The 57,548-nt window shown below is 68.2% G+C and carries 51 protein-coding genes and 2 tRNA genes (1 of these 53 running past the window's edge); 26 read left to right on the forward strand and 27 right to left on the reverse strand.

Annotated features, from left to right (window positions below; translation table 11 throughout):
• Positions 1-127 precede the first annotated feature (127 nt).
• Positions 128-235 carry a DLW-39 family protein gene (locus tag ABZV44_RS40440; RefSeq protein WP_354848972.1) on the reverse strand — a complete coding sequence of 36 codons (108 nt, stop codon included), beginning with the start codon at positions 233-235 and terminating at the stop codon, positions 128-130.
• A gap of 60 nt (positions 236-295) precedes the next feature.
• Between ABZV44_RS40440 and ABZV44_RS40445 the strand changes: the two genes are divergently transcribed.
• The 3 genes from ABZV44_RS40445 (at position 296) to ABZV44_RS40455 (ending at position 1,599) form a co-directional block, all read left to right on the forward strand.
• Positions 296-886: a protoglobin domain-containing protein gene (locus ABZV44_RS40445; protein WP_354848975.1), complete on the forward strand. Its 591-nt coding sequence runs from the start codon at positions 296-298 to the stop codon at positions 884-886.
• On the forward strand, positions 880-1,476 hold the full coding sequence (locus tag ABZV44_RS40450; RefSeq protein WP_354848978.1) for a MarR family winged helix-turn-helix transcriptional regulator: 597 nt from the start codon (positions 880-882) through the stop codon (positions 1,474-1,476). Before ABZV44_RS40445 ends, ABZV44_RS40450 begins: the two co-directional genes overlap by 7 nt.
• Before the next feature lie 50 nt (positions 1,477-1,526).
• Positions 1,527-1,599, forward strand: a tRNA-Ala gene (locus ABZV44_RS40455).
• 137 nt (positions 1,600-1,736) lie between these two features.
• Here ABZV44_RS40455 and ABZV44_RS40460 read toward each other — a convergent pair.
• The 8 genes from ABZV44_RS40460 to dnaA form a co-directional block, all read right to left on the reverse strand.
• A tRNA-Ile gene (locus tag ABZV44_RS40460) sits at positions 1,737-1,810 on the reverse strand.
• Between the two features lie 137 nt (positions 1,811-1,947).
• On the reverse strand, positions 1,948-2,913 hold the full coding sequence (locus tag ABZV44_RS40465) for a DUF3566 domain-containing protein (protein ID WP_354848981.1): 966 nt from the start codon (positions 2,911-2,913) through the stop codon (positions 1,948-1,950).
• A gap of 45 nt (positions 2,914-2,958) precedes the next feature.
• Positions 2,959-5,472: a DNA gyrase subunit A gene (gene gyrA, locus ABZV44_RS40470; RefSeq protein WP_354848984.1), complete on the reverse strand. Its 2,514-nt coding sequence runs from the start codon at positions 5,470-5,472 to the stop codon at positions 2,959-2,961.
• 78 nt (positions 5,473-5,550) lie between these two features.
• On the reverse strand, positions 5,551-7,584 hold the full coding sequence (gene gyrB, locus ABZV44_RS40475) for a DNA topoisomerase (ATP-hydrolyzing) subunit B (protein WP_354848986.1): 2,034 nt from the start codon (positions 7,582-7,584) through the stop codon (positions 5,551-5,553).
• 423 nt (positions 7,585-8,007) lie between these two features.
• Entirely contained in the window at positions 8,008-8,616 is a 609-nt protein-coding gene (locus ABZV44_RS40480; RefSeq protein ID WP_354848989.1) for a DUF721 family protein, read from the reverse strand.
• A 112-nt stretch (positions 8,617-8,728) separates the two neighbouring features.
• Positions 8,729-9,913 (reverse strand): DNA replication/repair protein RecF, encoded by a 1,185-nt coding sequence (recF, locus tag ABZV44_RS40485; protein ID WP_354848993.1) that lies wholly within the window; start codon positions 9,911-9,913, stop codon positions 8,729-8,731.
• Between the two features lie 162 nt (positions 9,914-10,075).
• On the reverse strand, positions 10,076-11,245 hold the full coding sequence (gene dnaN / locus ABZV44_RS40490; protein ID WP_354848996.1) for a DNA polymerase III subunit beta: 1,170 nt from the start codon (positions 11,243-11,245) through the stop codon (positions 10,076-10,078).
• A gap of 801 nt (positions 11,246-12,046) precedes the next feature.
• Positions 12,047-14,011 (reverse strand): chromosomal replication initiator protein DnaA, encoded by a 1,965-nt coding sequence (dnaA, locus tag ABZV44_RS40495; protein ID WP_354848999.1) that lies wholly within the window; start codon positions 14,009-14,011, stop codon positions 12,047-12,049.
• Positions 14,012-14,546: 535 nt separating this feature from the next.
• Here dnaA and rpmH point away from each other — a divergent pair.
• The 9 genes from rpmH to ABZV44_RS40540 all read left to right on the forward strand — a co-directional run bounded on the left by rpmH (position 14,547) and on the right by ABZV44_RS40540 (position 21,289).
• The gene (gene rpmH, locus ABZV44_RS40500) at positions 14,547-14,690 is read left to right on the forward strand and encodes a 50S ribosomal protein L34 (RefSeq protein ID WP_033085250.1); all 144 of its coding nucleotides are present in this window, start codon (positions 14,547-14,549) and stop codon (positions 14,688-14,690) included.
• Positions 14,691-14,778: 88 nt separating this feature from the next.
• Positions 14,779-15,150, forward strand: a complete 372-nt coding sequence (rnpA, locus tag ABZV44_RS40505) for a ribonuclease P protein component (RefSeq protein ID WP_354849003.1) — start codon at positions 14,779-14,781, stop codon at positions 15,148-15,150.
• Complete coding sequence (yidD, locus tag ABZV44_RS40510; protein WP_354849007.1) at positions 15,147-15,467, forward strand: membrane protein insertion efficiency factor YidD; 321 nt, start codon at positions 15,147-15,149, stop codon at positions 15,465-15,467. Before rnpA ends, yidD begins: the two co-directional genes overlap by 4 nt.
• Before the next feature lie 4 nt (positions 15,468-15,471).
• Positions 15,472-16,560 carry a membrane protein insertase YidC gene (yidC, locus tag ABZV44_RS40515; protein ID WP_354849009.1) on the forward strand — a complete coding sequence of 363 codons (1,089 nt, stop codon included), beginning with the start codon at positions 15,472-15,474 and terminating at the stop codon, positions 16,558-16,560.
• A 30-nt stretch (positions 16,561-16,590) separates the two neighbouring features.
• Positions 16,591-17,127 (forward strand): protein jag, encoded by a 537-nt coding sequence (locus tag ABZV44_RS40520; RefSeq protein ID WP_354849012.1) that lies wholly within the window; start codon positions 16,591-16,593, stop codon positions 17,125-17,127.
• A 157-nt stretch (positions 17,128-17,284) separates the two neighbouring features.
• The gene (gene rsmG / locus ABZV44_RS40525) at positions 17,285-18,022 is read left to right on the forward strand and encodes a 16S rRNA (guanine(527)-N(7))-methyltransferase RsmG (protein ID WP_354849015.1); all 738 of its coding nucleotides are present in this window, start codon (positions 17,285-17,287) and stop codon (positions 18,020-18,022) included.
• 296 nt (positions 18,023-18,318) lie between these two features.
• Positions 18,319-19,341: a ParA family protein gene (locus ABZV44_RS40530; protein WP_354849018.1), complete on the forward strand. Its 1,023-nt coding sequence runs from the start codon at positions 18,319-18,321 to the stop codon at positions 19,339-19,341.
• A gap of 51 nt (positions 19,342-19,392) precedes the next feature.
• Positions 19,393-20,409: a ParB/RepB/Spo0J family partition protein gene (locus ABZV44_RS40535; RefSeq protein WP_354849021.1), complete on the forward strand. Its 1,017-nt coding sequence runs from the start codon at positions 19,393-19,395 to the stop codon at positions 20,407-20,409.
• Between the two features lie 160 nt (positions 20,410-20,569).
• On the forward strand, positions 20,570-21,289 hold the full coding sequence (locus tag ABZV44_RS40540) for a GNAT family N-acetyltransferase (protein WP_354849023.1): 720 nt from the start codon (positions 20,570-20,572) through the stop codon (positions 21,287-21,289).
• 118 nt (positions 21,290-21,407) lie between these two features.
• On the opposite strand, the gene ABZV44_RS40545 is transcribed toward ABZV44_RS40540, so the two are convergent.
• The 8 genes from ABZV44_RS40545 to ABZV44_RS40580 form a co-directional block, all read right to left on the reverse strand.
• The gene (locus ABZV44_RS40545; protein ID WP_354849026.1) at positions 21,408-22,604 is read right to left on the reverse strand and encodes an N-acetylmuramoyl-L-alanine amidase; all 1,197 of its coding nucleotides are present in this window, start codon (positions 22,602-22,604) and stop codon (positions 21,408-21,410) included.
• A 144-nt stretch (positions 22,605-22,748) separates the two neighbouring features.
• Positions 22,749-23,087: a thioredoxin gene (gene trxA, locus ABZV44_RS40550; protein WP_354849029.1), complete on the reverse strand. Its 339-nt coding sequence runs from the start codon at positions 23,085-23,087 to the stop codon at positions 22,749-22,751.
• 12 nt (positions 23,088-23,099) lie between these two features.
• Entirely contained in the window at positions 23,100-24,083 is a 984-nt protein-coding gene (gene trxB, locus ABZV44_RS40555; RefSeq protein WP_354849031.1) for a thioredoxin-disulfide reductase, read from the reverse strand.
• Positions 24,084-24,236: 153 nt separating this feature from the next.
• On the reverse strand, positions 24,237-25,172 hold the full coding sequence (locus ABZV44_RS40560; protein WP_354849034.1) for a hypothetical protein: 936 nt from the start codon (positions 25,170-25,172) through the stop codon (positions 24,237-24,239).
• A gap of 101 nt (positions 25,173-25,273) precedes the next feature.
• Positions 25,274-25,840 (reverse strand): RNA polymerase sigma factor SigM, encoded by a 567-nt coding sequence (sigM, locus tag ABZV44_RS40565; RefSeq protein ID WP_354849037.1) that lies wholly within the window; start codon positions 25,838-25,840, stop codon positions 25,274-25,276.
• A gap of 377 nt (positions 25,841-26,217) precedes the next feature.
• A complete protein-coding gene (locus tag ABZV44_RS40570; RefSeq protein ID WP_354849165.1) occupies positions 26,218-30,054 on the reverse strand; it encodes a lipid II flippase MurJ in 3,837 nt (1,278 codons plus the stop codon).
• A gap of 470 nt (positions 30,055-30,524) precedes the next feature.
• Positions 30,525-33,038 (reverse strand): DUF6049 family protein, encoded by a 2,514-nt coding sequence (locus ABZV44_RS40575; protein ID WP_354849040.1) that lies wholly within the window; start codon positions 33,036-33,038, stop codon positions 30,525-30,527.
• Positions 33,035-33,589, reverse strand: a complete 555-nt coding sequence (locus tag ABZV44_RS40580; RefSeq protein WP_354849043.1) for an NUDIX hydrolase — start codon at positions 33,587-33,589, stop codon at positions 33,035-33,037. The genes ABZV44_RS40575 and ABZV44_RS40580 overlap by 4 nt, the downstream gene beginning before the upstream one ends.
• A 208-nt stretch (positions 33,590-33,797) precedes the next feature.
• Here ABZV44_RS40580 and ABZV44_RS40585 point away from each other — a divergent pair, with 208 nt between their 5' ends.
• The gene (locus ABZV44_RS40585) at positions 33,798-35,264 is read left to right on the forward strand and encodes a CCA tRNA nucleotidyltransferase (RefSeq protein ID WP_354849045.1); all 1,467 of its coding nucleotides are present in this window, start codon (positions 33,798-33,800) and stop codon (positions 35,262-35,264) included.
• A gap of 22 nt (positions 35,265-35,286) precedes the next feature.
• On the opposite strand, the gene ABZV44_RS40590 is transcribed toward ABZV44_RS40585, so the two are convergent.
• Positions 35,287-36,201 (reverse strand): hypothetical protein, encoded by a 915-nt coding sequence (locus ABZV44_RS40590; RefSeq protein WP_354849048.1) that lies wholly within the window; start codon positions 36,199-36,201, stop codon positions 35,287-35,289.
• Between the two features lie 53 nt (positions 36,202-36,254).
• Between ABZV44_RS40590 and ABZV44_RS40595 the strand changes: the two genes are divergently transcribed.
• From ABZV44_RS40595 to ABZV44_RS40615, 5 genes are all read left to right on the forward strand, one after another.
• Positions 36,255-36,668, forward strand: coding sequence for a TOBE domain-containing protein (locus ABZV44_RS40595; RefSeq protein ID WP_354849050.1), 414 nt, complete (start codon positions 36,255-36,257; stop codon positions 36,666-36,668).
• Positions 36,669-36,706: 38 nt separating this feature from the next.
• Positions 36,707-37,432: a molybdate ABC transporter substrate-binding protein gene (modA, locus tag ABZV44_RS40600; RefSeq protein WP_354849168.1), complete on the forward strand. Its 726-nt coding sequence runs from the start codon at positions 36,707-36,709 to the stop codon at positions 37,430-37,432.
• Entirely contained in the window at positions 37,429-38,202 is a 774-nt protein-coding gene (locus tag ABZV44_RS40605; protein WP_354849053.1) for an ABC transporter permease, read from the forward strand. The genes modA and ABZV44_RS40605 overlap by 4 nt, the downstream gene beginning before the upstream one ends.
• 10 nt (positions 38,203-38,212) lie before the next feature.
• Entirely contained in the window at positions 38,213-39,832 is a 1,620-nt protein-coding gene (locus ABZV44_RS40610; RefSeq protein ID WP_354849056.1) for a DUF885 domain-containing protein, read from the forward strand.
• Positions 39,833-39,979: 147 nt separating this feature from the next.
• Positions 39,980-41,158: an ATP-binding cassette domain-containing protein gene (locus ABZV44_RS40615; protein WP_354849171.1), complete on the forward strand. Its 1,179-nt coding sequence runs from the start codon at positions 39,980-39,982 to the stop codon at positions 41,156-41,158.
• 17 nt (positions 41,159-41,175) lie between these two features.
• Here the strand turns inward: ABZV44_RS40615 and ABZV44_RS40620 are convergent, their stop codons facing one another.
• Positions 41,176-42,087 carry an NAD(P)-dependent oxidoreductase gene (locus ABZV44_RS40620; RefSeq protein ID WP_354849059.1) on the reverse strand — a complete coding sequence of 304 codons (912 nt, stop codon included), beginning with the start codon at positions 42,085-42,087 and terminating at the stop codon, positions 41,176-41,178.
• A gap of 131 nt (positions 42,088-42,218) precedes the next feature.
• Between ABZV44_RS40620 and ABZV44_RS40625 the strand changes: the two genes are divergently transcribed.
• The 3 genes from ABZV44_RS40625 to ABZV44_RS40635 are packed head-to-tail and all read left to right on the forward strand — an operon-like array spanning position 42,219 to position 44,579.
• Positions 42,219-42,971: a 5-oxoprolinase subunit PxpA gene (locus tag ABZV44_RS40625; protein WP_354849061.1), complete on the forward strand. Its 753-nt coding sequence runs from the start codon at positions 42,219-42,221 to the stop codon at positions 42,969-42,971.
• A gap of 16 nt (positions 42,972-42,987) precedes the next feature.
• Positions 42,988-43,719, forward strand: a complete 732-nt coding sequence (locus ABZV44_RS40630; RefSeq protein WP_354849064.1) for an allophanate hydrolase subunit 1 — start codon at positions 42,988-42,990, stop codon at positions 43,717-43,719.
• Positions 43,716-44,579, forward strand: coding sequence for a biotin-dependent carboxyltransferase family protein (locus ABZV44_RS40635; protein WP_354849067.1), 864 nt, complete (start codon positions 43,716-43,718; stop codon positions 44,577-44,579). Before ABZV44_RS40630 ends, ABZV44_RS40635 begins: the two co-directional genes overlap by 4 nt.
• 39 nt (positions 44,580-44,618) lie before the next feature.
• Here ABZV44_RS40635 and ABZV44_RS40640 read toward each other — a convergent pair whose 3' ends face one another.
• From ABZV44_RS40640 to ABZV44_RS40650, 3 genes are all read right to left on the reverse strand, one after another.
• A complete protein-coding gene (locus ABZV44_RS40640) occupies positions 44,619-46,283 on the reverse strand; it encodes a DUF4185 domain-containing protein (protein WP_354849070.1) in 1,665 nt (554 codons plus the stop codon).
• 119 nt (positions 46,284-46,402) lie between these two features.
• Positions 46,403-47,746 carry an MFS transporter gene (locus ABZV44_RS40645; protein WP_354849073.1) on the reverse strand — a complete coding sequence of 448 codons (1,344 nt, stop codon included), beginning with the start codon at positions 47,744-47,746 and terminating at the stop codon, positions 46,403-46,405.
• Complete coding sequence (locus ABZV44_RS40650; RefSeq protein WP_354849076.1) at positions 47,743-48,213, reverse strand: NUDIX domain-containing protein; 471 nt, start codon at positions 48,211-48,213, stop codon at positions 47,743-47,745. The genes ABZV44_RS40645 and ABZV44_RS40650 overlap by 4 nt, the downstream gene beginning before the upstream one ends.
• Positions 48,214-48,494: 281 nt before the next feature.
• On the opposite strand from ABZV44_RS40650, the gene ABZV44_RS40655 reads away from it, so the two are divergent.
• Positions 48,495-49,268, forward strand: a complete 774-nt coding sequence (locus tag ABZV44_RS40655) for a pirin family protein (protein WP_354849079.1) — start codon at positions 48,495-48,497, stop codon at positions 49,266-49,268.
• A gap of 9 nt (positions 49,269-49,277) precedes the next feature.
• Entirely contained in the window at positions 49,278-49,772 is a 495-nt protein-coding gene (locus tag ABZV44_RS40660) for a DUF4190 domain-containing protein (protein ID WP_354849081.1), read from the forward strand.
• On the opposite strand, the gene ABZV44_RS40665 is transcribed toward ABZV44_RS40660, so the two are convergent.
• Positions 49,762-50,235 carry a hypothetical protein gene (locus tag ABZV44_RS40665; RefSeq protein ID WP_354849084.1) on the reverse strand — a complete coding sequence of 158 codons (474 nt, stop codon included), beginning with the start codon at positions 50,233-50,235 and terminating at the stop codon, positions 49,762-49,764. The genes ABZV44_RS40660 and ABZV44_RS40665 overlap by 11 nt on opposite strands.
• A gap of 90 nt (positions 50,236-50,325) precedes the next feature.
• Here ABZV44_RS40665 and ABZV44_RS40670 point away from each other — a divergent pair, with 90 nt between their 5' ends.
• The 3 genes from ABZV44_RS40670 (at position 50,326) to ABZV44_RS40680 (ending at position 53,695) form a co-directional block, all read left to right on the forward strand.
• Positions 50,326-51,177, forward strand: coding sequence for a Scr1 family TA system antitoxin-like transcriptional regulator (locus tag ABZV44_RS40670; protein ID WP_354849086.1), 852 nt, complete (start codon positions 50,326-50,328; stop codon positions 51,175-51,177).
• 31 nt (positions 51,178-51,208) lie between these two features.
• On the forward strand, positions 51,209-51,589 hold the full coding sequence (locus tag ABZV44_RS40675; protein WP_354849089.1) for a DUF397 domain-containing protein: 381 nt from the start codon (positions 51,209-51,211) through the stop codon (positions 51,587-51,589).
• 123 nt (positions 51,590-51,712) lie between these two features.
• Positions 51,713-53,695 carry a M13 family metallopeptidase gene (locus ABZV44_RS40680; RefSeq protein WP_354849092.1) on the forward strand — a complete coding sequence of 661 codons (1,983 nt, stop codon included), beginning with the start codon at positions 51,713-51,715 and terminating at the stop codon, positions 53,693-53,695.
• Between the two features lie 41 nt (positions 53,696-53,736).
• On the opposite strand, the gene ugpC is transcribed toward ABZV44_RS40680, so the two are convergent.
• The 4 genes from ugpC to ABZV44_RS40700 all read right to left on the reverse strand — a co-directional run.
• Complete coding sequence (gene ugpC, locus ABZV44_RS40685) at positions 53,737-54,816, reverse strand: sn-glycerol-3-phosphate ABC transporter ATP-binding protein UgpC (RefSeq protein ID WP_354849095.1); 1,080 nt, start codon at positions 54,814-54,816, stop codon at positions 53,737-53,739.
• A gap of 98 nt (positions 54,817-54,914) precedes the next feature.
• Positions 54,915-56,270, reverse strand: coding sequence for an ABC transporter substrate-binding protein (locus ABZV44_RS40690; RefSeq protein ID WP_354849097.1), 1,356 nt, complete (start codon positions 56,268-56,270; stop codon positions 54,915-54,917).
• A 19-nt stretch (positions 56,271-56,289) separates the two neighbouring features.
• The gene (locus ABZV44_RS40695) at positions 56,290-57,081 is read right to left on the reverse strand and encodes a carbohydrate ABC transporter permease (RefSeq protein ID WP_354849174.1); all 792 of its coding nucleotides are present in this window, start codon (positions 57,079-57,081) and stop codon (positions 56,290-56,292) included.
• 68 nt (positions 57,082-57,149) lie between these two features.
• Positions 57,150-57,548 carry the final stretch of a sugar ABC transporter permease gene (locus ABZV44_RS40700; protein WP_354849100.1) on the reverse strand. 531 nt of this gene lie beyond the right edge of the window, so the window shows 399 of its 930 coding nt (coding positions 532-930); its start codon lies beyond the right edge, outside the window; it ends in the stop codon at positions 57,150-57,152.

A 57,548-nucleotide genomic window follows, 5' to 3' on the forward strand; every position in this document is an offset into this window, starting at 1 on the left:
CTGTGGCCCCCCCCCCGCCCCGGGGGGGGGGGGGGTTGGGTGGGGGGGGCCGCGAGGGCCCACCCCCCCCCTGGCTGGTATTTTTGATTATTAGCCTATCACCACGCCCCCACACCGTCAGCGGTTTTCAGCGGGTGGTGACCTCGTGCCAGAGGTCCGCGTCATTGCGCTGACGCAGCTTGCTGATTCCGAAGACAACGGCGGCGATCACAACGAGGGTGAGGACGAATTTCATGTCTCCCACCCTACGTGGCGGAGTCTTGACGAACAAACATAGGACTCCTATGGTTTCGCCATGACGATCCCAGCCCCCGCCGGATACACCTACGACAGCCCGAATCTCACGTCCTCCCCGATCTCGCCGGACGAGCTCGCCGAACTCCAGCGGTCGCTGCTGTGGAGCGGCGAGGACGCCGCGGCCCTGCGGCGGGCCGGGGAGATCCTGGTGCCGCAGACCGATCGAATCCTCGACGTCTGGTACGGATTCGTCGGCGCGAACAGCCATCTGGTCGCCGCCTTCGCCGGCGCCGACGGGCAGCCCGATCCGGCGTACCTGGCGGCCGTGCGGGCCCGGTTCGGGCAGTGGATCGCCGATGTGTGCACCCGCGAGTACGACGCGAACTGGCTGGCCTACCAGGAGGAGATCGCGCGCCGCCACCACACCTCCGGCAAGAACCGCACCGATGGGGTGGACTCGCCCGCCACCCACATCCCCCTGCGGCATCTGCTCGCGCTCATCGTGCCGATCACCGTGACGGTCCGCGACTTCCTGGGCGCGACCGGCGCACCCGCCGTCGAGGTCGATGTCATGTACCACGCCTGGTTCAAGGCGATCACCCTGTCGGCGGTGCTATGGGCCAGGCCGTACAGTCCTGACCTGTGGTGAATGCGGGAGACGACAACGAGGTCGCGGACAAGGTGGTCGCGGCATTGGACCGGATCGCCCGCGGCGTCCGCACCCACCGTCAGGCCATCGCCTCCCGCACCGGTCTGACGCCCCTGCAACTCGAACTACTGCGCACCCTCGCCGACGGCCCGCCGCCGGAACCCCTCACCGGGCTGCTGGCCGCCGAACTCGGGGTCAGCCAGCCCACGGTGTCGGATTCGCTGCTGGCGCTGGAACGCAAGGGTCACGTGGCCCGGCAGCCGGCTCCGGGCGACCGCCGGCGCAGCGCCATCGTCCTCACTCCCGACGGCGCCGAACTGGCCGCCGAGATCCGCGCCGCGGACGACGTGTTGCGCGCCTGCGTCGCGGATCTGCCCGGCGCACAACAGGATCAGACCCTGCGCACCCTGCTCGACCTGATCGCCGGGCTGCTCCGGGCCGGGGTGGTGCAGGTGGCCCGCACCTGCACCACCTGCCGCTTCTACCGCCCGGGCGAGGGGGGTACGCCCCGCTGCGACCTGCTCCAGCAGCCGCTCCCCCCAGGCGACCTCCGCGTCAACTGCCCCGAGCACCAACCGGCAGGCGACTGAGCACGGGGTTTGACCTGGGCCAACCCCGACATGTACCTTCGTGCAGGTCTGGGGCCTTAGCTCAATTGGCAGAGCACTGCCTTTGCAAGGCAGGGGTTAGGGGTTCGATTCCCCTAGGCTCCACGAACGAAAGCCGCAGGTTGCCTCGCAACCTGCGGCTTTTTCGTATTCCGTGCGCGTCGTATCTTGATGCCGCAGTGGCCGAATCGTGAAATGAAAAAAGCCTCCCGGTATTCCGGAAGGCGTTTTCGATCTTTGAGTGGGCCTAGGAGGACTTGAACCTCCGACCTCTTCGTTATCAGCGAAGCGCTCTAACCGCCTGAGCTATAGGCCCTCAATGGGTGTTCGAAGTGTGTGACTCGAACGAGGCAGAAGATTACCGTACCGGAGCGCCGATAACCAAAACGGCCGGTCAGCGCCCTGCACGGGGCAGGACGGACCGGCCGTAGCGGCGGATCGAAACAGCGGTTTCTAGTCGGGATCGGCCAGGGTGACCTGGATGCCGCCGACCAGATCGGTGCACTGGTTGTAGACGAAGACGCCGACCGTGGACAGCGCCGTCAGCAGCACCACATTGATGAGACCGATCACACCGGCGTAGCCGAAGACCGTGCCCGCGTCGATGAGCGCCGAGGAGCTGTCCGAACTGGAGTCGGTGAAAGTGGAGACGGTGGAGTTCAGGCGCTCCCAGACGCCCATGCCCTCGAGCACCAGGTACAGCAGGCCGACGGCCAGCATCCACACGAAGAACATGGCCACGCTGATCACCAGCGAGACCTTCAGCGTGGACCACGGGTCGATGTGGCGCAGCTGCACGGTGGCGCGCAGCGGCTCACCGGTGGCCGCGGCCTGCGCCACCGCCGCGGGGGCGGACGGCGAGACCGGACCGGCCGGCGCGATCGGCTCCGGCGGCGGCAGCGGGTGCCGCAGCTCGGACAGATCCGGCAGATCCTTGACCAGTTCCGGGCGGGCGATGCTGCGGGTCGGTCCGTCGATGCCGACGGACTTCACCATGGCCGCCTCCTTGCGCGCCGCCTTGGCCGCCAGGTCGGCGGTGGTGCGGGCATTGGAGACGCCGGCATTGAGGCCGCCGCCCTGCAGACCGCCGCCCTTGAGGCTGGCGGTGCTGCCCGGTGTCGGGGCCTGGCCCGGGCGGTACAGGTTGGACTGCGGCTCCCGCTGCGGCAGCTGCGACCAGCCTTCCTGGAAGGGCGAACCGCCCTGGGTGTCCGCGGCCTCCGGTGCCGCAGCCTCTGCCGAATTGTTACCTTCCGGCCCGAAATCGCCGGACTGGTCCGACAATTCGGGTGATTGCGGCGCACCGCCGTCGTTCCCGCCGGTCCGCGGAATAGGCCGCGGCGGAATCGGGGACGGGGCGATTCTCTCGGTCACGCCATTGGCATGACCGCGCTGGTCATTCGGCTGATTCGTGGTCAATGGTGAATCCTTCGATCCGTTTGTGCCGCCGCTGCTGTGGTGAAACTACTGCTTCGCCGAACCGCTGGTGTCATCTTCGGCAACCTGGTCGGGCTCATCCGCGTTCCGGGCGATCGCGAGCAAAATATCGCCCTCGCCCAGGTTCATCAACCGCACGCCCTTGGTTTGGCGACCGGCCTTGCGAACCTGGTTCGCCGCGGTGCGAATGACACCGCCACCGGAGGTGATCGCATACAACTCATCGTCATCATTGACGATGAGTGCACCGACCAGATTGCCACGCTTCGCGTCGTACTGGATCGTCAGCACACCCTTGCCGCCGCGACCCTGCGCCGTGTACTCGTCGATGGCCGTGCGCTTGGAGTACCCACCCGCCGTCGCGACCAGCAGATAGATGCCCTCCGCGTCGCGAACGACGTTGAGCGACAACAGTTCATCGTCGGCATTGAAGCGCATGCCCTGCACGCCGGAGGTGGCCCGGCCCATCGGGCGCAGCACCTCGTCATTGGCATTGAAGCGGATGGACTGGCCGTGCGCCGACACCAGCAGCAGATCGTCGTCCGCCGAACACAGTGCCGCACCGACCAATTCGTCCTCATCGCGCAGATTCACCGCCACGATGCCGCCGGTCCGGTTGGAATCGAAGTCGGTCAGCTTGGACTTCTTGACCAGACCCTTGCGGGTGGCCAGCACCAGATAGGGCGCGTCCTCGTAGGACTTGAGCTGAATGACCTGGGCGATCTTCTCGTCCGGCTGGAAGGCGAGCAGGTTCGCCACGTGCTGGCCGCGCGCGGTGCGGTTGGCCTCGGGCAGCTCGTACGCCTTGGCCCGGTACACCCGGCCCTTGTTGGTGAAGAACAGCAGCCAGTCGTGGGTGGAGGTGACGAAGAAGTGCTTGACGATGTCGTCCTGCTTGAGACCCGCGCCCTGCACGCCCTTGCCGCCGCGCTTCTGCGAACGGTAGAGGTCGGTCTTGGTGCGCTTGGCGTAGCCGGTCTCGGTGATCGTCACGACCACGTCCTCGCGGGCGATCAGATCCTCGTCCTGCACATCGCCGTCGGCCGCGATGATCTTGGTGCGGCGGTCGTCGCCGTACTTGTCGACGATCTCGGCCAATTCGTCACGGACGATGGCGCGCTGGCGCTCCGGCTTGGCCAGGATGTCGTTGAGGTCCGCGATCTCGGCCTCGATCTTGGCCAACTCGTCGAGGATCTTCTGACGCTCCAGGGCCGACAGGCGGCGCAGCTGCATGTCGAGGATGGCCGTCGCCTGGATCTCGTCGATCTCCAGCAACTGCATCAGGCCGGTGCGCGCGGTCTCGGTGTCGGCCGAGCGGCGGATCAACGCGATCACGGCGTCCAGCTGGTCGAGCGCCTTCACCAGACCGCGCAGGATGTGAGCCCGCTCCTCCGCCTTGCGCAGCAGGTAGCGGGTGCGCCGGATGATGACTTCCAACTGGTGATTCACATACAGCCGGATCATCTGATCCAGGCGCAGCGTGCGCGGCACCTTGTCGACGATCGAGAGCATGTTGCAGCCGAAGGAGGTCTGCAGCTGGGTGTGCTTGTAGAGGTTGTTCAGCACCACCTTGGCGATGGCGTCACGCTTCACCGTGATGACGATGCGCAGACCGACACGGTCGGACGACTCGTCGTGGATGTCGGAGACACCCGCGATCTTGCCGTCCTTCACCTGCTCGGCGATGGCGTTGATGAAGTTGTCGGTATTGACCTGGTACGGCAGCTCGGTGATGACGATCGTGGTGCGGCCCCGGTTGTCCTCCTCGATCTCCACCACACCGCGCATGCGGACCGAACCGCGCCCGGTGGTGTAGGCGTCGATGATGCCCTGGGTGCCCACGATCAGGCCGGCGGTCGGGAAGTCGGGGCCCTTCACGCGCTCGATGCACGCCGCGAGGGTGGCCTCCTCGTCGGCGTCGTGGTTGTCCAGCGCCCAGTAGATGGCCTCGGCCAGCTCGTTCAGGTTGTGCGGCGGGATGTTCGTCGCCATGCCGACGGCGATGCCGTTGGAGCCGTTCATGAGCAGGGCGGGCACCCGGCTCGGCAGAACGGTCGGCTCCTGCGTCTTACCGTCGTAGTTGGGGATGAAATCGACCGTCTCGTGGTCGATCTCGCGCAGCATCTCCATGGCCAGCGGCGTCAGGCGGCACTCCGTGTAACGCATGGCGGCCGCGCCGTCGTTGCCGCGGGAACCGAAGTTGCCCTGGCCGTCGACCAGCGGGTAGCGCAGCGCCCACGGCTGCGCCATGCGCACCAGAGTGTCGTAGATCGCGGTGTCACCGTGCGGGTGGTAGTTACCCATGGTGTCGGCGACCGGGCGCGCGGACTTCACGTAGCCGCGGTCGGGCCGATACCCGTTGTCGTACATCGCGTACAGGATCCGGCGGTGCACCGGCTTCAGGCCGTCGCGCACCTCCGGCAGCGCGCGGCCCACGATCACGCTCATGGCGTAGTCGATGTAGGAGTTCTGCATCTCCTGCTGGATGTCGACCGGCTCGATGCGGTCGCCACCCGAGGGCGGAAGCGAAGTCTCAGTCATGAATCAGGTCTCCGTCAGAAGTAGGGGTGGTCCTCGCGGCGCGCACGCGGAGGCCGAAAAGGCCTCCGCTGTCGCGAATTACACGTCGAGGAACCGGACGTCCTTGGCGTTCCGAGTGATGAAGCTGCGGCGAGCCTCCACGTCCTCACCCATGAGGATCGAGAACAGCTCATCGGCCGCGGCCGCGTCATCGAGCGTGACCAGACGCAGAACGCGCACGGTCGGATCCATGGTGGTCTCCCACAGCTCCTTCGGGTTCATCTCACCGAGACCCTTGTAGCGCTGGATACCGTCGTCCTTGTTGATCTTCTTACCGGCCGCCAGCCCGCGCTCCAGCAGACCGTCGCGCTCCTTGTCCGAGTACGCGAACTCCGGCTCGGACCGCTGCCACTTCAGTTTGTACAGCGGCGGCATCGCCAGATACACGTGACCGTGCTCGACCAGCGGGCGCATGAAGCGGAACAGCAGGGTCAGCAGCAGCGTCGAGATGTGCTGGCCGTCGACGTCGGCGTCGGCCATCAGCACGATCTTGTGATAGCGCAGCTTGGCGATGTCGAACTCGTCGTGGATGCCGGTGCCGAACGCCGTGATGATCGACTGCACCTCGGTGTTCTTCAGCACGCGGTCGATGCGCGCCTTCTCCACATTGATGATCTTGCCGCGCAGCGGCAGGATCGCCTGGTACATCGAATCGCGGCCGGACTTGGCCGAACCACCGGCCGAGTCACCCTCCACGATGTAGATCTCGGACTTGCTCGGATCCTTCGAGCGGCAGTCGGCCAGCTTGCCCGGCAGACCGCCGATATCGGTGGCCGACTTGCGGCGCACCAGCTCACGCGCCTTACGGGCCGCGACCCGCGCCTGCGCCGACGAAACCGCCTTCTGCACAATCGTCTTCGCATCGGCCGGGTTCGCCTCGAACCAGTGCGAGATGTGCTCGTTGCAGGTGCGCTGGACGAAGGACTTCACCTCGGTATTGCCGAGCTTGGTCTTGGTCTGGCCCTCGAACTGCGGGTCGGCGATCTTCACGCTCACGATGGCGGCGAGACCCTCACGGATGTCGTCACCGGTGAGATTGCCTTCCTTCTCCTTGAGGAGCTTCTTGTCCTTCGCGTACTTGTTCACCACCGTGGTGAGCGCCGCGCGGAAGCCCTCCTCGTGGGTGCCGCCCTCGTGGGTGTTGATGGTGTTGGCGAAGGTGTGGACGGACTCGGAGTAGCCCGAGTTCCACTGCATCGCCACCTCGACCTCGTGGCCGGTGCCCTTGCCGGTGAAGCCGACGATCGAATTGTGGATCGGCGTCTTGGTCCGGTTGATGTGGCGGACGTAGTCCTCGAGACCGCCCGGGTAGTGATAGGTGCGGGTCTTCGTCTTCGGCTCGGCGGCGGGCGCGTTCTCGTCGAGATGCTTGGGCGCCTCGGCGGTTTCGCTCACCACCTCGTCGGTGATGTCGCCCTCGTGGATCCGCTGATCGGTCAGCGTGATGGTGAGGCCCTTGTTCAGGAACGCCATCTCCTGCAGGCGGCGGGCGACCGTCTCGAAGCTGAAGGTGGTGGTCTCGAAGATGTCCGGGTCCGGGAAGAACCGGATGGTGGTGCCGGTCTTCTTGGTCGACTCGCCCTGGATCAGCTTGCCGGGCTTGGCGTCCTTGTACTCCTGGGTCCAGTGGTACCCGCCGTAGTTCACCTCGGCCTCGAGGCGGGTGGACAGCGCGTTCACCACGGAGATGCCGACACCGTGCAGACCACCCGACACCGCATAGGACTCGCCGTCGAACTTGCCGCCGGCGTGCAGCTGGGTCATGACCACCTCGATGGTCGGCACACCCTGCGCATGCATATCGGTGGGGATACCACGACCGTCGTCGACGACCTCGACACCGCCGTCGGCCAGCAGGGTGACGTCGACACGCGTGGCATACCCGGCCATCGCCTCATCGACCGAGTTGTCGACGACCTCCCAGATCAGATGGTGCAGGCCGCGCTCACCGGTGGAGCCGATGTACATGCCGGGGCGCTTGCGAACCGCCTCCAGCCCCTCGAGCACCGTGATCGACGTCGCGCTGTACGACTGATTGCCCTGCTTGGTCGAGCCTTCTGCGTTGGAGTCCATGGCAGCCACTGGTGGGTAGCTCTCCTTACTTGCTGATCCTCCCGGCACAGTGCATGGCACGCGTGGAGCCCTCAGACGCTGTCTGCTCGAGTACCCAGACGCTGTCTGCTCGAGAATTACGGGGGCTCACGCGCGGGCGCTGCGGAACGCGCCGGGAGGTATCGCCGCTAGTTACTCCCCCATCCTACTGGTACGACCGACAGAGAACCCACCTATGACACCCCTGAGTGGGCCGTAGGGTCATGAAATCGACCAGCGACATGACCCGTTATGGGTGCGGGGGGTTCCAGAAGCCTCAGCGGGCGATGTGAGCGCGGGCCCGGAGCGGTTTGCGCGAGGGTTCTCCGTGATCTCCGGACGCCGCGCGTGACGATCTCTTCTCGTTCCACGTGAAACAAACGCCGCGGAGCGGGAATTCGCGGCCTACCCGTAGGTGTCGCGCGGGCCCCGGCCCTTGATGTGCCGCTCGCCCTTGCGCCAACTCGGTGCGGTCGGGCCGTTGATCCGGAGCTGTTTGACGACGCCGTTGCCGACCGCGGCCGCGATCTTGGCGAGGATCTGGGATTGGAACATGCGCAACTGGGTCGCCCAGGCCGTGGACTCGGCCTGAATGCTCAGCACGCCGTTCTCCAGCGAGATGGGCTGGGCGTGGGACGCGATGTCCTCACCCACCACGCTGGCCCAGCGGCCGAAAACCGTGCCCTCGGCGACCTTGGCCGACCAGCCGCGGCCCTTGGCCAGCTGCATGGCCAGCGCGGAGAGGGTCTGCGGATCGCGCTCGTCCGGATGCGCACCCGACCAGCCGCTGCGTCGCCGCAGGGCACGGACGCCACCCTTGCGCGGCGAGGCGCGGCCCTGACCCACCGACTTACCGGCCGCGCGCGCCGCCGCACGTGCTTCTTCGAGGGCGCGCCGAGCCAGGTCGACGCCGCGCAACTCCGGTTCCGGGCCGGTCCCGTCGCTGGATTGACGCGGGGCAACGGGATTCGCGTCGGGCGGGGTGTGGTCGTTGCCTTCGGTCGGCTCGGCCATCCACAACTCCTTCCACACCTGGGAATCCCGATGATCATCGGCGGTTCGTCACGTGATTCTGCCGTATCGCACCGACGGACTCACCGGCACGACGCACGATTCCGCCACGAGGTCACATGGACGCCGACTCGGCTATCCGGGACGCCCGGTGATCGGCCTCGCCCGTGGTCTCCACCCGCACCGGCGCGGCATCCAGCTCCGGCGGCACGTCCTCGGGCACCGCGGCGGTGATCAGCACCTGCTCGGCGCCGGCGGCGACCGCGGCCAGGGCGGTGCGGCGCCGGCGATCCAGTTCGGCGAACACGTCGTCGAGGATCAGCACCGGATCGGTTCCGGCGGAACGCAGCAGCTGGAAGGCCCCGAGCCGCAATGCCAGGGCGAAGGACCAGGACTCACCGTGACTCGCGAAGCCCTTCGCGGGCGCGGAACCCAGCATCAGATCCAGATCGTCACGGTGCGGGCCGACCAGGCACACCCCGCGCTCCAGCTCCTTGGGACGTGCCGCGGCCAGCTCCCGCAGCAGGATCGCCTCCAGCGTCTCCTCGTCCTCGGCCTGTGGCGCACGCGCGGGATCCAGGAATTCCGGCGGCAGGCTCGCGCTGCGGTAACCGATTGCGGCGGGCCGGGATTCGGGCGCGATATCTGAATAAGCCTGTGCAAGATGTGGATAAAGGTCGTGTACCAGGCGCAGCCGCTGCGCCAGCAGCACCGCCCCGTGCGCCGCCAGATGGCCGTCCCACACATCGAGGGTGCTCATCTCCGCGCCACGCGCACCCGAACGGGCATTGCGCCCAGCCGTTTTCAACAGCGCCGACCGCTGCCGCAGCACCTTGTCGTAATCCGCGCGCACCCCGGCCAGCCGCGGCAGTCGCGCGGTGGCCAGTTCGTCCAGGAAGCGCCGCCGCTCCCCCGGATCACCGCGCACCAGCGACAGATCCTCCGGCGCGAACAGCACGGTCTGCAGAATCCCCAGGATCTCCCGCGGCCGCCGTACCGGTGAGCGATTGATCTGGGCGCGATTGGCCGTGCCCTGATTCAGCTCGATATCCACCCGCAGCTCGCGGCCGGTATTGACCACCGTCGCACCGATCCGGGCCTTCTGCGCGCCGATCCGGATGAGCGGAGCGTCGGCCGCCACCCGGTGTGAGCCGAGTGTGGACAGATAGCCGATGGCCTCGATCAGGTTGGTCTTGCCGTTCCCATTGGCGCCCAGGAAAACCGTTCCACCGGGCGAAAGTTCGAGTTCGGCGGCCTCCCAGGACCGGAAATCGCGCAGTGACAGCGCACGCACGTGCATCCGGCTAGTCCACCATGCCCGCGATCGGGTTGGGTATCGGCCCCGGCTGGGGATACTCGAACGCGCGCGGCGAATCCGCCACGCGCGCCGAGTTTTTCACAGGTTTGTCAACACTGTGCACAGGTACGTCGTCCGCGCCGGGTCGATGGGTTGCCGAACGGCTCAGCCCGGCAACCGCACCGGCATCAGCAGGTAGATGTAGTTGCCGCTGAGGGCCGAGAACGCGCCCGACTCCAGCTGGGCGGGCTCCTCCTCCGGCGCCGGCAGGAACACGGCCGGGCGGCTGGGAGTGGTGAAACCGAAGGTCACCCGGTCCGAATGCGCGGCGGAGAGGCCGTCGAGCAGGTAGCCGGGGTTGAAGGCGATGGTCAGCGGCTCACCGCGGAACTCGGCCTCCAGCCACTCCTCGGCGCGGCCGGCGTCGTCGCCACCGGCGGAGAGCAGCAGGCCCTCCTCGGAGAACTCCAGCCGCACCTGGGCGCCGCGCTCGGCCACCAGGGCCACACGCTTGATGGCCTCGGTCAGCGCGTTCACCGCGAGAGTGGCGATGGAGGTGTGTTCCTTGGGGAGCAACTGGCGGAACTTGGGGAATTCCGCGTCGAGCAGACGCGTGGTGGTGCGGCGGCCGCCGTTCACGATGCCCAGCAGGCCGTCGGTGCCGGTACCGAACGCCAGCTGCACCGGCTGATCGGACGCGCCGAGGGTCTTCGCGGACTCGGACAGGGTGCGGGCCGGGACCAGCACCGCGGTCTCCACATCGGCTCGGCCCGGCTGCCATTCCAGCTCGCGGACGGCGAGACGGAAGCGGTCGGTCGCGGCCAGGACCACCTTGGGGCCCTCGATCTCGACGCGGATACCGGTGAGCATGGGGAGGGTGTCGTCACGGCCGGCGGCCACGGCCACCTGGGAGACCGCCTCGGAGAACAGGTCCACGGCGAGCTCACCGGTCTGCGGCGGCAGCTCGGGAAGCTGGGGATAGTCCTCGACCGGCATGGTCGGCAGGGAGAACTTGGCGCTGCCACAGGCGATCAGCACGCGGGTGCCGTCCACCGACACGTCCACCGGCTTGTTGGAGAGTGCCTTGGTGATATCGGCCAGCAGGCGGCCCGACACCAGCACCTGACCCGGACCGGCGACCTCGGCGGCCACCCGCATCTGCGCGGAGACCTCGTAATCGAAACCGGAGACCGTCAGGCCGTCCTCGTCAGCCACGAGGAGCACGCCACCGAGCACAGGCACCGGAGGCCGCGACGGCAGGCTGCGGGCCACCCAGGCTACGGATTCGGCGAAGTCCTCGCGGGCGACCCGAAACTTCATGCTTGCAAGCTCCATCGCCCGGTCTGTCCTCTCCACTGTCGGTCGTTCGGATCTTCGGATCAGTAATCGGCAGTCTCGCACACGGGGCCGACACCAAACCGTACCTGCGCCAGACCGACGTGCCTACGCCGACCCTCCGGCTCACCACCGGAACTCTGGTGGGCTCTCACGGGCGTTGCCCCGAACCGCTCCGGCACCGATCCCTTGCCCGTCCTTCTCCTTGCTGCCCGATCGGGTGGGGAGGGGCTGCCCACCGAACCGTGTCCTCCCAACCCGAGATTCCACACACCCTGTTTTAGAAGAACCTTTTCTAGAAGAAGAACTGAAGTAGTAGTAGGTCCTGTTAGTTCTGTGGACTTCGGCCATTCACCCAGGTCGGAGCGTCCGGCGGCGTGTGGATGTCGTCGGGGTGGCTCGAGGATGAACAACGCGTGGCTGTGGAGTTGACCTGCTACTCCACATCTCTCCTCGAGCCATCCTCGAGTTGGTCCCACGTTTCGGGCCATGCTGCGCACATCTGAGCGAAACCGGGGACAACTCGAGGATTCCTCGAGGACCTGACATGGACTCCTCGAGGAATCCACAAGCCGCTGAGCGTATCCGGGCAGGTCAGCCCTCGAGGATGAATCCGCCTGTGGGAACTGTGCACGAAAAGTTGTGCACCCCTGTGCATGACGCCTTGGGGGCAACCCGGTGGACAACAGTGGGATTCCTCGAGGAGTCCACACACTTTCCTCGAGGACTCCTCGAGGAATCCACAACCCCGGAAAACAAAGAACCCCACGTCAGACGACGTGGGGTCCTGTGGACTGTGGATCAGCGCGAACGCTGTTTGATTCGGGCTGTGAGTTCTTGAACCTGGTCGTACACGCGCCGCCGCTCGGTCATCTCCTTGCGTACCTTCTTCTCCGCGTACATGACCGTGGTGTGGTCGCGGCCGAAGGCCTGGCCGATCTTGGGCAGGGACAGATCGGTGAGCTCACGGCACAGATACATGGCGATCTGCCGGGCCTGCGCCAGCGGCCGCGCCTTGCCGGGACCGGTCAGCTCCTCCAGCGTGGTGTTGAAGTACTCCGCGGTCACGGCCATGATCGTGGCCGCCGTGATCTCCAGCGTCGCGGTGTCGGGCATCAGATCCCGCAGCACCACCTCGGCCAGCGACAGATCCAGCGGCTGCCCGTTCAGCGACGCGAACGCGGTGACGCGGATCAGCGCGCCCTCCAGCTCGCGAATATTGCGCTCCACCCGGCTGGCGATCAGTTCGAGCACATCGTGCGGCACGTCCAGGCGGTCCATGCGGGCCTTCTTGCGCAGGATCGCGATCCGGGTCTCGAGCTCCGGCGGCTGCACATCGGTGATGAGCCCCCACTCGAACCGGGTGCGCAGCCGCTCCTCCAGCGTCGCCAGCTGCTTGGGCGGCCGGTCGGAGGACACCACGATCTGCTTGTTGGCGTTGTGCAGCGTGTTGAAGGTGTGGAAGAACTCCTCCTGGATACCTTCCTTGCCCTCGATGAACTGGATGTCGTCGACCAGCAGGATGTCGGTCTCCCGGTAGCGGCGCTTGAACGCCACCTTCCGGTCGTCACGCAGCGAGTTGATGAAGTCGTTGGTGAATTCCTCGGTGGACACGTACTTCACCCGCATGCCCGGGAACAGCCGCTGGGCGTAGTGGCCGGCCGCGTGCAACAGGTGCGTCTTGCCCAAACCCGAAGCGCCCCAGACGAACAGCGGATTGTAGGCGCGCGCCGGCGCCTCCGCGATGGCCACCGCCGCGGCATGCGCGAAGCGGTTCGAGGCGCCGATGACGAAGGTGTCGAAGGTGTACTTCGCGTTCAGGCTGGCCGAGGATGGCGCGGGCGCGGGCTCGCGTTCGGGCGTCCGGTTGAAATAGGTCGGCCACGAATTGCGGACATTGACCACCGGCTCGTCGTCGTGCGCCTCGTCCACCGGCCGGCGCGCGGCCGGTTCCTCCGAATAGCGCGGCGCGGGTTCGTCCGAATAACGCTGGGGCGCGGGCTCGTCCGAGTACCGCTGCGGGGCGGGTTCATCGGCATAGCGCTGCGGTTCGTCGGAATACCGCTGCGTGGCGGTACGGACGGGTTCGTCCTCGGGATCCGGCGAGAACAGCGACTCCTGCCCGGGCGGCATCGGCGCGCTGCGATGGCTGTCGCGGCGCCGGGGCGGCGCGGGCGGCTCCCCGACCGGCATCGGACGGTCCGGCGCCGGCATCGGCAACTCTTCGGCCATCGGCGGCTGCCCGAATTCCACAGGTGGATAAGCATCGCGCTCGTCATACTCGGCCGGGTAGTCCTGGGGAGGGAGGTAGCGCGGCGCCGCGTACTCCTGCGGACTCGGGTACATGGGCTGTGGCCGCTCGCCCAGTGGCGGCTCGGCCGGATACGCGGGCGGCGCGGGTTCCGGTTCGCGCGGGCGCTCGGGCCGGGAGGTCATGCGCGCGTGCCGCGGGGCATTCCCCGAGCGACCGGCGGGCGGATGCTGTTGCGCGCGAATACGCACGCCCAGGCCCTCGACCTGGAGACCACGGCGGGCCAGGGATCGCAGAATGAGCTCCCGCAGGTCCCGCTCGACCGTCACCTGCGCCATCGTGCCCGGCACCGAGAGCAGGGCGAAGCCCTGCGCGAAGGTGATCGGTTCGATAGTGTTGAGCCACGCCTTGTGGGCCTTGCTGACCGGCTGGATCTCCCCGTCCGCGGAACCACTCGCCAACTCGGCGATCACCTCGGGCCAGACAGCCGTCAGCACATTCTGCTCGTCGTCCACGAACGTAGTCCTCCCCGGATGTAGGTCGATAGGAGCAGACGGTCTGCGCTGCTCGGCTCCCCCAGTCACCGGGCGTCGGCGAGTCACCGTCGGCCCTACGAATATGCCACTCCAGGGGTCTTTCCACACAATTATCCACAGATGTGGACAACCTGGGGATACACGCAACCGCGTGTCTGATTCCTCGAATCCGGCGCGTACCTGCGGGTTCACAGCAATCAGCTGGCAAAGTCAACCGCAGTCGCAGCGAAGGACTGGAAAGGACCGTACACGATGCCCGCGCCGCGACACGAACCCGCAGCAAACGCCACGCGGAACGATCGATCCAGTGCGGAAATCGGGCCTCTACCCCCGAGTTTGACCCTCGTCCAGGGGGTAAGTACCCTTCTACAGTCACCCTGTGGTGCGGTGGCGGCTGTCTGCTGCCCGTGCCGACAAGGGTATTGCGCCGAGAGACCCAGGTCCCTCGAGAGCACTGTTTCACCGACAAGCTTCGGGCGTCACCGGATGCCCACCACCTAGAGGAGTGTTGACCGTGGCCAAGGGCAAGCGGACGTTCCAGCCGAACAACCGTCGTCGGGCGCGCGTCCACGGCTTCCGTCTTCGGATGCGGACCCGTGCGGGTCGTGCCATCGTCTCGGCGCGCCGTGGCAAAGGCCGCGCCAAGCTCACGGCCTGATTCGGTAACCCCCGGATGCGGCGTCGTATGTACGACTCGCCGTCCGGTCTCCGGTCCCCCATCCGCCCGCACTCCGCTGGATGCTCAGGTGCTGCCTGAGCCCTACCGGCTGCACCGGCGCATCGACTTTTCCCGGACGGTGCGCCAGGGCCGGCGGATCGGGAGACGGGACCTCGTTGTGCACGTACTGCTACACGATGATCAGTCGAGCGGATCGACCCCGGCCATCCGGGTGGGCGGTCCGCGTTTCGGCTTGATCGTCAGCAAGGCGGTGGGTCCGGCGGTGGTACGCCACCGGGTGGCCCGCCGCCTGCGTCATATCTGCGCAAGCTTGACGGCCGAATTGCCCGGCGGCGCAGACATCGTCATTCGCGCCCTGCCGGGTGCAGCCGGCGCGCCCTCCGACGAACTGCTGCGTCAATTGCACAGCGGTTTGCGCAAGCTCGGCGCTCTGTCATGAACGCCCTGCGCGCCGCTGCCCGGATACCGGCCAAAGCTCTGATATTCCTCATCGAGCTGTATCGGACCTATATCTCCCCCACCCGCATGCCGGTGTGCCGATTCACTCCCTCGTGCAGTGAGTACGCGGTGACGGCGCTGCGCACCCGAGGACTGTTCGTCGGGCTCGGACTGACGGCCGTCCGATTGGCGAAATGTGCGCCCTGGCACCCTGGTGGGTGGGACCCCGTACCGGAGCGCAAGCACCGGCACGCGGCATCAGCTTACGAAGGATCATCGCCCGCGGTGACCGGCGATACGAACGACGGGAGTGCATAGCGCCGTGCTCGACTTCATTTATTACCCGGTGTCGGCCATTCTGTGGTTCTGGCACCAAGCATTCGGGTATGTGCTGGGCAAGAACAGCGGATTCGCCTGGGCACTGGCCGTGGTGTTCCTGGTGTTCACGTTGCGGCTGGTGCTCTACAAGCCGTTCGTGAAGCAGGTGCGCACCACCCGGCAGATGCAGGAGTTGCAGCCCCAGATCAAGGAGCTGCAGAAGAAGTACAAGAACGACCGTCAGGAAATGACGGTCCAGATGCAGAAGCTGCAGAAGGAGCACGGCTTCAACCCGCTCATGGGCTGTCTGCCGGTGCTGCTGCAGGTTCCGGTGTTCCTGGGTCTGTTCCACGTGCTGCGGTCGTTCAACCGCACCGGCCACGGGATCGGGCAGCTGGGCATGACGCCCTACGACAATGCCCACACCCCGAACTACATCTTCTCCGCGGCCGACGTTCAGTCCTTCCTGTCCGCCCGGCTCTTCGGCGCTCCCCTCTCGGCCTACATCACCGAGCCCGCCACCGTGCTGCAGTCCTTCGCCGACTACGGCGGCGTGCCGACCAAGCTGTCCATCGCGCTGGTCTCGATTCCGCTCATGGTGATCGCCGGTGTCGCGACCCACATGAACGCCCGCGCCTCGGTGGCCCGGCAGTCCGCGGAGGCCGCTGCCAACCCGCAGGCCGCCATGATGAACAAGATGGCGCTGTACGTCTTCCCGCTCGGTGTGCTCGTGGGTGGTCCGTTCCTCCCCGTCGCCATCCTGATCTACTGGGTCTCCAACAACATCTGGACCTACGGGCAGCAGCACCTCGTCTTCGGCCGCATCGAGAAGGAAGAAGAAGAGAAGAAGCAGGCGGCCCTGGAGCGTCGCGCGCAGAACGCCCCGAAGCCGGGCGCCAAGCCGGTCGACGTCCGCAAGAAGCAGGCGGCCGCCAAGGTCGAGGACGCCCCCGCCGATGCCGTCGAGGGTGGCGTCTCCGATGCGCCGCAGGCGTCGCAGAATGGTGCCAAGCCCGCGCCCGGCGCCCGGCCGAGCACCGGCAAGAAGCGCTCCGGTAATCGTGGCCGCGCCAACCAGAAGCGGCGTCGCTGAGACTTACAACTCCAGATGAAGGAAACAACCATGACTGTTGAAACCGACGGAGGGGAACCCACTGTGACGGCAGCGACTGCGGCACCGGACGCCGCGACCGACGCCGAGGAAGCGCTCATCGAAGAGGGTGAGATCGCCGGCGATTACCTCGAGCAGCTGCTGGATGTGCTCGACTTCGACGGCGATATCGACCTCGATGTCGAGGGGGACCGCGCTGTCGTGAGTATCGACGGCGGCAAGGATCTGGCGAAGCTGGTCGGTCGCCGGGGTGAGGTGCTGGACGCGCTCCAGGAGCTGACCCGGCTGGCCGTGCAGCAGGCGACCGGCGTGCGCAGCCGGCTCATGCTGGATGTCGCGGGCTGGCGCGCCAATCGTCGTTCGGAGCTGAGCGCGCTCGGCACCGAGGCGGCCAAGCGCGTGCTGGAAACCGGTGAGCGTGAAGCCCTCGCTCCCATGACCCCGTTCGAGCGCAAGATCGTCCACGACGCCGTGGCCGCCCTCGACGGTGTGGTGAGCGAGAGCGAAGGCGTGGAGCCGAACCGTCGCGTGGTGGTACTCCCCGCCTGACACGCGGACACGTACGGCAGGGCCCCCGGGTTGCAGAGACCCGGGGGCCCTACGCTTATCTGAAGTCGTCCCCCGTCGCAATTCGCCACCGTGCGAGGGGGTTCGGGGGCGCGATCCCCGACAGTCCCCCATGGGTTGGGCAAGTTCGTTCGGAAGGATGTTTCACGTGGAACCTGACACCGAGATGACCGCTCCGGGTCCGGTCGATCCCCCGGCCGCGGCCGCGGTCGTTTTCGGCGATCGGCTCGACAAGGCCCGGCTCTACTACACCGCCCTCGCCACCGCGGGCGTGGAGCGCGGACTGATCGGCCCGCGTGAGGTTCCCCGGCTGTGGGATCGCCACATTCTCAACTGTGCGGTCATCGGTGACCTGATCCCCCACGGCGTGCGCGTGGTCGACATCGGCAGCGGGGCGGGCCTGCCCGGCATCCCGCTCGCCATTGCCCGCCCCGATCTCCGAATCACCTTGGTGGAGCCGCTGCTTCGCCGGACCGTCTTCCTGGCCGAGTTCGTGGCCGAGGCCGGACTCGACAATGTCCTCATTGTGCGCGGCCGGGCCGAGCAGGCCGGTGTGAAGAAGGAGGCGGGCGGCGCGGACATTGTCACCTCCCGTGCGGTCGCTCCCCTGGCGAAGCTGGCGGGGTGGTCCATGCCGCTGGTCCACGAACACGGACGGATGCTGGCGCTCAAGGGAATCAGCGCCGCCGAGGAACTCGAGCGCGATCGCGACGACCTGACCAAGGCGGGTGCGGGGCACGCCGAGGTTCTGGAATGCGGTGTGGGAGTGCTCGAGACACCGACCTATGTCATCAGCGCTGAACGGTTGGCGCGCGCCGAGCGCCGCGCGGAGCGCAAGGGCGGGGGCCGTGGGACCGGTCGCCCGAAGCGTCACTGACGAAGCTCGGGCGATTCCCGGGTCGCGATGTTTCATGTGAAACATGAAGCCGGTTGCGATCTTTGAGTGGTTTCGCGGGTGAGTTTCCCCGACTCGAGGCGTGTCGCGGTGCGAAGCTGTCCGTTCAACTTCCGTATTGTGTCCTCTACTGGCAAGCTAATGAACGTCGAGCGTGAACGACTTCCAGCCGATTCGAGCCAGCCCTCGGTGACAACGCAGCGTCGCGGCCGTTGCTGCCGGGTGCGCGAAATTCTGCTCGGCCATGTGTCTTTGAGTTCTTCGGGTTAGGAGCCTGTATGTCCAACGGTCCGGCGAATGTTTCACGGGAAACAACGTCCCGGGTTCCCGGCATGCTCGATAGCGGTCCCTTCGATACCGACGAGTTCAGCCGTACCCCGTTCGGGAACATCTCCGCTGACACCCCGATTGCCGCCGAGGCGCAGCGCGCGAGTCAGGTGCTGTCGGGGACCAATGCCCAGATACCGCGTCCTCGGGAACAGCGCATCATCACCATCGCCAATCAGAAGGGCGGCGTGGGCAAGACCACGACGGCCGTGAATCTGGCTGCCGCGCTCGCCATTCAGGGCATGCGAGTGCTCGTCATCGACCTCGACCCGCAGGGCAATGCCAGCACCGCCCTCGGCATCGAGCACCACTCGGGCATCCCCTCCAGCTACGAACTTCTCATCGGCGAGTGCTCGGTCAGCGACGCCATCCAGCAGAGCCCGCACAATGAACGGCTGCTGTGCATTCCGGCCACCATCGACCTGGCCGGCGCGGAGATCGAACTCGTCTCCATGGTCGCCCGTGAGGGCCGGCTCAAGGCCGCCATCCAGGAGGCCAACCTCGCGGGGTACGACATCGACTACGTCATGATCGACTGCCCGCCGTCGCTGGGTCTGCTCACCGTCAATGCGATGGTCGCCGCCAAGGAGGTGCTGATCCCCATCCAGTGCGAGTACTACGCACTCGAGGGCGTGGGTCAGTTGCTCCGCAATATCGGTCTGGTGCAGGCACATCTGAATCCCGGATTGCACGTCTCCACCGTCGTTCTCACCATGTACGACGGCCGCACCAAGCTCGCCGATCAGGTGGCCGAGGAGGTGCGCTCGCACTTCGGCGATGCGGTGCTGCGCGCGGTCATCCCGCGCAGCGTGAAGGTGTCGGAGGCTCCCGGCTACGGCATGACCGTCCTCGATTACGATCCGGGCTCGCGGGGTGCGATGAGCTACCTCGATGCCGGACGTGAGATCGCGTCGCGTAACTCGGCGCGCCAGACTGCGCCGGCGTCCGTTTCGGACGCACAATCCGGTGTGTAGGTGAATCTCGGTGGCGGTGAACGGTGAACAACGGAAGGGGTCGGTAGGCCGATGAGTCAGGCGAAGAAGGGTGGACTGGGGCGCGGCCTCGCGGCACTGATCCCGACCGGCCCGGCGACCACGCCCGGCGGGCTCGGCAGTGCCGCCGCCAATGTTGTCATCGGCCTGGATCCGGTTGGTCCGCAGCCGGCGTCGGCGTACCTGCATCGGGTTCCCGATCCGGTCGAGTCGGTCGTCGACGGCACGGACGCGGGTGCGGTCTACCGGGAGATCCCGCCGGAGCAGATCGAGCCGAACCCCAAGCAGCCGCGCACCGTCTTCGAAGAAGAGGCGCTCGCCGAACTGGTGCACTCCATCAAGGAATTCGGTCTGATGCAGCCCATTGTGGTGCGTCAGGTCGAGTCCGCACCGGTCCCCCGCTATCAGCTCATCATGGGCGAGCGGCGATGGCGGGCCAGCCAGGAGGCGGGCCTGCCCGCCATCCCGGCCATCGTGCGTGAGACCGCGGACGACTCCATGCTGCGAGACGCGTTGCTGGAGAACATCCATCGGGTGCAGCTGAACCCGCTCGAAGAGGCGGCCGCCTATCAGCAGCTGCTGGAGGAGTTCGGCGTCACCCACGAGGAACTGGCCTCGCGCATCGGCCGTTCGCGTCCGGTCGTCACCAATATGATTCGCCTGCTGAAGCTTCCGATTCCGGTGCAGCGCCGGGTGGCGGCCGGCGTGCTGTCGGCCGGGCATGCCCGTGCCGTCCTGGCCCTGGAGGCGGGGGCCGACGCGCAGGAGGCCCTGGCCGCGCGAATCGTGGCGGAGGGCATGTCGGTCCGGGCGACCGAGGAAGCCGTCACCCTGGCGAACCGGAATCCGGATGCGGTCGCTCCCCCGGCGCCCAAGCGCAAGCCGATTCAGATGCCGGGTCTGCAGGACGTGGCGGAGCGGTTGTCGGAATCCTTCGACACCCGCGTGACGGTCAGTCTGGGCAAGCGCAAGGGCAAGATCACGGTCGAGTTCGGATCCATCGATGATCTCGAGCGAATTGTGAGTCTCATGGAGCAGTCGAAGCCCTAGAGTGGGTCCACCCCGAGGGTCACAGTGGAAACGTCACTGTGACGTTCGGGTTCATGGCCCTGGAGAGGCGTAGAGCGTTGATCGCTTATTCTTTTTGGCGAGCACTGTGTGATGCGGCGTGAGTGTGGATGAATCAGACAGCTGGAGGCTGAGCAGAGCGGTGTCGACCAGCGTGACCGCACTTACCCTCGGCGGACTCGACAAACTTCCGGTACATGCGCGGCGGTGCGTGTTCTGGGAGATCGATCCGGCGGTGGCGGCGGATTCCCATAGCTTCAGCGACCCGACCTTCGAGAAGGAGGCCTGGCTCTCCACTGTCATGTTGCAGTGGGGGTCGTGCGGGCAGGTCGCCGTGGTGGATGACCGGTCGGCGGGCTGCGCGCTCTATGCGCCGCCCAGCGCGGTGCCGCGTGCCGGCCTCTTCCCCACCTCCCCGGTGAGCCCGGATGCGGTGCTGCTGACCACGCTGAGCGCCGAAATGCCCTACCGCGACACCGACATAGCCCTGCAGCTGATTCAGGCCGTGGTGAGCGATCTGGTGCGCCGCGGCGTGCGGGCCATCGAGGCGTTCGGTATTCGCAAGGATCCGCCGACGACCGCGATGCCGGCCATCGGTTCCATGACCCTGCGCGAGCGGATCGGCACGCCGCGCCGCTCCCCCGCGCCGGCTCCGTCCGGGTGTTCGCCGGAGCAATGCATGATCGAGGCCGACTTCCTGGAGGACGTCGGTTTCAAGGTGGTCGCCTCGCATCATCGATTCCCGCGCCTGCGTCTGGAATTGGATCACGAGCACCTGTGGAAGGAAGACGTCGAGCGGGCGCTCGATCAGCTCCTCGCAGCGGCCGCGCTGACCATGCCCACCCGCATCGCCACGCGGTAGCCCACCCGCATCGCGACGCGGTAGACAGCCGGGGTTCCCACTCCTCCAACACCGAGTCGATTCAAAGCAAAACCCCTCCAGCCCGAATGGGTTGGAGGGGTTTGTTTCATGTGAAACATCAGGGCCGGTCTGCGGCCGCCAGTTCCTCGGCGAGCAGTTCGGCGAATGTGTATGTCCCCGTGGGCTGGTCGTCCTGGCCCAGCAGGTACAGCCGCTTCACGGAGATCAGGATGGCCTCGGCGATCACATCGCGCATGCGCGGGTTGGTCAGCACCGCGGAGTCGTAATCACTGGTCAGGTAGCCGATGTCGACCTGGACGGTCGGCATCTTGGTGAGCCGCAGCAGATCCCAGGTGCGGGCGTGGGTCCGGCAGTCCTGCAATGAGGTTCGTGCCACGATCTCGCGCTGGATGAACCCGGCCAGCACCTGTCCGATCATGGACGTGGAACCGTGCGAGTTGCCGAAGTGGAAGCTGGCTACGCCGCTGGCGGCACCGCTGTCATTACTGGCGCAGCGCAGCGAGATCATCAGGTCGGCGTCGAAGGTATTGGAGGTCTCGGCCCGCTCGGCGTCGGAGGGGTTGGCACCCCACGGCCGGGACAGGAAGGTCTCCATACCGGTTGCGGCCATGCGTCCTTCGAGCCGGCTGGCCAGATCCCAGAGGATCTCCGATTCGTAGACGTCACCGAATTCGGTCGGCACCGGGCAGCCCTTGTCGGGTCCGCCCAGACCCGGATCGATGACGATGCGCTTACCGGTGAGCTGCGGCCCGGCCCGGTGCACCACCTCTTCCTCGGCGATGCGGTGCGGGTTGCCGCCGGTGACGCGGGCGCCCAGCAGATCCAGCGAGCGCAGAGTGTCGGGACCGCAGATGCCGTCCGAGGACAGCCCGATCTCGCGCTGGAACGAGGTGAGCGCGTCGTGGGTGTGCGGGCCGAAGTAGCCGTCCACCCGGTGCACGTAGAAGCCCAGATCCTGCAGTCGCCGCTGCAGGGTGGCGACATCGTCGCCGTACAGCGGTGCGGACAGCTGGTAGATGAGGGTCCGCGCGCCGAGGCGGTAGGACGCCTCTTTCAGCGCGCGGTAGGTCGCCGGACCGACCACGCCGTCGACCAGGAGTCCGCGGTGCTGCTGGAAGGCACGCACCGCGGAGTCCAGATCATGGTCGAAGGTCGCGTCGGCGTCCTTCCAGTACTCCCCGATCGGACCCGAGGGGTCGCTGTTGGGGCGGGAATGCAGGAACCCGAGGCTTGCCAGGGTGCTCCGAACCTCTGCTACGGCTGGTCCTGTATCGCCGTGACGAAGTCGGTGCATGCGTGAGAGCCCTTTCCTTCCGCCAACCCGGGTACCCATTCATGCGGCGGTTCACACCTACGCACGACCGGAGCGTCGAACGATTGTTTCAGACCCGGACCGAATTTCGGCAACTGTCGAGTGCAGGCATCCTACGGCGAGTCGTTAAAGAACTTCTTCCAGTTCGCGCAAGAGGGCGGCTTTGCCCTTCGCACCGACGATCCGCTTGGTTTCCTTGCCCCCTTGGAACAGGACCATAGTAGGCAACGACATGATGCCGTAGTGGGCCGCGGTCTCAGGGTTGTTGTCGGCGTCCACCTTGGCGATGGTGATCTTGTCCGTGTTGGCGGCGGCGATCTCATCCAGCACCGGTGCGACCATCTTGCACGGGCCGCACCAGGCGGCCCAGAAGTCGACGAGAACGGGCTTCTCGCTGAGCAATACCTCGTCGGCGAACGTGGCGTCGGTCACCGTCTTGGTGGCACCGGTCTTGGCGTCGGACATGCCTAGCTCCTTTTAGTTGTTCACTTCCACCGGCTGGCCGGCGTGATCGAGGGTGTTGGTGGTGATGTCACCCTGCTCGGCGAGCCAGCGCTCGGCGTCGATGGCCGCGCGGCAGCCGGTACCGGCGGCGGTGATGGCCTGCCGGTAGGTGTGGTCGACCAGGTCGCCGGCGGCGAAGACGCCCGGCAGCGAGGTGTGGGTGCTCTGGCCCTGGACCAGCACGTAGCCCTCGTCGTCCAGATCGACCTGGCCGCGCACCAGTTCGCTGCGCGGGTCGTGGCCGATGGCGACGAACAGGCCGGTGGCGGCCAGCTCGGAGGTCTCGCCGGTGCGGGTGTCGCGCAGGGTCAGGCTGGTGACCGCGGTATCCCCGTGCACCGCAATGACTTCCGAGTTCAGGACGAAGCGGATCTTGTCGTTGTTCTTGGCCCGCTCCAGCATGATGCGGGAGGCGCGGAACTCCTCGCGGCGGTGGATGATGGTCACCGAGCTGGCGAACTTGGTGAGGAAGGTCGCCTCCTCCATGGCCGAGTCGCCGCCGCCGACCACCACGATGTCCTGGCCCTTGAAGAAGAAGCCGTCACAGGTGGCGCAGGCGCTGACGCCGCGGCCGAGCAGCTCCTGCTCGCCCGGGACGTTCAGGTAGCGGGCCGCGGAGCCCATGGCGAGAATCACAGCGTAGGACTCGTGGACCTCGCCGCCGACGGTCACCTTCTTGATGGGACCGGTCAGGTCGAGGGCGTCGACGTCCTCGGTGCGGATGTCGGTGCCGAAGCGCTTGGCCTGCTCCCGCATCTCCTCCATGAGGTCGGGGCCCATGATGCCCTCGCGGAAGCCGGGGAAGTTCTCGACCTCGGTGGTGGTCATGAGCGCGCCGCCGAACTGGGTGCCCTCGAAGAGCAGCGGTTCCAGTTCCGCCCGGGCGGCGTACACCGCGGCGGTGTAGCCGGCCGGACCGGAACCGACGATGATCAGGTCGCGAACAGGCGTGCTCAAGGTGGCCCTCCGAAGCTGTTGTGCAGAATCTCGATCGCTCGAGCGTGAGCGTGTCGGTCAACAACAGCCTAAACGCTGTTGTTCCCGTGCCTCTTTGCCCTCCGCTTCGCTCCGGGCCGCGAATTACAGGCCGATCTCCAAGATCGTTGGGCGCTAGCCGATGTCGGCGCGTCCGAGCACCTGCGGATTGCCTGGGCCGCAGGCTGTTCCGAGGACGGCCGCGGTGATCTGCGGGGGTTTGGGGCCGGTCAGCAGCACCAGTACCCCGGGGGTGCCGGAGAACACGACGCTGCGGGAGCCGAGCACCTGGCGGTCCAGCCCGGCCGCCCGCAGGCACGCGGCGAGCGCGTTGCCGGCCGCCAGCGGGCCGGTGATGTCGTGGCGGCCCATGGCGGTGAGGACGGCCGTCGGCGCCAGACCCGGGTCCAGGGTGGCGTCGGCGGCCGGTTGGGCGGCCGGGGTCACGGTGCGGGTGCTGACGGCGTCCACGGCCACCACGGCGCCCGCGACCACCGCCGCGGCGGCCGCGGCGACGGTGAGCCAGCGCAGGCGGCGGGAGGGTGTCTCGAACGGGACGGGCTCGCCGGGATCCGTGTCGTCCTCGAACGCGGCCGGGGGTTCGGGGTCCTCGAACTCACGGGGATCGAGCCGGCCGGTATCGAAGACGGAGCCGTCGAGCACCGGCATGGGGGCGGTGGAGGGCGGGGCCGGATGGGTGGCGCGGGTGACAGGTGGCGGCGCGACGGGCAGCCGGGTCACGGTGGCAGGCCGGTCGGCGGTGGCCGGGCCGGCGGCCGGGTCCTCGTCGCCGGTGGCGAGGTCTTCGATCATGCGTTCCAGACGGGCGGCCACCTCGGCGGGCATGGGGTGGGCGATGTGTTCGTCGCGGCCGAGGTCGTGCAGGCGATCGTCGACGCGGTCGAGTGAGTGCAGATAGCGCATGGCCTCGGGGTCGCGCCGGACCGCGGGCCAGAGCCGCTCGGATTCTTCCGGCGGCAGACTGCCGCCGTGCAGATCGGCGAGCAGTTCGGTGGAGAAGGGCGGCGTGGGTACCGCGGTACCCGCCATTGCTCCTCCGGTGTCCTCCATTGCCCCTCCAGGGCCTCGAGTAGGAAACGCAGACCTGTCTTTGTATCCGACGCAGCGGAACCGTTCAAGGTTCCCCCAATATCGCGGTGTCCGAGTGGAATTCAGGTGTCCATCGCAGGTCCGGTGTTCGTTTCGTGAAAGTGCGCCGCGAGCCGCCGCCGCCCGCGGGCGCACCGGCTCTTGACGGTCCCCTCCGGAATGCCCAGCAGCGCAGCGGCATCCGCGATGGAGTAGCCCTCGAGCTCGATGGCGACCAGGGCGGTGCGCTGGTCGGCGGGCAGGGTGAACAGCGCCGCGTCGACCATCAGGCTGGCCTCCAGGGCCGCGAAATCGTCTCGCGGGCAGCGTGGTTCGTCGGCCGTGTCCTCGGACAGGGGTTCGGTGCGGCGCAGCTTGTTGCGGCGGATGCGGTCCAGGCAGGCATTGACCACGATGCGGTGCAGCCAGCTGCGCACCTCGGCGTCGCCGCGGAAGGCGCCCGCGGCTTTGTGCGCGGACAGCAGGGCGTCCTGGAGCGAGTCGGCGGCGTCCTCGGGGCCATAGGAGGCGCGTAGCGCGGTCTGCCAGAGATGGTCGCGGTGGCGGCGGAGCAGTTCGGCGAAGGCGTAGGGCGCCCCACCGGCGTGGGCGGTGAGCAGGTCGCGATCGCTGACCTGCGGTGCTTCCACGAGTTCGTGCGCTGACGACAATGCTTCCCCAGACCGGTGGCACGGCCTGTTCACGGGCCGGGCGTCACCGAGATGTGTGGCTGTCATCCGGGACCGTAGAAGTCGGCGCCCGGGAGCTCCCCTTGCCGAGAGTACGCAAGATCATATCGAAGGTAACGATTCGGTAGCAACGAAAATCGAGAAAAAGCGCAGGTAGCAGCCGCTTGGTCTGAATTGCGCGATCTGCTTGTGATCAGCGCTCAGTGATGCTCGACGCTCAGGTTCGCGGCCCGTCTCGTTCTGGACTGACGTAGCGGGGAGCGAAGCGGAGGAGCGGAGGAGGGAAAAAACGAGACCTTCAGGGCCGCGAACCAGCCCGGAGCGAAGCGGAGGGCAAATCAGACGCTGGCTTCGAACCGGATCTCGGCGATCGAAGACTGGAACTGACCCCCGTTGTTGGCCAGCTGGGTGATCCACACCAGCACGTAGCGGGCCGGCTGATCGGCCCGCACCGGAATCTCGGTGGTGCCTTCGCCGAGCACCGCCGACCCGATCAGCTGGGTCTGATCCAGAGTCGGCGAGGCGGTCGGCGAGGTGCGGATCTCGACCTGCGTTCCGGGCGAGGGCGATTCGATGATCACCTTGGTCAGTTTGCTGGGGCTGCCCAGGGTGGTCAGCACGCCCACGCCCTTCTTCAGGGCCGGGAACTGCTGGAAGTAGGCGTCGGTGCGCCAGGTGGTGGCCGGGTTGTTGTCCAGCACCGCCGCGACGCTGCCGACATTGTCCGGGGTGCCCTCCGGGGAGAACACCGTGGCGCCGGTGACCGGCACCGGCACCCCGCCGGTGGCCGGCGCGCTGGCCGGAGCCTGGGACGCGCCGGGGCTGGACGGCGCCGTCGCCGAGGTGGTGAGGCCGATATTGCGCTGTTCGTTGAGCGGCGCGTTGGAGGAGCCGGGCGCGAAGACGCTCAGCAGCCACCAGATGATGACGCCGACCACCAGCGCGGCCAGTACGCCCAGACCGACCAGGATCCACATCATCCGCTGCGAGCGTTCCTTCTCGGCGGCGAGCAGTTCCGGATCGGCGAGGGTCTCGTCGGGTGCGCTGGGCGGCTTCTGACCCAGGCGCAGCACCGGGATGAAGTCGGTCTTCTGGTCCACCACCGACGCCTGCTCCAGCACGTGCTGGACGGTGGCGGCGGTGCGCACGCCCTTGTTGGACTCCAGCGACCGCACCGCGACCGCGGAGATCTCGAAGGGCACCTCGGGCCGAATGGTTCTGGGCTCCACCGGCGTTCCGTCCGAGCCGAAGTCGGCCAGCGGCAGGCCGCCGACGGTGGCCGCGCTGCCGGAGATGCCGCCGACCCGGATCGGCCAGTGCGCGGTCATGAGCGCGTAGAGCATGGCGCCCAGGCCCCGCACGTCGGACTGGGCGTCCGAGTCGGACAGCGTGCCGGGGAAGGCCAGCACGGCGTCGCCGGCGGCGCTGATGCGCACCCGGTCCGGATGGTCGATGGACAGCGAGCCGCCACCGCGGTGCGCCATTTCGGCCGCGGCCGCCAGCGCCCGGACGGCGCGCGCGGCGCCGATCGGCGACGGCACGGTCTCGGCCATCTCCTTGAGCGAGCGGCCGGGGGTCCATTCGGCCACCACGATGCCGCCGGAGGAGCCGCGCACCACGTCCAGCACGCGGGCCAGACCGGGCGAGTTGATCCGGCCCAGGCGCAGCGTGCGCGACAGGATGGCCTGCGGCCCATCGTGTCCGGAGTTGTCGGTGGCCTGCTGATCGGCGTCGACGAAGGTGAGCGCGACCTCGCGGTCCAGTTTCACATCGAGGGCCTGCCAGAACTTCAGCCCGCGCGCGCCGCCGTGGCTGGCCAGCAGCCGGTACCGGCCGCCCGCCACCGACGCGCCGGGCGTCAGCTTGGGGCCGCGCTGGATGCGCTTGCTCGGCGATTCCACCCGCATGGGCGGCATCTGCGGCGAGATGGCCTCGTACACACCGGTTTCGGGACCGGCGTGGTCCTCCGCCTCCGGTAGGTGCTCGGGTTCCTCGTGGTCGCCGGGACCGCCGGAGCGGGCCGCGGATTCGGCTCGGCCACCGGGCTTTCCGCCGGCCGCGCCGGTGGGAGGGGTGTCCGTGGAGAGCCCGCCGCCCGCGGCCGTTGCGGATTCGGCGGCCGGGACACCGCCCGCCGCATCGTCGCTCACCCTCGTTCCTCCTTCGCCCTGGTGTGTCGAAGACCGATGTATCGGAGCCGGAGCCGCTGCGCCGGCATCCGAAGTCGTGCGGAAGCCGCCGTCCGGTGTCCGTGCACTGTCCGGCGTGCCGCGGGAGCTGTCCGCGGACATGCCGGTCTGGGCAGTTGCGCTTGCCTGCCGAACAGGGTACGGGAACTCGGTCTTTTCGGTGAGTTCAACCGCATCGGGCCGGATGACGGGCAGCACCATGGTCTGCGCGTCGAGGTACGGATCGAAGCGGTAGTAGTACGGCGCCGCCCGCAGGTCCGGTTTGGGCAGCAGCGTGGTCTCGTGGATGTCCTCGAGCGGGGTGCCGTCGAGGTCGAGATCCGGTGCGGGCGGGGTGATGCCGAGTCGGCGCGACACCGCGACGGTGATGGCCACGATCTCGGGAATGCCGAGCAGGCGCATCAGGCCGAAGGCCACGCCGAACATGACGAGGGCGGTGAGGCCGACCCGCACCAGCGAGCCGATGCCGCCGAAGGACTCCGAAAGCCGATGCAGTCCCAGCACCTTGTCCACGATGAGCAGGACCGCGCCACCCGCCAGCGAGGCCAGCACCACCCGTGTGATGGTGTGGCCGACGTTGGCCATGCGCAGATCGCCCAGGCTGCGGTGCAGCAGCCAGCCGCCGATGATGGCGCCGGTGACGAAGCCGAGCCCGCGGGCCACACCGAGGGCGATGACCACATGGTCGGCGGAGAACAGGACCGGCGCCAATGCGGACAGCGTGATCTGCACGCTGGTGATGCCGAGAATGATCCAGGTCGGTGTCCACGCCTGTTCGCGAGCGTAGAAGACCCGCAGGTGAATCAGCACCAGCGCATAGGGAATCAGATTGAACGCCGACCAGGACACCGCTTCGCCGAGTCGCGCGGCGTCAGCGCCGAAGCGGCCGTAGCCGTAGATCGCCTCGCCGATCTGGGGTCCGGCGAAGGTGAGGAAGGTGACGATCGGGATCAGCGCGATCATGGTCAGCCGGGTGGCCGCGCCCAGATCGTCCACCACCGCCGGGGTGTCGTCGGCTGCGGCGTTGCGGCTCAGCCGCGGCATGATCGCGGTCAGCAGGGTGACGCCGAGCACGCCCCACGGCAGTTGCAGTAGCAGCCAGGCGTTCTGGTAGATGGTCGGACCCGCGACGTCGGCGTGCGAGGAGACGCGCAGTGTGAAGCTGAAACCGGCCTGGCTGATCAGGACGTAGAGCACGATGGCCGCGGCCATGCCGCCGAACTGCTTGAGACGCGCATCCAATCCCCATAGGGGGCGTAGGTCGATGCCTTCCCGCCGGATCGCCGGCACCAGCGTCGCTACCTGGACCGCCACGCCGACGGTGGTGCCGATACCGAGTAGCAGCAGCTTCGGTTCGCCCATCCGAATCGGATCGAGTGTGATCTCGCCCGGTGCCAGCGCGAACAGACCGAGCACCAGCAGGGCGACGCAGTTGTTGAGGACGGGTGCCCAGGCGCCGGGCTTGAACACCTGGTGGGTGTTCAGAATCGCCATGAGCAGCGCCGACATTCCGTACAGCAGCACCGCGGGAATCAGCATGTAGGTCAACGCGGTGGTGAGTCCGGAATTGACCTTGCTGTCGGCGGAGAGGAAGACGTGTTTCGTCAGTACCGGGGTGAGAATCAACGCGATGACCGTGCCCGTGCCCAACACGGTAAGCGCCATGGTGAAGAGGCGGCGCACGAAGGCCGCGCCGCCGTCGGCGTCTTCACGCTCGGCACGGACCAGTGTCGGCACGACGATGGCGGTCAGCACCGCGCCGAGTAGCAGCTCCGAGATCATGTTCGGGATCGAGCTGGCGATGGTGAAGGCACTGGCGATGGCCGGTCCGAGCACAGTCAGCAGCAGCGCCTGTTTGGCGAAACCGGTGATGCGACTGATCAGGGTTGCGAGGGCGAGGGACCCGGTATCCCGGACCAGCTTGGCGTTGGAGTTGTCGGCCTTCTCCGCCACCTGAGCGGCAGGGACGGTCGCGGTGCGCGACATCGCCTGGCGTTGCGGGCCGGTCGAAGGAGCCTGGTGCTGTGGCCCGGTCGACGGAGCCGGGCGCGGGTTCGACATCGGCGGTGTCTGATAGCGCTGTGGTCCGGGGCCGGGCGGACGGTTGCCCTCGCCGCCGGGGTGTCCCCAGTGGTAGCGCTCCTCGGCCGGCGCGCGCCCGTCCGCCATGGGATCGGGTCGTCCCTGCTGGGGACGGGGGCGGTGCATGATGGGCCCGGATTCGCCGGGCAGCGGCGCCTGCCGCTGCGGACCGGACGGTTTGGCCGGATACTGCTGTCCCGGGTATCCCTGCGGATTACCGGGAACCGCTCGCTGCTGTCCGGAGGCCGGCCCCTGCGGGCCGCGCGGGCCGGGGCGGGGCGCGCCTCGTTCCCACGGCGCCGATGGCGTGCGCCGCGGCGGCGGCCCGTCGGGTCCCTCTGGTCGGCCGGATGAGCGCGGCCCGCCGTACTCGCTCACCGTGCCTCCTGTCGTTTCTTGTCCCGCTTACCCGTGCGCGCCGCACTGTCGTCCTCGCCTCGGGGTTCGGGGTCGAACCCTTCGTCGGCCGGGTCGGCCTGTCCGCGGAAGCGGTGCCAGAGCCGGCGGCCGACCAGCAGGAGCAGCAGCGCACAGGCGCACGCAGTAATTATTGCCAACACTTGACCGTAAGCGTTGGACCGCACGGATACCGATACGGCATTGCCGAGCGGCACCCCGTCGGATGTGGTAAGCGCGATGGGAATGACCAGGTTTCGGCTGTCGGATACCTCGGTGGGGATCTGGAAGGATCGGTTCCCCTTGGCGGGCAGCTGCTGTTCGCCGATATCAGTGATGTTCGTCTCGGCCGGCGCGTCGATCTTGAAGCGCACCCGGATGGCCACCGGCAGGTCGTTGCGGGCCACCAGCAGCAGCGGACTCTGCTCGGAGGCGAGGGTGTAGACGCCGCCGGGCGGCAGCACCGTCACCGAACCGTAGAGGTTGTCCATTGTTTTGGTGGTCTGGTCGAGCCGGCGCTGGGCGTTGGTGTCCGCGGCGGCGGTCCCGGCCCGCCGGTCGGACAGCGAGAGCACCCGGATCAGGTCGTCGCGCAGCGGGGTGAGGAAGGCGCGCGGGCTGAGTTCCTGCTGCGGCACGTCGACCAGCGCGCTCATCAGCTCGGTGATGCGCTGGGCCTGCTGGTGCACCGGTTCGGCGAAGTGGGCGGGTACCGCGTCGTCGGCGGCCTCGCTCGGGTAGTCGAGTTCGTAGCCCTGCGGATCCGGCTGCTGCGCAACCAGATCGGTGAACGGCCGCGGCGTGGCCAGGCCGTTCTTCACCAGCAGGTCCAGTTGTCCCAGCACGGTGGAGGCTTCGTCCCGGTTGGCGCCCCACTGCTGCGGCGGCATCAGCAGCGCCGAGCGCGGGCGGCCGGGTTCCGGGTTGAGCGCGGTCCAGGCCATGGCTCCGAGCGCGTCCTGCAGTCGGGCGGCGCGGGAGTCGTTGGTGACCTCGTAGCGGACCTTGTCGGGGGTGAAAGGCGGTGTGGGCGGATTGGATCCGATGGCGGCCAGGGCGGTCGCGGCCCAGATGTCGAAGGTGGCGGCGTGCAGGGTGGCGGGCGGCGGGGTGGCGCCGGCGGCGGGCGGCAGGGTGATGTCGGCGAGGTTGACGACGTCGGGGGTGCCGGGTTCGGGGGCGGCGCCGCCCGGTGGGGTCTTGGCGGCGGCGAAGTTGGCGCGGTTGTCGCCGGTGGTCACGGCGTTGTCGGCGAGCACGGTGGTGGTGAAGCCGTGGTGCGCGAACAGGGTGGCGCCGTCGGTGTCGACGGTGCCGGCATCCGGAACGGCCACGCCGCGTACCGATTTCACCGCGAGCAGGGAGTCGATCAGGTCGGCGGGCGCGTTGAGCGCGCGGTCGGCCAGCGTGACGTCGCCGGCGGCGGCCAGCGCGCCCGGGTCGACCTGCGCGAACGGCAGTGCCACCACGCACATTCCGGGTGCGAGGGCGCGCAGCCGTTCCAGCCACGTCTTGGCGGCGTGGCTGCCGGTGCCGGAGCGGGTCGGCCCGTCCGGATCCGAGGGGCTGGCCAGCACCCGGTAGTCCCTGGTCATGTCGGACACGGTGATGAGCAGGTCCGGGTCGACGGCCAGGCAGAGCGCGTTGACGAGGCTGCGGTCGCGCCCGCTGTCGGGTTTGACCACGCTCTCCAGGGCCGAGAGCAGCTGGTCGAGTCGTCCGCCCTGCGCGAGTGAGGCGGCCAGGTCGTCGTCGGTGAGCAGCGCCTGCCCGTCGGGGGTGCCGGGCTGTCCGGCGACCAGGCGGGGCCGGTCGGCCAGCGGCCACAGCATGGTGGTGGCCACCGGCGGGGCGTCGAGCGCGGGCGGAGCGGCCGGTGCGAGCGCGCGTTTGGGGTCGGTGCCGGGGACGCCGAGGACGGGCAGCAGGAAGCGGGCGTCGTCGAGGCGGGCCTGCCCGCCGTACGCGGGCTGGCCGTTCACATTGAGCAGCAGCGGATAGACGCCGGGCGCGGTGATGTCGAGTGACGAGATGTCGCTGGGCAGATCGGTTCCCGCGCGCAGGGCGACGGTGAGGCTGAACTGTTTGCGCTGTCCCGGGGTCAATTGGTCCGAGACGTCCTGGAATTCGCCGTTGATGTCGTAGTTGACCTGGTCCAGGCGCAGGGTGGAGCGCAGTCCGCTGGGGCTGGTGACGGCCGCGCCGCGCTGGATGCGGATGCTGACGTCGTCCACCGGCCGGTCACCGATATTGGTGACGGTGCCCGACACCACGAAGTAGGGGTCGCTGGCGGCGGTGATGGTGGTGGGCGTCACCGAATCCAGGGACAGCTTCAGGAATTTCGGTCCGCTCGGCTGTCCGCTGCCGCTGCCGGTGGGTTCGGCGGCGGCAATGGGTGTGCCGATTCCGGGTCCGATTCCCAGCGTCGTGAGCACCGCCAGCATTACCGCGACGAGTGAAAGCAGCGTGCGCTGCGATCCCGCACGCGTCATTGTCTGCCGTTCTCCATCCGGTCGATCAGCCGGTTGGCGACCTCGGCCAGCCTGCGTTCGTCAGCGTAGGCGAGCCGGGAGTCTAGTTCGCTCAAGGGAACCCAGGCCACCTTGGTGACCTCGACGTCGGCATCGGAGAGCTCACCACCGAGTGAGCGCATCAGATAGTGGTGCACGGTCTTGTGTACCCGCCGGCCCTCGGTGACGAACCAGTAATCGATGCTGCCGAGTTCGGCGACCACGGTGCCGTGGATGCCGGTCTCCTCCTGCACCTCGCGAATGGCCGTCTGCTCGGCGGTCTCGCCCTCTTCGATGTGGCCCTTGGGTAGCGACCAGAGCAGTCGGCCGCGCCGGTCGGTGCGTCCGATGAGGGCGGCGCAGCGTTTATCGCTGGGCCCGTCGAGGCCGTCGACCACCAGTCCGCCCGCGGAGGTTTCGCGGACCGTGCGCATGCGAGGCTTGGCCGCACCGGTGGATTTCGCCGCAGTACCGGCCGAACCACGCCGCCGGGGCTGGCGGCGTCGACTGTTCGCGCGATCGGCCGGGGACACTGCGTCAGTCTATAGGTGAAGGCGGCCGCACCCGCCCCAGCGCGGTAGCTCCTATATATACAGAGCTCTCATAGCAGGTAGATACCGTTCGCCGGGCGGCACGCCGGGCCCTGTCCGTGGGGTCGGCGGCGGAGCCCGAGGTCTGGTTCCCGGAGGTTCGGGGGCGGAGCCCCGGAGAGCTACCGGGGGTTGGGTAGGCTTCCTTTTCGTGGTTTCGCCGAAGTCCGAGGAAGCAGCCGTGGAGGATCGTCGTACTCGCCTGCTGGCGGCGGCCGCGATAACGCTGGGACGGCTCTCGGATGTGCTGACTCCGCTGGGTGAACTGTTCGCCGCGCACGGTCATCAGCTGTATCTGGTCGGCGGTAGCGTGCGCGACGCGGTGCTCGGCCGGTTGGGCACCGATCTGGACTTCACCACCGATGCCCGCCCCGAGGTGGTGCAGGAGCTGATGCGCGGCTGGGCCGATCACCTGTGGGACACCGGTGGTCTGGCCTTCGGCACGGTGAGCGCGGCCAGGTCCGGGCAGCAGCTGGAGATCACCACCTTCCGCAGCGACACCTACGACCGAATCTCGCGCAATCCGGAGGTCACCTTCGGCGACACCCTCGAGGGTGATCTGGTGCGCCGCGATTTCACGGTGAACGCGATGGCGGTGCGCATCGGCGCGCTGGGCGAGCTGGAGTTCGTGGATCCGCTGAACGGCGTCGAGGCGCTGCTGGCCGGGGTGCTGGATACGCCTGCGCTGCCGCATGATTCGTTCCACGACGACCCGCTGCGCATGCTGCGCGCCGCGCGCTTCGTCGCGCAGCTGGGTTTCCGGCTGGCGCCGCGGGTGCGGGCGGCGATCGTCGAGATGGCTCCGGAGATCGATCGCATCACGGCCGAGCGGGTGCGGGCGGAGCTGGACAAGCTGATCGGCGGCGAATACCCGACCGAGGGCATCGATGTCATGGTCGAGACCGGGCTGGCCGAGCGGGTGCTGCCGGAGGTCCCGGCCATGCAGCTGGAGATCGACGAGCACCATCAGCACAAGGACGTCTACCAGCATTCGCTGACCGTGCTGCGTCAGGCCATCGACCAGGAGCAGGGCGATCCGGATCTGGTGCTGCGCTGGGCCGCCCTGCTGCACGACATCGGCAAGCCGCCGACCAAGCGCAATGAGCCCGGCGGCGGGGTCAGTTTCCACCATCACGAGGTGGTGGGCGCGAAGATGGTGCGAAAGCGCATGCGCGCCTTGAAGTATCCGAAGCAGTTCACCGAGGACGTGGCGCGGCTGGTGTACCTGCACCTGCGTTTCCACGGCTACGGCAAGGGCCAGTGGACCGATTCGGCGGTGCGCCGCTACGTGACCGACGGCGGTGAGTTGCTCCCCCGTCTGCACAAGCTGGTCCGCGCCGACTGCACCACCCGCAACAAGCGCCGCGCCACCGCCCTGCGTTCGACCTACGACGATCTGGAGACCCGGATCGAACGCCTGCGGGAGCAGGAGGATCTGGAGCGGGTGCGCCCGGATCTGGACGGCAATTCGATCATGGAGCTGCTGGACCTGAAGCCGGGCCCGGATGTCGGCAAGGCGTGGCGTTTCCTGAAGGAACTGCGCCTGGACCGTGGTCCGATGACGCGTGAAGAGGCCGAGGCGGCTCTGCTCGAATGGTGGCCGACCCAGCAGGTTTGAAGCCCTGGGAGCTTGGGCTTCCCTAGAAGACGATCAGCGTCGTCCCCGCGACGATGGCCGAGCGGATCTGCGCGAGATCGAACGAGCCGCTGATCGCGGGCAGGTCGGCGCTGAAGAACACGTGTTCCCCGGCGTGTTCGGCCCGGCTGATGCGCGCCTCGCTGGGCAGCCCCGACAGCGGAATCGGGTTCAGCGTCGTGAATCGCCTGGGCGCGCGCACCTTTCGCCACTGGGCCCGGTGCACGGTGATGGACAGGACGTTGTCGGTGATCTCGGCCGCGGCCAGCGCCCGGATACTGCGGCGCCGGTGGCGGGCCAGGATGAGCCCGTCGCCGGCGGGCTGCAGTTCCCAGTCGGGCTGCCAGGTGTTGATCCACTCCAGCAGTGCCGCAAGGGTTATCACGCCGGTGAGGTCGAGCTGTGAGGTCCGCAGCTTGGTGGGGACGCCGGGTATCAGCCGCACGCCGTGGGCGATGACGGTGAGTTCCTCGATGGGGTGGGTGTTCCAGATCAGCCCGGTGAGCACGGTTTTGGTCTGGAAGTGCGCCCCGCGCCGGCGCACCTTGAGCGTGTGGAGGGTGGCTCGCAGGTCGTGTCCGAGCAGGGTGGCGCGGACCTCCTGCCCGCCGAACTGGCTCAGGATGCCCTCCGACAGCAGCGTCATGAGGACGTCGGGCATGAGCGCGGTGACTGTCCCGGCTCCGAAGTCGGCGGCTGGTTCGAGCCAGGCGGTGGTGAAACTGGTCCACTGGTCCAGCCAGCTCTGATCGAACAAGCGTCTTCCGAGGTCCATACCCAGGTCTACCGCGCGTAGGGGTGACCAGGCCTTCGGATCGAAATACGTGGCCATGATTGCTTCGAGCGTACTGGCCGCCGGTGCGACCGCCAGCGGCGCGAAAGTGAACTGGAACACCTTGCCGGCCGTTGTGGTCCGCATCTACGGTTCGATTCGATTGGTATTTCCGTATTTGCGGATCTATTCTGCTTGTCATGCCCGAAATTCGGATTCGTGACGCCGCCCAGCTGCTGGGCGTCAGCGACGACACCGTGCGCCGCTGGATCGATGGTGGCGTGCTGTCCGCGCGCAAGGACGAATCCGGTCGCCTGGTGGTGGATGGCAGCGAGCTCGCGGAATTGGCCGTCGAGCAGGCTCGCACTCCACAGACCCGGATGGCTAGTGCCAGTTCGGCGCGCAATCGTTTTCCCGGATTGGTCACCAGGGTGGTGGCCGATACCGTGATGGCACAGGTGGAGATGCAATGCGGACCGTTCACAGTCGTGTCGTTGATGAGCAGCGAGTCGGTGCGCGAGCTGGGGCTGCAACCCGGCAGCGTGGCGTGGGCGAGCGTGAAGGCCACCACGGTGGTGGTCGAGACCGCCACGGAAACCGGTGGCGCGGCCTAGGTTCCAGGTCCGGCGCCGCGCTGGCCGCGACCGCGGTGCTGGGCGCGGGTCTGCTGTCGGGCTGCGGTTCCTCCTCGGACAGCAGTGACACCACGACGATCACGGTCTTCGCGGCCGCCTCGCTCAAGCAGGTGTTCACCCAGCTGGGCACCCAGTACGAGAGCGCGCACCACGGCACGAAGGTGACCTTCTCCTTCGCCGGTTCCTCGGATCTGGTGGCGCAGTTGAATCAGGGCGCGCCCGCCGACGTCTTCGCCTCCGCCGATCAGGCGAACATGGACAAGGCGGTGAAGGGCGGCCGGATCACCGACAAGCCCCAGACTTTCGCCACCAATGTGCTCACCATCGTGACGCCGCCGGGTAATCCGGCGCACATCGGTTCGCTGGCGGATCTGTCCAAGTCCGGGCTGCGCCTGGTGGTGTGCGCGCCGCAGGTGCCGTGCGGTTCGGCCACCAAGAAGGTGGCCTCCGGTGCGGGCGTGTCGATTTCGCCGGTCAGCGAGGAGTCCTCGGTGACCGACGTGCTGGCCAAGGTGACCTCGGGGCAGGCCGATGCGGGCCTGGTCTATGTCACCGACGCGGCGGGCGCGGGTAACAAGGTGACGACGGTGAACTTCCCGGAGTCCGCGACCGCCGTGAACACCTATCCGATTGCCACCGTGGCGGATTCGAAGAACGCCGCGGCCGCCAAGGACTTCGTCACGCTGGTCACCGGGCCCGGCGGGCAGCAGGCGCTGCAGCAGGCCGGTTTCGGACGGCCGTGATCAAGCCCCCGGTCTGGCTGCTGCTGCCGGCGGCCATCGGCTTCGTGCTGGTGGCCGGTCCGCTGGTGGCGCTGACCGGGGCGGTGGACTGGTCGCATGTCCTGGATCTGATCACTTCGGAGTCCTCGCGGGTGGCGCTGCTGCTGAGCCTGCGCACCTCCGTGGCGGCCGCGCTGCTGTGCGTACTGCTGGGTGTGCCGATGGCCGCGGTGCTGGCCCGCTCGCGCTGGCGGGCGCTGCCGGTGCTGCGCGCACTGGTGTTGCTGCCCTTGGTATTACCGCCGGTGGTGGGTGGTCTGGCGCTGCTGTACCTGTTCGGGCGGAACGGGCTGGTGGGCCACCGGCTGGAGTCGCTCGGCATCCGCATCGCCTTCAGCACGACCGCGGTGGTGCTGGCGCAGACCTTCGTGGCGCTGCCGTTCCTGGTGATCACGCTGGAGGGCGCGATGCGCACCGCGGGCGACCGGTACGAACGGATCGCCGCCACCCTGGGTGCGCGGCCGTCGCTGGTGTGGTGGCGGGTGACCTTGCCGCTGCTGCGCCCCGCGCTGGTGTCGGGCACGATCCTGGCCTTCGCCCGCGCCCTGGGCGAGTTCGGCGCGACGCTCACCTTCGCGGGCAGCCTGCAGGGGAAGACCCGCACGCTGCCGCTGGAGATCTATCTCCAGCGCGAGTCCGATCCGGATGCCGCCGTGGCGCTTTCGCTGCTGCTGGTGCTGGTCGCGGCGGTGATCGTGCTGGTGGCCTACCGGCGCCCGGAGGCGCGCTAGCGTGGCTGCCATGTCGCCGATATTCGTCTCCCGTGCCGAGCGCATCGTCGAAGCGCTGCTGACCGCCGGTCCGCAGCTGGCCGCCTCGGTGGGCGATCACCGTGCCGATCATCGGCTCCCCGACTGGTCGGCGGAGGCGGTGCGCGGGCACGCCGAGCTGCTGCGCGAGGCCTCGCACACCCTGGCCGAGGTCGATCCGGACGACCTGGCCCCCGCGGACGGCGTCGATCTCGCGCTCCTGCAGCAGCGGGTCGACGGCCTGCTGTTCGAGCTCACCGAGATCCGCGAGCACGAGTGGAATCCGCTGGTGCACAATCCCGGACCGCTGCTCCACCACCTGCTGGCGCGCCCGTTCGCGCCCGCCGAGGTGCGGCTGGCGGCGCTGCGCGACCGGCTGGCGGCGGTGCCCGACGCGCTGGCCACCGCCCGCGCGCTGCTCGGCGAGATGCCGCGCGTGCACGTCGAGACCGCCATCGGGCAGTTCGGCGGCGTGACCGCGCTGGTGCGTGACCAGGTGCCCGCGCTGGCCGCCGAGGTGCCCGGCTTCGAGATCGAACCCGCTGCCACCGCGGCGATGTCGGCGCTGACCGACTTCACCGCGTGGCTCACCGGCCGGGTCGAGGGCGCGGACCGCGATCCGCGTCTGGGCCGCAGGCTGTGGGAGGCGAAGCTCTGGCACACCCTGGACACCGAGCTGGGCGCGCGGGAGATCCTGGACCGCGCGCACCGGCACCTGGATCGGCTGACCGGCGAGATCCGCTCCGCGGCGGGCCAACTGCTCGGTGTCGCGAATCCGGATGCGGAGACCGTCCGCCGGGCGCTGGCGCAATTGTCGGCGGACCAACCGGCCGATGACACGGTGGTCGCGGTGGCGGCCGCGGCGCTGGCGGAGGCCACCGCCTTCGTCCGCGACCACGACCTGGCCACCCTGGTCGAGGATCCACTGGTCATCCAGAAGATGCCGGAGTTCGCGCGCGGGGTGGCGGTGGCGTACTGCGATCCGGTCGGCCCGCTCGAAACCGCCGAGCTGCCGACCTTTTTCGCCATCGCACCGACCCCGGCGGACTGGTCGCCCGAGCGGGTGACCTCGTTCTATCGCGAATACAACAACCACATGATGCGCAATCTGACCGTGCACGAGGCCATGCCCGGCCACTACCTGCAACTCGCCCGGTCGCGCCGCTTCCGCGGCTCCACCCCCGTGCGCGCGCTGTGCTGGAGCGGCACCTTCATCGAGGGCTGGGCGGTCTACACCGAGAAGCTCATGGCCGACACCGGTTTCGGCGGCCTGCCGGTGCGGTTGCAGCAGCTGAAGTCCCACCTGCGGATGACCATCAACGCCATCCTCGATCAGTCGGTGCACTGCGACGGCATGACCGAAGCCGAGGCCCTTCGGCTGATGCGGGACCGCGGCCTCCAGGAGGAGGGCGAGGCCGCCGGCAAGTGGCGCCGCACCCTGCTCAGCTCCACCCAGCTCTCGACCTATTTCGTTGGTTATACCGAGGTCGCCGCGATTGCCGCCGCCCGCCCGGCCACCACTCCCCCGCGCGACTGGCACGACGCCATGCTCGCCCACGGCTCCCCCGCCCCGCGCCATCTGCGCACCCTGCTCGGTCTCGACGGGAGCTGATTCGATGGCCCGCTCGGCGATCGTTGTGGTCCGGGCTCACGCGGTGGTGCCCCGAACCTGCTGCGGGGCGGGCTGTTACACGCAATTCCCGGTTGCCCGGAGCCAGATGTGGCCAGTGGGCTACGCATGCTGCCCGGGGCGGATCGGATGAGCGGGCTGGCGGTGTCGGCACGCCTGGCCGACCGGGATTTCCAGGTGCGGCTGGAGATTCCGGCCGGGGAGGTACTGGCCGTGCTCGGCCCCAACGGTGCGGGCAAATCCACCCTGCTCGATGTGGTTGCCGGACTGGTAATTCCGGACGAGGGGCAGGTCCGGCTGGGCGAGCGGGTGCTGACGGATGTCGCGAAAGGCATTGCGGTGGCGCCGCATCGGCGGGCCGTCTCGTTGCTGGCGCAGGATGCCCTGCTCTTCCCGCATCTGTCGGTGGCCGCGAATGTGGCCTTCGGGCCGCGCAGCCGGGGTGTGCGCGGCCGGGCCGCCACCGCTCTCGCGCGGGAATGGCTGCGGGCCGTCGATGCCGAGGAATTCGCGGACCGATCGCCCGGGTCGTTGTCCGGCGGTCAGGCGCAGCGCGTGGCCCTGGCCCGCGCGCTGGCCGTGCACCCGCGGGTTTTGCTGCTGGACGAGCCGATGGCCGCGCTGGATGTGACGGCGGCGCCCGCCATGCGGGCGCTGTTGCGGAGGGTTCTGCGGGAACCCGCGTCCGGCAGTGCGGACGACGGAAATGGCGAATTGATCGCCACCGCACGGAATATCGCCGCGCATCCCGCGAGGCTGCCGGATGCCCGGCCCAGCGCCACGATTCTGGTGACACACGACATCATCGACGCGGTGACCCTGGCCGATCGGGTCGCGGTCCTCGAGGCCGGGCGGGTGATCGAGTCCGGTTCGGTGGCTGCGGTATTGGCGCGCCCTCGCAGCCGGTTCGCTGCCCGGATCGCCGGAGTCAACCTGATCATGGGCGCGGCCGTGAGCGGCGGCAGCGCCGGGCTGGGTGCGGTCACGGACGGGACGGTCGAGGTCTTCGGCAGGTCCGAGGGCGAGTGGACGGCCGCCGGGCGGGCGGCGGCGGTGTTCTCGCCGGTGGCCGTGGCGGTGCATCTGGAGCATCCGGAGGGCAGTCCCCGCAATGTGTTCCGGGTGCGGGTGGCGGAGCTGGAGGATCGCGGCGGTCTGGTGCGGGTGCGCGGGGTGGACGGTCCGGGGGCGGCCGCGGGCCTGGCGGCGGATCTGACTCCCGCAGCGGTGGCCCAGCTCGGTGTGGTCCCCGGGATGGAGGTGTACTTCGCGGTGAAGGCGACCGAAGTAGAGGTCTACCCGTATTGACCTGTCGCCGGTGGAATTCAGGCGGCCGCCAGGGCGCGCAGGCCTGCGGCGCAGTTCGAATACCGTGGCTTCCAGCCGAGTTCGGCCTGGGCCTTGGCATTCGAGACCCGCATGCTGGCCCGCGTCATCTCGTACAGGTACGCCATGGGCCGCAGCAGCGCGCCGGGCACGGTGAACGGCCTGGGCGTGCCGAAGGTTTCGGCCACCAGCCGCACGTGCGCTCCGAAGCCGAGCGGGCCGTCGTCGACGATGTTGTAGGCCGATCCGGGGGTCCCGCCCTCGACGGCGGACGCCATGGCCGCGCCCGCGTCGGCGAGGTTGATCCAGGGCAGCACCCGCCCGTGGTCGTTCACCGCCGGCAGCTGCCGCTTGCGCAGCATCTCCACGATCGATTCGGTGCCGCCCTGCCCGTAGAAGAGGCCGTATCGCAGTGAAATCCCCTCGATGCCAGGGGTGTTCAGCATGAGCTCCTCCTTCACGCGCATGCCCTCCAGGTGCCGGACGTCGGATCCCTTTCCGCCCCGGCCGAATTCGTCGGTCTCGGTGAGGACGTGGTCGCCGAAGTCGCGGTAGCCGTAGCCGAAGACCATCGATTCTGCGATCATGCGCCGTGCCCCGACCAGCTGTGCGGCCGCCACCAGGTTGGCGGTGCCGGTGACGCGCAGGTCGTCGGTGGCGTACATGTCCCGGTGCCGCATGGGCGCCTTGCGCAGCGCGGTGGCCGCGTGGACGACCGTGTCGACGGTCAACCCCTCGACCGCGCGCAGCAGCTGGTCGCGGTCCATCAGGTCGGCGACCACGTCGTTGCCGGCGCCCCGTCCGAGGGACAGGACCGTGTAGCCGTGCTCCTGCAGGGCGCGGGTGATGTGCCCGCCGAGGACGCCGCTCGCACCGGCCAGGAGGATGTTCTTGGTGTCGTTCATGTCCATGGGACAAGGAATGCCCGCCGGAAGTGACAGCACACATCTGTGATCCATGACACAGTTTCTGGCGTGACATTCTTGTCGCCGGATGCGGGCGCGCCCACAATCGGATCACGACGAAGAGCTGGAGGACGCATATGACGCTGGATCTGAACAGCGACCTCGGCGAGGGTTTCGGCGACTACACCATGGGTGACGACGCCGCCATGCTGGACGTGGTCACCAGCGCCAATATCGCGTGCGGATTCCACGCCGGGGATCCGGCCATCATGCGCCGCACCTGCGCGCTGGCCGTCGAGAAGGGCGTCCGCATCGGCGCGCACGTCGGCCATCGTGATCTGCCCGGGTTCGGTCGCCGCGCCATCGCGATCGCCCCGGCCGCGCTGCGTGACGAGACGCTGTATCAGATCGGCAGCCTCGATGCCTTCGCCCGCGCTGCCGGAGACCGGGTGCGCTACGTGAAACCCCATGGCGCGCTGTATCACCAGGCCGCCGCCGACCGTGTGCTCGCCGACGCCATCGTCGCGGCCCTGCGGGAGTTCGATGCGCGGCTGGCCCTGCTGGGCCCGGCCGGCACCGAGCTCGAGCGGGCGGCGCTGGCCGCCGGAACCCCGTTCGTCGGCGAGGGTTTCGCCGATCGCGCCTATACGCCGGAGGGTCTGCTCGCGCCGCGCGGACTGCCGGGCGCGGTGCTCGGTGCGGACGCGGCGGTGACGCAGGCGCTGTCGATCGCGCGGGACGGCAAGGCGACCAGCGTGGATGGCGGCACGGTGGCGGTGACGGCGGCCAGCATCTGCGTGCACGGCGATACGCCGGCCGCGGTCGAGATGGCCCGCCGGATTCGCGCCGTGCTCGACGAATCCGGTACGCCTGTCCGGGCTTTCGCGTGATCCGGGGTGGATGACCATGACCGGTCCCGGGGAATTCGACGACGTCGGCGAGGTGCGGGCGGCGGGTGACCGTGCGCTGCTGGTGATTCCACCGCTGCGTGCCATGGTGGCCGATCTGGTGTCCGCGCTGCAGCCGCGTCCGACGGGGGTGGTCGATGTCCTGCCCGCCGCGGAAACCGTACTGGTGACGCTGGATTCGCCGCGGTCGGCGATCCCGGTGCGAAAGCAGCTGCGGGTCCTGCTGGTCCGGCTCGACGCGGCGGCCCGGGTCACCGCCGGTGACCGTGGCGGGCCCGGTCGGCGGCGGGACCGGATCGGTCATCCGTTCGATGAGGTGGCCGGCAACGGCGCGCCTGTCGAACCCGTCGTGATTCCGGTTCGCTACGACGGCGAGGACCTGCCCGAGGTCGCGCGCCTGCTCGGCCTGAGCGCGGCCGAGGTCGTCGCCCAGCACACCGGCACCGTATGGCGTTGTGCCTTCGTGGGTTTCGCGCCCGGCTTCGGCTATCTCGAATCGCCGGACGGCCGCTTGACCGTGCCGCGGCGCGCGCGAGCCCGCACCGCCATCCCCGCGGGCGCGGTGGCGCTGGCGGGCGGCTATTCGGCCGTCTACCCCCGCCGCAGTCCGGGCGGCTGGCAGCTGATCGGGACCACCGATCTCTCGATGTGGGATGTGGATCGGGAACCGCCCGCCCTGGTGCGCGCCGGTGCCCGGGTCCGATTCGTGGATGTGGGGTCAGGCTCATGAGCGGATTACGTGTCGTCCGGGTCGGCCCGCTGGCCACCATTCAGGACCTGGGGCGCCCGGGCTGGTTCGACTCCGGGGTGGGTACCGCGGGCGCGGCGGACCGCGCTTCGCTGCGGCTGGCCAATCGCCTGGTCGGGAATCCGGAGGGTGCGGCCGGCATCGAGGTGCTGCTGGGCGGTCTGGAACTGCTCGCCGATCAGCACGTCACGGTGGCGGTGACCGGCGCCCCGGCCCCGGTCACCGTCGACGACCGCCCCATGGGCGCGGCCAGCGTGCTGGAAATCGAGGAGGGACAACGGCTGCGGCTCGGTATCGCCGACACGGGTCTGCGCACCTATGTGGCGGTGCGCGGCGGCATCGAGGTCGCGCCGGTGCTGGGCTCCCGCAGCCGCGACACCCTCTCCGGCATCGGCCCCGACCCGCTGCATCCGGGCGATCTGCTCCCGGTGGGGAAGCCGCCGCGGACGCTGCCCATCGTGGATGTCGCGCCGGTGCCGGCGCTGGGCAACGAGCTGCTCACGGTGCGTGCGGTGCCCGGTCCGCGGGCCGACTGGTTCACCGACGCCACCGCCCTCTTCGCGGGCGAGTGGACGATCTCCCCGGACACCGATCGGATCGGCGCGCGCCTGGACCGGCGCAGCGGTCCCGCCCTGCGGCGCAGCGTACCGAGTGAATTACCCACGGAGGGCATGGCTTTGGGCTCGGTGCAGGTGCCGCCCAGCGGTCAGCCCGTCGTCTTCCTGGCGGATCATCCGATCACCGGCGGCTATCCGGTGATCGCGGTGGTGGCGGACGCCGATGTGGACTGCGTGGCGCAGGCTCGCCCGGGTCAGGCCCTGCGCTTCCGGAAGGTCGACTGACGCGGATTCCTTTGCGCTGCAGGGTGATCGCCGGAGCCGCTACTTCAGCGTCGCGTGCATGAGGTACACGTTGTAGCTGTTCCACGCCGACATGGTGAAGTACAGGTCCTTCCCACTCGACCACGGATGGATGTACCCGCCGTAGGTCGTCGGATAGTCGTCGGTGTCGACCAGGGTCACCGGATCGGTCCAGGTGCCCTGCGGTTCGGCGGCGGTGCGCAGCACGATGGCGTGGTGGTCCAGATCCAGGTAGATCATCTGCCACTGCCCGGTCGACGCGTCGTAGCGCACCGACAGCTCACCGGCGGTCCCGGACAGGATCGGCGTGGCCAGATGTTCGTCGGGCCCCAGGGCAGGCACCCAGGTATCGGCGATCCAGTACTGGTAGGCCGACTTGTTGAGCACCTGGTCGGTGGGCACCCGGGCCAGCCCGATGGTGCCGAACCGCCCATTGGGCGTGCCGAACATGTACACGTACCCGTCGTGCGGCGCCATGCCCATGACCTGGAACCGCCCCAGCCCGAAGACGTTGTCCCAGCGCGCCCAATCGGATTTGGTCCAGGTCGCGCCGTTGTCGTCGGACCAGGCCAGCCCACCCAGATTGGTCCACCACATGCCCGGCTTGTGGCGACTCCACCGGGCCACCGACATGTACGTCAGGTACTGCCGCCCGTTCAGCGCGAAACCGGAGGTCGGGATGGTGGTGATCTCGAAGTTGTCGACCTTGCGGCTGCTCAGGATCTCGGCGGCGTGACAGCGGCTGTCCTGGGCGAAGGTGTCCAGCCGCAGGCCCTGGGAGAGATCGTGATTGCTGCTGAACGCGAGGGAGTTGCTGCGCCAGTCCTGGTCCCCGGTGCCCGCGCCGATCGGCCCCCAGCCCTTGCCGAAGGTGTCACCGAAGGCGACGGCGATCTGCCCGGGCTCGGACTCCCACATGATGCCCAGGTCGGTGCCGTCCACCGACCAGCGCATATCGGTGCGATTGGTGGAGCCGTGCCCGGTCACCTGGTTCACCAGCGCCAGCGAGTCGAGCTCGGCCGGGGCCACGGGTGCGGCGACCGGCGCGGGAACCAGGGGCTGCACGGCGGGCGCGGGCCGGGGCTGCGGTGGCTCGGGATCGCCGCCGGGCACCGGGATCGGGACGGTCTCCGGAATCTGGTCTATCTGGATGTGCGGCAACTGAATCCCGCCGGAGCCGTTGCCGGCCTGCGGTGCGGGGGTGGGCTCGGGCGCCACGTCCGGGGCAGGCTGGTCATCGCCGGTGCCGGGATCTCCGGAGGTGCCGGCCGGGTCGCCCGGCGGGTCGGCCGGATCACTCTCGGGCGCAAGATTTTCCGGCTTGGGACTCTGGTCGTTGCGCAGGTCCGGGCACGGATTGACGCACGGGTCCGCGGGCAGTGGCGCGGGATCGATGCGGGTGTTGTCCTGCCGCGGACCCGGAACGGGGACCGGCGTGAACTGCGGGACCGGGACCTGAATGTGGATGGTGTTGTCGGGCGGCTGCGGTTGCGGCAGTGGCACATCCGGGTCGGGTTCGCGGGCCAGCGGATCGAATCCCGTTTCGCCACAGGCGTTCAACGGCGGCGGGGCCCACGGGGCCAAGGGTCCGGCGGTGGCGGGTGTGGCGGGCAGCAGCATGACCGCGGCCATCGCCAGGCTCGAGAGCGCCAGGGCCGCAGGTGCTTCGGAGCGCCGCGCAGTCATCCGTGGTGCGTCTCCTCGTCCGTGATCGGATCCACCTCACCGTAGTCCTGCGGGCCGCATCCGCGGAGCCGTCTCACCGTGTCGCCGGAGGGGTGTGACCGAGCCGATACCTACATCGGCTACGTACCGACCCGTCGGCGTGAATTGGCCGCAATGGCCAGCACGCCGGCCGCGTAGACCGCCGCCGCGGCCACCACCACCGCCGGTGAGCGGCCGTCCGCCGGAATCAGCACTGCGGTACCCGCCAGCGCCAGCACGAAGGTGATGTTGAAGACCGTGTCCTGCAGGGCGAAGACCTGCCCGCGGTGCGCGTCGTCGATATCGATCTGCATGGCCGCGTCCCCGGTCAGCTTGATGACCTGGCCCACCAGCCCGAGCAGGTAGGCCGCCGCCAGCAACAGCAGCTCCGCCCGCCGCTCGGCGTCCCCGGCGGCGACGGTGATCGGCGTGACCAGGCCCAGCTGTACCGCGATCGCCGTCACCAGGCCGGTCACCACCGTCCGCGGCCGGCCGAGCCGGGGAATCAGCACCGGTGCGACCACGGCCGCCGTGAGCATGCCCGCCCCGGTCGCGGTGATGGCCGCACTGAATTTCGCGAGGTGCGTCCCCACCGCGGCCTCGTCGCCACGGCGCAGCACCAGCACCATCAGCAGGGTGTCCGCGCCGAAGACGATGCGGTGCGCGCCGATCCCCAGGAAGGTCGTGGTCACCTCCCGGGACCGCCAGGCCGCGGTGGCGCCCTCGCGCAGTCCGGCGGCGATGGCCCGCACCGTGCTCCACCCGCCCCGCGCCGCGGCCTGCTCGCCGCGGTCGGGTCCCAGTGCGCGCGGCCGGAATCCGGCCACCACCACCCCGCCGGCGATCGAACCGGAGGCGCTGCCGGCCGCCGCCACCGCCGAGGCGAAGTCGCCCGCCCCGATCAGCCCGATGATCGAGAAGGCCAGGCCCGCGCCCAGGATCGCGCACCCCGAGGCCACCGTCGCCAGCACCGAATTCATCGGGACCAGCCAGCGCTGGGCCAGCACCTTGGGCAGCGACGCGGACACACCGGCGCCCACGAACCGGCTCACCCCGACCACGGACAGCGCGCCCAGCAGCAGCGGGGTGGCGCGCACCCCGGCCAGCAGGCCTGCCGCGGTCGCCACGATGAGCAGCGCGCGCAGCACGTTCGCGTAGAGCAGCACCCGGCGGCGATCCCAGCGGTCGAGCAGCGCGCCCGCGTACGGGCCGATGATGGAGTACGGCAGCAGCAGGGCCGCGAAGCCGCCGGCGATGGCCAGCGGATCGGTCTGCCGTTCGGGGTTGAACAGAATCGCGCCCGAGAGCGCGGCCTGGAACATGCCGTCGCCGAACTGCCCGGACAGCCGGACCAGCGTCAGTCGCAGGGTGCCGGGATTCTCGCGGAGCCCGGTCGCGACCGCGGCCAGCCGGGCGCGCAGGGTGGCCGGCGGCGGCGCGGTCACCGGGACGGGTGCGTGGTCACCAGCGCGAAGACGGCCGCGCGCATATCGTCGGCCATGGGCAGGTTGTCGACGGTGTCGGCGTCGATCCACTGGTAGCGGTCGTGCTCGCGCGGGTCCAGCCGGATCTCGGCCGCCTCGGTCTCGACCACGAAGCTGTATTTGCGGACGCGGGACTTGGTGCGGGTGGCGTAGTCGAATCCGCCCAGCACGTCGGTGATCCGCACGACGCTCAGCCCGGTCTCCTCGAACAGTTCGCGGGCCACGCAGTCGGCGAAGGACTCGCCGGATTCCACGCCGCCGCCGGGCAGTTCCCACATCCCCCCGTGCGAGCCTTCGGCGACACGCCGCACGACCAGCAGTTTGCCATCCCGGAAGACGGCCACGCCCACCACGAAATGAGCGATCCCCTCGCTCTCGGCCTGTTGTCGGAGCTCGCGTTCGATGCCCGCGAGTGCCTCGGGTCGCATCCCCCTGCTCTCCCTCCCGTTTCGCTTGCGGCACATCATGATACGGTCGCCGACCGAAACCCGCTGGCGGGTACGACGGCATGCGGTCGGGCGTCACCGCCGCGCACTCACAATCGCCGGGCATTTGCCCGGGCCGGTTGCCGAGAGCGTAGTACCTGGTCGGCGGCGTGCGGAGCAGCGCTGCCCTCACGCTAGAATTTAACCCGGAATTCAGGTTGGGCCGCCGTATCGGCCCCTACCCTGGAATCCGATCGGTGCTCGCCGGTGAGAGGAGTACGGCGGTGTCCACCCTCACGACACCACACATCGATATCCATCGTGGCGGCGACCGCATGAAAACCCGTGTGTCGTGGCTGGATTCGAAGCATTCGTTCTCGTTCGGGGAACACTACGATCCCGACAACACCCATCATGGCCTGCTGCTGGTCAACAACGAGGACATCGTCCTGCCCGGCGAGGGCTTCGAGACCCATCCGCACCGGGACATGGAAATCGTCACCTGGGTGCTGAGCGGCAGCCTGGTCCATCAGGATTCACTGGGGCACAGCGGGGTCATCTATCCCGGCCTGGCCCAGCGCATGAGCGCCGGCACCGGCATCCTGCATTCGGAGAAGAACGATTCCTGGCGGATCGGCAATGTGCCCGAGCACCAGGAGCCGGTGCATTTCGTCCAGATGTGGGTGGTGCCCGACGATTCCGGGCTGACCCCCGGCTATCAGCAGCTGGAGATCGACGACGAGCTGGCCGGCGGCGGCCTGATCACGGTGGCCTCGGGCCTGCCCCGCTACCGCGACCGCACCGCCATCGCCATCGCCAGCAGCCATTCCGCCCTGCACGTGGCCCGGATGTCCGGCGTCGCCGCCGAGATCCGCCTGCCGGAAGCCCCCTACCTGCATGTCTTCATCGCGCGCGGCGAGGTGGAGATGGAGGGGGCGGGCACCCTGTACGAGGGCGACGCGGTGCGGTTGACGCGCAGCGGAGGCCAGCGGGTCACCGCCAACATGCCGTCGGAGATTCTGGTGTGGGAAATGCATGCCCGACTCGGCGGGCAATAGCATCGACACATGAACCAGTACCCGCCGCCGGGGCAGTACGGCCAGTACCCGCCGCCTCCGCCCGGAAACTATCCGCCGCCCGGCGGACCGCAGTACTGGCAGGAATCGCCGCAGCGCAAGGGCATGGCGATCACCGCGATGGTCTTCGGCATCCTGGGTCTGCTCACCTTCTGGACGGTGCTGCTCACCATCGTCGGCGTCCTGTGCGGCGCGCTCGCGATCATTCTCGGCGTGATCGCCGCGACGAAGGCGCGCCGCGGCACGTCCGGCGGCTTCGGAATGGCGCTGGCGGGCGCGATCATGGGCGTTATCAGCCTGGTCGGCGGCATTCTGGTCGGCGTGCTGGTGTGGGCCGTCTTCGAGGACACCGGCGGCACCGACCTGATCGACTGCCTGAACAAGGCCGGTGGCGACAGCTCGAAGGTTCAGCAGTGCCAGGAGGAATTCAACAAGCGCATCGAGGACAAGTTCAGCGTCACGCTGACGCCCGCGCCTACCCGATGACCGGATGGCATTCGCGGGTGGCGGCCAGCACCTCGGCCAGTTCGGGGCGAAAGTCCCCTTCCGGTGGGTGAATCCACGTGCGGTAGGCGCTGTGCTCGTCCGCGGGAGACGGCAGCACGATGGTGCTGCCCGGTTGCGCTACGGACGCGCAATCGCGGAAAAGGTCTGAGAACAAAGCGGTGTCGTGATACGAGTCGTCCGTGGGTCCGGTCAGGAAGGTCCAGCGGCCCGAGCGCGGGTGGGCGATCACGGGCCCGCAGCGGCGCCGGGCGACCAGATGGTCGCGGACCCGGTGGCCCAGGTCGGCGGGCATGGTCACGGCCCCGACGGCCCCGACCTCCAACATGATTCGGCACAGTGCCGAGTCCACCACGCCGTAGAGGCCGTGCTCCTTGCGATAGCGCCGGCACCGGGCCAGCGCTTCCTGGGTGGCGGTATACGAGGACGGGTCCAGCGCGCTCATGGCGAACCTCCTGCTACCGACCTTAGGGCCGGGCTATCGGTATGACAATAGTCACACGCCAGCGAGTTCCCCAGCGTAGCATCACTGCTCATGGCACCCGTCTCGCCCACCGTCGCCCGGTGGGAGCTGGTCCTGCGACTGCGCGAACTGCGTGAGCAGTGCGGCTTCGATTCGGCGACCTTCGCCAAGCGCGTCGGTTTCACCCCCGCCAACTGGTCGCACGTGGAGAAGGGCCGGCGCGTCCTCACGGCCACCACCATCGGCCCGGTGCTGGAGCTGCTCGAGGTGGAGGGTGAGGAGCGCGCGGAACTGCTGGAACTGCTGGCGCTGAGCAAGGAGCGCGGCTGGTGGGCCAGGTCCTCGGCGCTGATCGGGCCGGAGCTGCAACGGTATTACGGCATGGAGCTGGGCGCGGAGAGCATCCGCAGCTACGACAGTCTGGTGGTGCCCGGGCTGTTGCAGACCGAGGAATACGCGCGGGCGCTCATCAGCGCCGACGTCATGATCCGTCCCGTCCAGGTGGAACAGCTGGTGGCGGTGCGGCTGAAGCGGCAGGAACGGCTGCGCGGCGACGACCGGGTGGAACTCACCGCGGTGATCGGCGAGGCCACGCTGCTACAGCAGATCGGCGGCCCGAAAGTATTGCGCGGGCAACTGGAACATCTGGCAACACTGCTGGACGAGCTGGATTCCATTTCGGTGCGGGTGATTCCGTTCACCGCGACCCGGGGCGCACTGCTGGGCGGGTCGAGTTTCCATCTGCTGGATTTCGCTTCCGAGAATCTTCCGACCTTCACCTGGGTGGAGAGCGCGGTTTTCGGTGGGGCGGTGGAGGATTCGTCGCAGATTCGCGATCTGCGGTTCGCATTTGTGCGTGCGCTCGACCAATCTCTCGGTCGCGCAGAATCTTTGGAGCTCATCAAACGCTATTCGCAAGGGTAGGATACGCATGCGTAACGGTAAAATGCTGCCCATGCTAAACACCGCGAACTATCAGCCGGTATCCCGCGGCTGGTTCACGTCGTCACGTACCAATAACGGAAATCAGTGCGTGGAGGTTCGATTCGACGGTGATGCGGTGCTCATCCGCGACAGCAAGTACCGGCGCAATCCGGAACATCGCCTTGAAGACGAGCCCATCATCACCGTCGCCGCGACCGAATGGATGACATTCCTGGCCGCAGTGCTGGGCCGCCACTCCGTCCGCACCGCGCTCAGCGCGGAGACCGGTGCGGACGGCCACACCACCCTCCGGCACCGCGACACCACCCTGATCTACACCCCCGGCGAATGGCGCGCCTTCGTCGACGGGGCCCGGGACGGGGAATTCGACCGTCAGCCGCAAAGCGTCTAGCCACCGAACAGTGCAGTGTTGCGGCTCGGCCGTCGGAGGTCGAGCCCGGTGGTTCGCGGCGCGTTACGAGACTTTCAGCGCCGCGAACCCACCCGGAGCGAAGCGGAGGGCAAAATAGGCACTGTGACTTCGCAGCTGACGCCTCCTTCCGGTATCGACCTGTCCTTCCGTGACGCGGACGTACGGGCGCAGGACGACCTGTTCGCGCACGTCAACGGCAAATGGCTGGAGAGCTACGAGATACCGGCCGACCGGGCGGTGGACGGTGCTTTCCGCACGCTCTACGACCAGGCCGAACTGGATGTGCAGAAGATCATCCAGGACGCCTCGGCGGCCGATGCCGCGCCCGGCACCGAAGAGCGCAAGATCGGCGATCTCTACAACAGCTTCATGGCCGACGAGGCCATCGAGGCGGCGGGCCTGACCCCGATCGCCGAGGAGCTGGCCGCCGTGGCCGGCGTCGCCGACCGTTCGGACTTCGCCGCGCTCATCGGCCGCCTGCAGCGCACCGGCGTGGGCGGCGCGCTGGCCTTCTATGTCGACACCGACGACAAGAACTCCGCCCGGTACCTGGTGCACGCCACCCAGTCGGGCATCGGCCTGCCCGACGAGTCGTATTACCACAAGGACGAATACGCGGAGATCCGCGAGAAGTACGTCGCGCACATCCGCCGCATGTTCGAGCTGGCCGGATTGGACCATGACGCTCAGCGGGTTTTCGAGCTGGAAGCCAAGCTGGCCGCGGGTCACTGGGACGTGGTGCGCCGCCGGGATGCCGAATTGAGTTACAACCTCACCACTTTCGACGCGCTGGCCGCCGAGAACCCGGAATTCGACTGGACCGCCTGGACTTCCGCGCTGGCTGCGGGTCTGGATCGCTCCGGTGCGGAGCTGTTCGCGGAACTCGTCGTGCGCCAGCCCGATTACGTGCGCACCTTCGCCCAGCTGTGGGCCTCGGAATCGCTGGTGGACTGGAAGGCCTGGGCGGCCTGGCGGGTGGTGAAGGCCCGCGCGCCGTACCTGACCGCGGAGCTGGTGGAGGCCAACTTCGACTTCTACGGCCGCACCCTGACCGGCGCGCAGGAGAACCGGGAGCGCTGGAAGCGTGGCGTCTCCCTGGTGCAGGACCTGCTGGGCGAGGCCGTGGGCAAGCTCTATGTGGCCCGGCACTTCCCGCCGGAGGCCAAGGCCCGCATGGTCGAGCTGGTGGCGAATCTGCAGGAGGCCTACCGCCGCAATATCTCCGAGCTGGAGTGGATGGGCCCGGACACCCGGCAGGCCGCGCTGGCCAAGCTGGAGAAGTTCACCCCCAAGATCGGCTACCCCGAGGAGTGGCGTGACTACGCCGCGGTCACCGTGGATCCGGCCGACGTGGTGGGCAACTACCGCAGTGGCTACGCCGCCGAGCACGACCGCGATCTGAACAAGCTGGGCGGCCCGGTGGACCGCGGGGAATGGTTCATGACCCCGCAGACGGTGAACGCCTACTACAACCCGGGCATGAACGAGATCGTCTTCCCGGCGGCCATTCTGCAGCCCCCGTTCTTCGACATGAACGCCGACGACGCCGCCAACTACGGTGGTATCGGCGCGGTCATCGGGCACGAGATCGGCCACGGCTTCGACGATCAGGGCTCCAAGTACGACGGCGACGGCAATATGGTCGACTGGTGGACCGAATCGGACCGCACCGAATTCGGCAAGCGCACCAAGGCTCTGATCGACCAGTACAACCAGTTCTCCCCCAAGGACCTGTCGGCGGACCACAAGGTCAATGGCGAGTTCACCATCGGTGAGAACATCGGCGACCTGGGCGGTCTCTCGATCGCCCTGGAGGCGTACCGGATCGCCATCGAGGGCCAGGACTCCCCCGTCCTCGACGAACTCACCGGCCTGCAGCGGGTGTTCTTCGGCTGGGCGCAGGTGTGGCGCACCAAGGCACGCACCGAGGAGGCCATCCGCCGCCTCGCCGTGGACCCGCACTCGCCGCCGGAGTTCCGTTGCAATGGCGTGGTCCGCAACCTCGACAGCTTCCACGAGGCCTTCGATGTGCGGCCGGGTGACGAGCTCTATCTGGACCCCGCTGAGCGCGTGAAGATCTGGTAGCCCGGACCGGGCCCTCGCCGAGGTGGCGGGGCCCCGGCCGGCTAACGCAGGCGCTCTTCGGTTTCCGCGTCGAAGAAGAAGAGTTCGTCCTGCTTGGGCGTCAGGAGCAGACGGTCGCCCAGCGCGACCTGGAAGCGCCGATCCACCCGCGCGACGACCCGGCCGGAGCGGCTGGACCATTCGTCGGCCACGCCGTGCGAGTAGACGAACGACTCCGAGCCGAGTTCCTCGAGCAGCTCCACCTCGACCGCGAGCGCATTGCCCGCATCGGTGGTGACCTCCCAGGATTCGGGCCGGATGCCGACGATCACGTTCTTGCCGTCGATATTGTGCGGCAGGGGAATTCGCAGGTCGTTGAGCACGGCCGCACCGTCGCGGACCGGCGCGGTCAGCAGGTTCATGCCGGGCGAGCCGATGAACCCGGCGACGAAGGTATTGACCGGATCGTCGTAAAGCTCACGGGGAGCGGCGATCTGCTGCAGCTTCCCGTTCTTCATCACCGCGACCCGGTGCCCCATGGTCATGGCCTCGACCTGATCATGGGTCACGTACACGGTGGTGGTGCCCAGCCGCTTCTGCAGGGCCGCGATCTGCGAGCGGGTCGAAACCCGCAGCTTGGCATCGAGATTCGACAGCGGCTCGTCCATACAGAACACCTGCGGCCGCCGCACGATGGCCCGGCCCATGGCGACGCGCTGGCGCTGGCCGCCCGACAGCCGCGCGGGCTTACGGTCGAGCAGGTCCTCCAGCTCCAGCATGGCCGCCGCCTCGGTGACGCGAACCCTGGTGTCGGCCTTGCTCATACCCGCATTGCGCAGCGCGAACCCCATGTTCTCGGCCACGGTCATATTCGGGTAGAGCGCGTAGCTCTGGAACACCATGGCCACGTCGCGCGAACGCGGCGGCAGGCCGGTCACGTCGAGTCCGCCGATGCGAATGTGCCCGGCGGTCACCGCTTCGAGACCGGCCAGCATGCGCAGACTGGTGGACTTGCCGCAGCCCGAAGGCCCGACCAGCACCAGGAATTCGCCGTCGGCGATATCCAGGTTCAGGTCGTCGACCGCGGGGCCGGGCGCACCCGGATAGGTGAGGGAAACTCCCTCGAACTGCACAGTCGCCATGCCGGCGCTCTCCTTGTCCAATGCTCACGCTGCCGGGGGCCTCCGTGGTTACGCAGGCTGCCGCCTCCGGCCCTGACGTCAGCGTGCGGGTGCGTGTCCTACTTGGGCAGCTTGGGCGTGATCTGCCGGTCGATGATCGTCTGCAGCTGGTTGGCGATATCGCCGAAAGCCGCTGCGGTGTCCCGGTTCTGCAGGCCGATCTGCTCGAGGCCGGTGCCGATGATCTGGTCGCCGCCGGGCACGAACACGCGCGCGTAGTTCTGCGGCTTGGTCAGCGGCAGCTGGTCGATCGCGGTCTTGAAGTTCGGGTTCTTGGCCAGGAAGTCCTGCATGCCCGGATCCTGCTGCGCCGACTTGCGCACCGGCACATAGCCGGTGGCCTGCGAGAAGTACGAGGTGTTGGCGGCATTGGTGATGAACTCGATGAACTTCAGCGCGTTCTCCTTGCGGGCGTCGCTGATCCGCGACGGAATCGCCAGGCCGGCGCCGCCGGTGGTGCAGCCCGCCAGCCCGTTCGGGTGCGGCAGGAAGCCGGTGCCGAACTGGGTCTTGCCCGCGGCATTGGTGTTGATGCTCTTCAAGTCTCCGGTGGAGCCGATGGCCGAGGCGATGATGCCGTTGCCGAAGTCCACGGCGTAGGTGGGCCGGATGCTGGCGTACTTCTTGGTATTGATGGAGTCGCGCAGGTAGTTTCCGGCCTTGATGGTGGCCGGGTCGCTGAACTTCAGCTTCCACTCGTCCGAGTACGCGCCGCCGAAGGTCCAGCACGGACCCTGGAAGGTCCAGGCCAGGTAGTTCTTGGCGTCACCCCAGCCGTGCGCCCACTTGCCGTCGCCCATCACGCTCTGGATCTTCGGGCCCCACTCGTCGAACTCGTCCCAGCTGTTCGGCGTGCGGTCGGGCAGTCCGGCCTTGGCCCAGACATCCTTGTTGTAGTAGAAGATCTGCGTCGAGCGCGAGTACGGCAGCGCCCAGGTCTTGCTGTTGAACTTGTAGTCGCCGACGAAGGTGTCGACGTAGTCGGACACGTTCACCCCGGCCGCGGAGAAGTGGCTGTCCAGTGGCTCGATGGTGCCGTTGAGCGCGTAGTTGAACCACCACACGTCGGACAGGATGACCACGTCGGGCAGTTCACCACCGGAGAGCGCGGCGTTGAACTTGGTCGCGACCTCCTCGTAGTTCTTGCCCGCGTCGACCAGATTGACCTTCAGGTCCGGGTACTTGGCCTGGAACCGGTTGATCAGCTCGGTTTCCTGGTCCTTGGAGGTGCCGGGGTGGTTGGACCAGAAGGTGATGGTCTTCGAGTCACCGCCCTGCGTGCCGCCGCCACCGGATCCGGCGCACGCGGTCAGCGCCGCCGCGCCCGCGGCCGCGCCCGCCAAGCCGAGAAACCCGCGTCGCGAAAGAGCACCACGGCGTGCCGTGAAACTAGCGGGGTTACGTGAATCCGACACAGGAATCTCCTTCTGGGACTTAACCCTTGACCGCACCGGAGGTGAGGCCCTTGATCATCTGGCGCTGGAGCACCAGGAAGACGATGAGGATGGGGAGCATGGTCAGGATGACCCCGGCCATGACCGGACCCCAGTTGGTGACGCTCGGGTTCTCGGTGTTCTGCAGCAGGGTCAGGCCGACCGGCAGGGTGGCCACCCGCGCGTCGTCGGCCATCAGGAACGGCCACAGGTATTCGTTCCACTCGTTCACCAGCGTGACCACCGCGAACGCCACCATGGTGGGTCCGGACATGGGCAGCACCACCCGGGTCAGCAGCCGCCACCAGCCCGCGCCGTCCATCCGCGCGGCCTCGATGACCTCGCTCGGCAGCGACAGGAAGTGATTGCGCATCAGAAAGGTGCCGAAGGCGACGCCGCAGAGCGGAACGATGATGCCCTGGAAGGTGTTTCGCCAGCCCAGCTGGGCGATGAGCGCGTAGTTGGAGATGATGGTGATCTGGTTGGGCACCATGAGCGCCGCGATGATCACCAGGAACACGATGTTCTTGCCGGGGAAGCGCAGGAACACCAGGCCGTAGGCGCTGAGCACGCCCAGCACGAACTTCACCGCCGAGACGATGCCGGTCACGATGATCGAGTTCCGCAGGAACTGCCAGAACGGCAGCGTGGTGGTGGCGTCGTGGTAGTTCGACGCCAGCCAGCGCTCGGGCCAGTAGCTGACCGGCTGGGAGTAGACCTCCGTGTGCGCCATGAAGGAGCGGGTGAGGATGTAGTACAGCGGGACGCCGACGATGATCAGCACGCACACCATGGCGGCGTAGCCGAACACTGTGGCCCACAGTTCCCGATCGCGGAAGGCGCTCAGCGCGTTGAGCCGGTTCACTTCTCGTCCCCTCGGTCCATGATGCGCACCTGCACCAGCGTCACGATGAGCAGCACCAGGAACATGATGGTGGCGACGGCCGCCCCGTATCCGGCCCGCTGGTTCACCCAGGATTCGCGATAGACCTGATAGATCATGGTGGTGGTGCCGGTGCCGATGGGCCCGCCGCGGGTCATCACATTGATGAGGTCGAAGACCTGAAGTGAGTTGAGCAGCACCGTGATCGACAGAAAGTAGGTGGTGGGTCGCAGCTGCGGCAGCAACACCCGGGTGAAGGTGGTCCAGCGGCTCGCGCCGTCGATCTCGGCGGCCTCCATGAGGTCGGTCCGAACCCCTTGCAGCGCCGCCAGATAGATGACGAAGCTGTAGCCCAGGTTCTTCCAGATGTAGGTGAC

Source organism: Nocardia sp. NPDC004860 (assembly GCF_040609015.1).
GTDB lineage: Bacteria > Actinomycetota > Actinomycetes > Mycobacteriales > Mycobacteriaceae > Nocardia.

Coding starts and splice junctions, on each gene's coding strand:
- ABZV44_RS40440 (WP_354848972.1), bottom strand. CDS start 235: ATGAAATTCGTCCTCACCCTCGTTGTGATCGCCGCCGTTGTCTTCGGA.
- ABZV44_RS40445 (WP_354848975.1), top strand. CDS start 296: ATGACGATCCCAGCCCCCGCCGGATACACCTACGACAGCCCGAATCTC.
- gyrA (WP_354848984.1), bottom strand. CDS start 5,472: ATGACTGAGACTTCGCTTCCGCCCTCGGGTGGCGACCGCATCGAGCCG.
- gyrB (WP_354848986.1), bottom strand. CDS start 7,584: ATGGACTCCAACGCAGAAGGCTCGACCAAGCAGGGCAATCAGTCGTAC.
- ABZV44_RS40480 (WP_354848989.1), bottom strand. CDS start 8,616: ATGGCCGAGCCGACCGAAGGCAACGACCACACCCCGCCCGACGCGAAT.
- recF (WP_354848993.1), bottom strand. CDS start 9,913: ATGCACGTGCGTGCGCTGTCACTGCGCGATTTCCGGTCCTGGGAGGCC.
- dnaN (WP_354848996.1), bottom strand. CDS start 11,245: ATGGAGCTTGCAAGCATGAAGTTTCGGGTCGCCCGCGAGGACTTCGCC.
- yidD (WP_354849007.1), top strand. CDS start 15,147: ATGAACGCCCTGCGCGCCGCTGCCCGGATACCGGCCAAAGCTCTGATA.
- ABZV44_RS40520 (WP_354849012.1), top strand. CDS start 16,591: ATGACTGTTGAAACCGACGGAGGGGAACCCACTGTGACGGCAGCGACT.
- rsmG (WP_354849015.1), top strand. CDS start 17,285: ATGTTTCACGTGGAACCTGACACCGAGATGACCGCTCCGGGTCCGGTC.
- ABZV44_RS40530 (WP_354849018.1), top strand. CDS start 18,319: ATGTCCAACGGTCCGGCGAATGTTTCACGGGAAACAACGTCCCGGGTT.
- ABZV44_RS40535 (WP_354849021.1), top strand. CDS start 19,393: ATGAGTCAGGCGAAGAAGGGTGGACTGGGGCGCGGCCTCGCGGCACTG.
- ABZV44_RS40545 (WP_354849026.1), bottom strand. CDS start 22,604: ATGCACCGACTTCGTCACGGCGATACAGGACCAGCCGTAGCAGAGGTT.
- trxA (WP_354849029.1), bottom strand. CDS start 23,087: ATGTCCGACGCCAAGACCGGTGCCACCAAGACGGTGACCGACGCCACG.
- ABZV44_RS40560 (WP_354849034.1), bottom strand. CDS start 25,172: ATGGAGGACACCGGAGGAGCAATGGCGGGTACCGCGGTACCCACGCCG.
- ABZV44_RS40570 (WP_354849165.1), bottom strand. CDS start 30,054: ATGTCGCGCACCGCGACCGTCCCTGCCGCTCAGGTGGCGGAGAAGGCC.
- ABZV44_RS40575 (WP_354849040.1), bottom strand. CDS start 33,038: ATGACGCGTGCGGGATCGCAGCGCACGCTGCTTTCACTCGTCGCGGTA.
- ABZV44_RS40590 (WP_354849048.1), bottom strand. CDS start 36,201: ATGCGGACCACAACGGCCGGCAAGGTGTTCCAGTTCACTTTCGCGCCG.
- ABZV44_RS40595 (WP_354849050.1), top strand. CDS start 36,255: ATGCCCGAAATTCGGATTCGTGACGCCGCCCAGCTGCTGGGCGTCAGC.
- ABZV44_RS40610 (WP_354849056.1), top strand. CDS start 38,213: ATGTCGCCGATATTCGTCTCCCGTGCCGAGCGCATCGTCGAAGCGCTG.
- ABZV44_RS40615 (WP_354849171.1), top strand. CDS start 39,980: ATGAGCGGGCTGGCGGTGTCGGCACGCCTGGCCGACCGGGATTTCCAG.
- ABZV44_RS40620 (WP_354849059.1), bottom strand. CDS start 42,087: ATGGACATGAACGACACCAAGAACATCCTCCTGGCCGGTGCGAGCGGC.
- ABZV44_RS40625 (WP_354849061.1), top strand. CDS start 42,219: ATGACGCTGGATCTGAACAGCGACCTCGGCGAGGGTTTCGGCGACTAC.
- ABZV44_RS40630 (WP_354849064.1), top strand. CDS start 42,988: ATGACCGGTCCCGGGGAATTCGACGACGTCGGCGAGGTGCGGGCGGCG.
- ABZV44_RS40635 (WP_354849067.1), top strand. CDS start 43,716: ATGAGCGGATTACGTGTCGTCCGGGTCGGCCCGCTGGCCACCATTCAG.
- ABZV44_RS40640 (WP_354849070.1), bottom strand. CDS start 46,283: ATGACTGCGCGGCGCTCCGAAGCACCTGCGGCCCTGGCGCTCTCGAGC.
- ABZV44_RS40650 (WP_354849076.1), bottom strand. CDS start 48,213: ATGCGACCCGAGGCACTCGCGGGCATCGAACGCGAGCTCCGACAACAG.
- ABZV44_RS40660 (WP_354849081.1), top strand. CDS start 49,278: ATGAACCAGTACCCGCCGCCGGGGCAGTACGGCCAGTACCCGCCGCCT.
- ABZV44_RS40665 (WP_354849084.1), bottom strand. CDS start 50,235: ATGAGCGCGCTGGACCCGTCCTCGTATACCGCCACCCAGGAAGCGCTG.
- ABZV44_RS40670 (WP_354849086.1), top strand. CDS start 50,326: ATGGCACCCGTCTCGCCCACCGTCGCCCGGTGGGAGCTGGTCCTGCGA.
- ABZV44_RS40675 (WP_354849089.1), top strand. CDS start 51,209: ATGCTAAACACCGCGAACTATCAGCCGGTATCCCGCGGCTGGTTCACG.
- ugpC (WP_354849095.1), bottom strand. CDS start 54,816: ATGGCGACTGTGCAGTTCGAGGGAGTTTCCCTCACCTATCCGGGTGCG.
- ABZV44_RS40695 (WP_354849174.1), bottom strand. CDS start 57,081: ATGGTGTGCGTGCTGATCATCGTCGGCGTCCCGCTGTACTACATCCTC.